We start from the raw sequence: 57671 nt of genomic DNA, 5'->3' as shown, positions 1-57671 counted from the left end.
TGAGTCAAAAGCAACAATCGGAATATTTTTTTCCTTAGCTTCATCTAATAACGGCACTGATGCTTTAGAATCCAATGCCGCAAAACCTATAGCAGCAGGTTTTTTATCTAAAACTGCACGTAACATTTCAATTTGTTTATCAACTTGCGCTTCAGTTTCGGGACCTTCAAATGTAATTTTCACATCAAACTCATCTGCAGCCTTTTCAGCACCCTGTTTTACAGCTTGCCAAAATTGGTGTTGGAAACCTTTTGATACAATCGCTACATAAGGTTTATCAGAGCTTACTTGTTCTTTTTCACCTTCACTTGTCGCTCCCTCTTTATCATTACATGCACCAAGTAACATCGATACTGCTAATAATCCGCCTAGAAAAATCGATTTCTTTTTCATTTCTTTGCCCCCTTTGTTTAATATATATCAAGTCTAGAACGACCTCATATCACATTTAGCCTTTCCCTCTTCTTAAAATATCCATGTATACAGCTAAGATAATAACAAAACCAATAACTACTGTTTGCCATTCTTGTGGAATTGATAATACTCGTAAACCATTAGTCAAGACACTCATAATTAATGCACCAATAATAGTTCCGATAATAGTTCCTTTTCCTCCACTAAGCGAAGTACCGCCAATTACAACAGCAGCAATTGCTTCTAATTCATACCCTTGACCTAATGCAGGTTGAGCAGAATTTAATCGTGATGCCATTAACACGCCTGCGATACCTGTAAAAGCACCCGCTAGTGTATAAATCGTCATTTTCCAGTAATCTACATTCACGCCAGAAAGCTTTGTTGCATCCTCATTACTACCAATGGCTAAATTAAAACGCCCCAATATAGTTTTAGATAAGATAATTGCTGCAATAATACCAAGGACAAAGAATATTAATACAGCATTTGGAATATTGACACCTGGAATAATTGAACCTAAAGCAATTTTTGTAAAGATAGGCTTATCTGTAAAATAGATTGGCGCAGCCTTTGATATAACTAACGCTAATCCTTTCGCTATCATCATCATCGCCAATGTTGCAACAAATGGTGGTATCTTTAATTTAGTAATGGCGATACCACACAGCAAACCACAAAGTGCACCTGTTAAAATACCACCAATGACACCGACTACAATTGGCAGATCCGAATTGACGATGATTATACCTGTAATCACAGATGACAAGGTCATGACAGTTCCGACAGATAAGTCAATTCCTCCTGTAATAATGACAAATGTTGCACCAAGAGCTAATATCCCTATAACTGCCGTAGATAACAAAATACCCACAATATTACTCCATTGCATGAAACTGGATGACGCAAACGAGAAAAAAATAACCAATACTACTAAACTGCTAAAAGCTAGAACTTGTTGTAATGTATTGGATGGAATTCCCTTATTCTTTTTCTTTGTCACTGTTATTTGATCTATTGTATCCGCTTTCATATTATCCCTCCTTAACCTTCACGGTATGCTGTAGCTAACTCCATGATTTTCTCTTGGTTCGCTTCCTCTGAATTTAAAATCCCCGTAATTCTGCCTTCCGACATAACGACAATACGATGACTCATTCTCAATACTTCTGGTAACTCAGAAGAAATCATAATAATAGATTTTCCTTTTTCCGCAAGCTCATCTAGTAATTTATAAATCTCACCCTTTGCTCCAACATCAATACCTCTTGTTGGTTCATCAAAAATTAAAATATCACAATCACGTAGTAGCCATTTTGCAATTACAACTTTTTGCTGATTCCCCCCAGATAAAAACTTTATCTGTTGATTTATTGAAGGCGTTTTCACTTTTAAGCGCTCGACATACTCCTCTGATACCTTTGCAATATTTTGATCATTAACAAAGCCCAGTGTCTGATAATCATTTATCGAAGACATTACAATATTGGTCTTAACATCCATATCGACAACGAGACCTAAATGCTTCCGATCTTCAGATAAATAACCAATACCTTGTTTAACTGCGCGACTAGGTGATGTTATTTGCACCTTTTTACCATGTAAAATAATTTCCCCAGCTCGTATCTTATCAACTCCGAAAATAGCATTAGCCACTTCTGTTCTGCCCGCACCCATTAATCCTGCAAAACCAAGAATTTCCCCTTTTTTGAGTTCAAAGGAAATATCCTTTAAATTTGTATTAGTACTTATATTCTTTAATTCTAGAACAGTATCTCTATTACTATCTGAAACGGTTGGTTTTGATTCAATATAAAGCTCTCTTCCTACCATCAATTGAATCACTTTACTCATTTCAGTTTCCTTCGTATTAAGCGTCGCGATATACTCCCCATCTCGCATAATCGTAATGCGATCTGAGATTCGTTTTAATTCATCCATCCTATGCGATATATAAATAATCCCAACACCATTGGCTTTTAAATTAGCAATGATATCAAATAGTACATCTATTTCTGCATCTGTTAATGCAGTAGTGGGCTCATCCATAATTAAGATTTTTGAATCGAATGACAGCGCTTTTGCTATTTCGACCATTTGCTGCTTTGCAACTGTTAAGTCCTTCACTTTCGTTTTTCCATTCAAATCTAAGGAGAGCCGATTAAATAATTCTCTCGTTTTATTATGTAATTCTTGATCTTTTATAAAGAAGTTTAATAACCCTCTTGGTTCTCGACCGATAAAAATATTTTCAGCGATAGATAAATCTTTCATTAAATTTAGTTCTTGATGAATAATCGAAATTCCTAATTCCTGTGCTTGCTTTGTAGATGTAACATTAATTTTCTGACCTTCTAAAAAAACTTCACCATCATCTTTTTCATATATCCCTGTTAAAATTTTCATCAGTGTTGACTTTCCAGCACCATTTTCTCCGACTAAAGCCAAAACTTCACCATGATGTAAATCAAGTGATACATTCGAAAGAGCTTTAACTCCTGGAAAGCTCTTTGAAATATTCTGCATATCCAACAGCTTACTCATTCATTCACCCCTTTTATTTTGTATTTGTATTTGTTTTTCTTTGTTTATGTTGATTATAAGAGACAATTTATTCAAAATCAACAAGAATAATGAATATTCAGAAAATATTTTATCCAACAATTATTTTTGTGCGTTCGTCTACAATAGTTTGTAAATAGTCTACATCTGCTCTTTGATCTACAATTAGGCAATCCAGAACTGATTTATCTTCGATATAAGCAAAGGATTTTTGATTTATTTTAGAAAAATCGAGTAATAAAATAACTTGCTCGGACATTTTAATCATCTCTCGTTTCACATTTGCCTGTTGCTCATTCGAATCACTAATGCCCCAGTCCTTATGGAAACCTTTGCATGAGAAAAACACTTTATCTACATAGAAATGTTCAATCGAACGGACAGCTGTTGGTCCTACTAATGATAACGACGTCTTCGATAAAGTACCACCTGTCATGATGACTTGAATTTTGGATCTGCTTGCTAATTCACTTGCAACTAATAAAGAATTTGTAAGTACGGTAAGTTCCATATTCGGAAGCAGCTTCGCTAAATATAGCGCTGTTGTACTTGCATCTAAAAAAATAATATCCTGATCATCAATATAAGACACCGCTACTTTGGCAACGTCCATTTTCTCGTTTCTATTCAATACTTGACGATCATTAAAGGGAATTTCATCATCATCTGAATCATCCATGGCAACCGCACCGCCATGTGTCCGCTGAAGTTTGTTTTTCGCTTCAAGCTTCTCTAGATCTCGGCGAATCGTTTCCTCTGTCACAGCAAATAGCTTACTTAATTCATTTACTCTTACGTTTTTCTTATCATTAATAATTTGAACAATTTTTTTATGTCTTTCAGGCACTAACATAATCAACACTCCTATCCTTCAACAATGACACCTTTTTTTAATATGATATTGGCATATAATGCTTTTTCACTTGTAGTCACAATTGCATAAGCTGTCTTCGCTCGTTCATAAAATGATTCCCTTGATAAATATTCTGCTTTAAAGACATTCTTACTTTTTGTTACAAGTTCTTCGTATTCCTTCCAAATTTTTGGACGTTCAACTTCTTCACCATGCATCATCAAGCAAATCGGATTTTCAACATATGTGTCTAATGGCATTAAGAACAATATCCCTTCCAAAATGGAGGGTATGTCATTTCCATCTAATCGCACTATTTTTTCATTATGTGAGGCTGCTGGAAAATTTCCATCCGCTAGAACTAATTCATCACTATGCCCCATTTCCATCAAAACTTTTAAAAGTTCAGGTGAAATACAGGGTTTTATATGTTTTAACATGTGGTTTCTCCTTTGTTTATGTTTTATTTTTTTGTTTTATTTGATAATACCAAATATTTTAAATAATTCAAACAAAAAATAAAAAAATATGAAATTAACAAAAAAAGAGTCTTAAATGTAGTTACAACACATTCAAGACCCTTTAATATATTTACTTAATGTGATTTACATGTTCCTATAGTTTTAATTTGAATCTCAATGCTAGATATCATGTATATCTCATTTAGTTTCTTTAATAATTCTCGCTAAACTAACAATTAAAGTGCACAGCTATTTTCACGATTATTTCTTCACTTTAATAACTACTTAACAGGATTAAACTGTAAAAAAATGCACAAAAATAAACCGAGAAATCACAAGGATTTCTCGGTTTAGGTCATTTGCAATTTAAATCAATCATGATGTTGCGTGTTTTGAACGTAGGGATTGTCTAGGAAATTAAATTACCACTTACGTTTACGTGCAGCTTCTGATTTCTTTTTGCGTTTTACGCTAGGTTTTTCATAGAATTCGCGTTTTCTAACCTCTTGAATTGTACCACTTTTAGAAACAGTACGTTTGAAGCGGCGAAGAGCATCTTCAAGCGATTCGTTTTTTCTAACGACAGTTTTTGACATCTCTCTTTCCCTCCCTCCGAACACACATCAAATACGAACATTACCATAATCAAATATGTTAACGCTGTGTACTAAAAAATTATACCTTATTGATACAAATTGGTCAATACTCATGCTCGAATTAATATTCAGAATCTGATTTTAATCCGTTCATAATTTTTACACCAGAGCTTGCACCGATTCTAGTAGCCCCAGCTTCAACCATAGCTTCTAGATCTTCCAGACTGCGAACACCACCTGAAGCCTTTACACCCATTTCTGGTCCAACAGTTTTGCGCATTAGTGCTATATCAGCTGCAGTTGCTCCACCAGTTGAAAATCCAGTAGAAGTTTTCACAAAATCAGCGCCTGCTTCTTTAGATAGTTGGCAAGCAACTACTTTTTCCTCGTCTGTTAGCAAGCAAGTTTCGATGATAACTTTTACTAAAGTACCGTTAGCTGCATCAACAACAGCTTGAATATCAGATTTAACAACATCAAGTTGACCTGATTTAAGGGCACCTATATTAATTACCATATCGATTTCACTAGCACCATTTGCAATAGCATCTTTTGTTTCAAATGCTTTTGTAGCGCTTGTTTGAGCTCCTAATGGGAAACCAATAACAGTACAAACAACTGATTTAGCGCCTTCAAGATGTTTTGCTGCATCTGCCACCCATGTTGGATTGACACAAACCGAAGCAAAGTCATATTTTTTAGCTTCTTGACAAAGTGTTGCGATTTGTTCTTTAGTCGCTTCAGGCTTTAATAGTGTATGGTCAATTAATAACGCGTAGTCTTTAGTCATGAATGAAAACTCCTTTTATTTAATAGATGTACGTACCTCTTTATTTTACCACGGTTTATAGTTTTCTTTCCACTGTTATGTGTAACATTGACCAACTGCTATAAATCAATTGATTTTGTTACAAAAAAGCCATGCCATTATATTAAATGGCATGACTTTTTTAATCATTATATATATTATCTCCACAAATACAGTTTTATACTATATCGTTTAAAATTTAGTAAAAGTACAGAAAGTAACCTTACTTATTTTAACATCCCCTATGTTAAAATTATTTTTGTGAAGCTACCCAAGCATTTTGATCTTCGATTGTTGGGTTTGCAATATAATGCCCACCTTCAATTTGAAGTGTTTGACCAGTCATGAATTTAGATTCATCAGAAGCTAAGTATACTACTGCATGGCCGATATCGTCTGCTTCACCGTGATATGGTAGTGCATGAAATTTTGTATAGATATCTAATAAATCAGCTGGCATATTATTTTTTGCAGCTGGAGTTAAAATAAGACCTGGTGCAATAGCGTTACAACGAATTTTGTCTTTACCATACTGAGTTGCAATATATTTAGTCATATTAACAACGCCTGCTTTAGTAGCGCCATAAGCTGTACGGATTTGGTCACTAGCATATGCAGCCATTGAAGCTGTGTTGATAATAGAACCTCCACCTGCTTTTTGCATATGAGGAATAGCGTAACGGCTACCAAGTAATACTGATTTTAAGTTCAGGTTAACTAAACGATCCCATTCATCAAGGTCAATATTTACAACATCTAAATCCTTATGAATATTCGTTCCACCAACATTATTAAATAGTACTGTAATTGTACCGTATTGCTCAACAGTGAAATCTACTGCTTCTTCTACTGATTTTGCATTACCTGCGTCTAGGAATACTGCAGATGCTTCATATCCTTCTTTTACTAAAGCAGCTGCAAGTTCTTTTGCACCTTCTATATTAAAGTCAGCAATAACTACTTTTGCGCCTTCTTTAGCCATTAATGTTGCTGCTGATAAACCAATTCCTGATGCTCCACCTGTGATAAGAGCTACTTTACCTTCTACACGTTTCATGAAAAATTCCTCCTGTAATAAGCGAAAATTTAAGTATGTACTATTAAAAGCCTACCATACTAGTAATTTATCGTTATATTATAACCTAACAATATGTATTTTAACACTATAATATTCATAATTAAAACAATATGCGTTTTTTATTTTTAGTTTTTACTAGTAAAACTTTACTACTTTTCGAAAGATTACTAAACGATAGACTCATATTCAGTTACTATTCTCAAAAGTAAAACCCCTAAAACGAAATTACATTCCGTTTTAGGGGTTTATGGGTTTATGAATTTGTAATCAATTATCTAGTTTAGTTTGCTTGTACTTCTTCTAAAACACGTACAAATTGACCTTCAGAAGACGGGTAACCAGCTTTTGTTACTTTCACTTTTACTAATTTACCAATCATGTCTTCATTGCCCTCAAAGATAACTTTTAAATAGTTATCTGAATAACCAGCGTAAAGACCTGCATCTTTTCCTTCTTTGATGCGTTCTTCAGGAATAATTTCTAATACTTCATTTTCAAATTGAGAAGCATATTCTTTGGCTAGTTGATCATTTAGTGTTATTAAGCGATGTACACGATCATTTTTCACTTCTTCGTCTACCTGATCTTCCATACGGGCTGCTGGTGTTCCAGTACGTTTAGAGTATGGGAAAACATGCAGTTCAGCGAATTTGTGATGATTGATGAAGTTATATGTTTCCATAAATTCTTCTTCTGTCTCACCAGGAAAACCGACTATTACATCTGAAGTAACTGCTAAATGTGGTAATACTTCACGTAAACGGTCTAAACGCTCACCGAAGAATTCCATCGTATATTTGCGTCGCATGCGTTTAAGAACAGTGTCAGAACCCGATTGGATTGGGATATGTAAATGATTTACGACGATATTAGAATCTCGTAAAACTTCTATCACTTCATCGGTTAATTGACTTGCTTCGATCGAGCTTATACGCAAACGTTTTAAGCCTTTAACATTCTGTTCTAAGTCACGCAATAGTTGCGCCAGATTATAATCTTTTAAATCTTGTCCGTAACCACCTGTATGGATACCTGTTAAAACGATTTCTAAATAACCAGCATCTACAAGTTGTTGTGCTTGATGCACTACTTCTTGTGGATCACGAGAACGCATTAGACCACGTGCCCATGGGATTATACAGAATGTACAGAAGTTATTACATCCCTCTTGGATTTTCAATGACGCACGAGTGCGGTCAGTGAAATAAGGAACGTCTAGCTCTTCATATACTCGGTTTTTCATAATGTTACGTACAGCATTGATAGGCTGACGTTCATTTTTGTATTGTTCAATATATCCAATCATTTTCGTACGGTCTTGCGTCCCAACTACAATATCTACACCGGGAATTGCCATAATTTCTGCTGGAGAAGTTTGAGCATAACATCCTGTTACGCAAATAACGGCATCAGGGTTTTGTCTTATTGCACGACGAATAACTTGGCGACTTTTCTTATCTCCTGTATTCGTAACTGTACAAGTATTAATTACATAGACATCTGCCTGATGGTCAAATTCTTTGCGTTCATAACCTTCATCTTTAAACAGTTGCCAAATTGCCTCTGTTTCATAGTGATTCACTTTACATCCTAATGTATGAAAAGCCACTGAAGACAAGGCTCGTCACCTCTTTCATTCAAATTCATAAGAAATTGCGGAAAGAACATACAGTGGTGCCGTTTCCGCACGTAAAATTCTTGGTCCTAGTGAAATACATTGACATCCTAATCCTTGTAAAGCGGTAGCCTCTTTACGAGAAATACCGCCTTCAGGACCAAATATGACAAGGATTGACTTATAATCATACACTTTTTTTAATTGATCAGCAAACCGAGTTCGTTCTAGTTGCTTTGCATCCTCTTCATCTGCTAAAAAGACAGCATCAAATTCCGGTACTTTTTTTAGTAATTGTGAGAAGCTCACTGGCTCTTCAATTGTCGGGATATGCGTACGATGCGATTGCTCCGCTGCTTCCTTCGCAATTTTCTGTAAGCGCTCTTGCTTCTTTTTACCTTTTTTCCCATCCCATTTGACGATTGATCGTTCAGCTTCAAAAGGAAGCAATGCATACATACCCAACTCAGTTGACTTTTGAACAATTAAATCGAGTTTATCACCCTTTGGTAAGCCACAAGCGATCGTCACTTTAATAGGTAGCTCAGGTGAAGGCATTACATTGTCTGTTTTTTCTACTTGAACGCCATCTTCAGTAAAGTCCAAAATACGACTGATTGTCGCTTCACCATTATGAACTACAATGATTTCATCGCCTACACGCATACGCATCACTTTTGTTATATGATGCGCATCTTCACCACTAATTATGGCCAATTGATTATCAAAGGATTCGTTTATAAAATATCGTTGCATAGTAACACTCCATCAATTTACTGATTTTCGTGAAATAATTGCTACCCAATCTTCCATCATCATTACTTCTTCAATAATAAAGCCTGCTTTTACAAGAGATGCTTTCACATCGTCTTTCTTCGGTTCAATTATTCCTGAAGTAATAAATAGGCCGCCTGGTTTAACAATTGTATAGGCATCATCTGTGAAAGTCATAATTACTTCAGCTAAGATATTCGCAACTACCACGTCTGCAGGTTCTTTTACAGTATCTAAAAGATTTCCTTGCATAACATCAATAGAGTCTTCAACCTTATTTAGCTGAACATTTTCAATTGCAGAGCGTACCGCTACTTCATCTAAATCAAGTGCATGAACATGCTTTGCTCCAAGTAATGCTGCTCCGATGGCTAAAACACCAGAACCAGTACCAACATCTACTACTGAATCCGTATCTTTTATTGTTTTTTCTAATGCTTGTAAACATAATACAGTTGTAGGGTGAGTTCCAGTACCGAAAGCCATACCAGGATCAAGTTCAATGATTAGCTCATCACTATTTACAGGTTCATAATCTTCCCAAGTTGGTACAATTGTGAAACGGTTTGAAATTTTCACCGGATGATAATACTTTTTCCATGCAGTTGCCCAATCTTCCTCATTCACTTCATTGATTGTCACTTTGTTGTGACCAATATTAATGTCATAGTTTACCAGATTATTGATGGCAACTTTAATTTCTTCAACAGTTTCACCTAAAAAGCTTGTTTCAGCTAAATAAGCTTTTACAATGACACCATCCTTAGGAAAATCTTTTGGATTTAAAGCGTAAATCTCACCAAATTGATCTGCACGTTCTTTACCATAATCCTCTGAATCCTCTATCACGACACCACTTGCTCCAGCTTCGTGTAGAATATTCGAAATTGCTTCAACCGCTTCACTCGTTGTATGGATGGATAGCTCCGACCATTTCACTTGTAGCCAACTCCCTTATTCACCTTTAAATTTGTTTTTAATTTTATCAAACAAAGTGCTACCTTGCTCTTCTGGGATGTCTCCAGAAATACTAGCAAATTCGCGCAATAATTGTTTTTGTTTTTCAGTTAATTTCTTCGGCGTAACTACGCTTACGATTACATGTTGATCGCCAGTACCATAACCATGAACGTTTTTAACACCTTTTCCTTTTAAGCGGAATCTGTCACCAGATTGAGTACCTGTAGGAATCTTCATCTTCACTTTACCATGAACTGTTGGTACTTCAATATCATCACCAAGTGCCGCTTGAGCGAATGTAATTGGTAATTCTAAATAAATATCATCGCCGTCACGTTCAAATTTATCATGTGCACGAACATGGAATACGATGTAAAGGTCACCTGCTGGCCCACCGTTAGTACCCGCTTCACCTTGACCACTTACGCGCAATTGTTGACCATCATCAACACCTGCTGGAATCGTAACTTTGATTTTTTTACGTTTTTTAACTGTACCTGCACCGTGACATGTTGAACATTTATCTTTGATAATTTGACCAGAACCTTTACAGTAACCACAAGTACGACGGTTTACCATTTGGCCAAATGGTGTTGAAACTGTCTCATTTATCTGACCTTGGCCATTACAGTGAGAACATGTATCTTTTGATGTACCTGGTTTTGCACCAGATCCATGACAAGTTTCACAAGTTTCGTCACGAGGGATTTCAATTTCAGTTTCTTTACCAAATACCGCTTCTTCAAAACTAATTGTCATGCGATATTGTAGATCATCACCTTTTGTTGGTGCATTTGGATCACGACGACGGCTTCCGCCACCACCGCCAAAGAATGAACTAAAAATGTCTTCGAAACCGAAGCCATCTCCGCCACCGAAACCACTTCCACCAAATCCTTGGTTTGGATCTTGATGTCCGAACTGGTCATAGCGTGCTTTTTTCTGGTCATCACTTAACACTTCATAAGCTTCTGCAATTTCTTTAAATTTTTCTTCTGCCCCAGCCTCTTTATTCAAGTCAGGGTGATATTGTTTAGATAATTTACGATAAGCTTTTTTAATTTCGTCTTTTGACGCTGATTTTTGAAGACCTAAGACTTCATAATAATCACGTTTATTCATTTTTCACACTCCGCTCCGTTTGCATAAAATATATTGTAACATGGAAAGAACAAATGACAAAAAACATTGAAAAAAGCCAAAGCCCGAGGCGGTCTTTGGCTTCTTTCAAAACAACAATGCATACATTTAATATACACTGTTCAAGCGCCATTAAAGATGCGCTCTATTTTTAGCATTATTTGTTATCGTCAACTTCAGTGAAGTCTGCATCAACTACACCGTCATCTTTTTTATCAGCTGTTGGGCCTTGTTCGCCTTGTGCTGCTTGTTGTTGTTGAGCTGCTTGCTCATATACTTTCATCACAAGTGGTTGAAGAATTCCTTCTAATTTTTCTTTAGAAGTTTTGATGCCTTCGATTTCGCCAAGTTCAATTGCTTTTGTTAGCTCTTCTTTAGCATCTTCTACTGATTTTTTCTCATCTTCAGTAATTTGTTCACCAAGGTCAGAGATTGTTTTATCTACTTGGAAAACAAGTTGATCTGCTTCATTGCGAAGTTCAGCTTCTTCTTTACGTTTTTTATCTTCTTCAGCATGTAATTCAGCTTCTTTTACCATGCGTTCGATATCCTCGTCAGATAGTGAGCTATCAGATTGGATAGTAATTGTTTGTTCTTTTTGAGTTCCTAAGTCTTTAGCTTTAACGTTTACGATACCGTTTTTATCAATATCGAATGTTACTTCGATTTGAGGAATGCCACGTGGTGCAGCAGGGATATCTGAAAGTTGGAAGCGACCTAAAGTTTTGTTATCAGCAGCCATTGGACGTTCACCTTGTAATACGTGAATATCTACAGCAGGTTGGTTATCTGCAGCTGTTGAGAAAGTTTGTGATTTTGAAGTTGGGATTGTTGTATTACGATCGATTAATTTAGTGAACACGCCACCCATTGTTTCGATACCAAGTGATAGTGGAGTTACGTCAAGAAGTACAACGTCTTTTACATCACCAGTTAATACGCCACCTTGTACTGCAGCACCCATAGCTACTACTTCATCAGGATTTACACCTTTATGCGGCTCTTTACCTGTTTCTTTTTTAACTGCTTCTTGTACTGCAGGAATACGTGTTGAACCACCAACAAGGATTACTTGATCGATTTCTGAAGCCGATAATCCAGCGTCTTTTAATGCTTGACGAGTTGGGATCATTGTACGTTCTACTAAGTCAGCAGTAATTTCATTGAATTTTGCACGAGATAGAGAAACTTCTAAGTGTAATGGACCAGCTTCACCAGCAGTGATGAATGGTAGTGAAATTTGAGTTGTAGTTACTCCTGATAATTCTTTTTTCGCTTTTTCAGCAGCGTCTTTTAAACGTTGTAACGCCATTTTATCTTTAGCTAAATCAATACCGTTTTCTTTTTTGAATTCAGCAACTAAGAAATCGATGATTTTTTGGTCAAAGTCATCTCCACCAAGAGCGTTATCACCAGCTGTTGCTTTTACTTCAAATACTCCATCACCTAGTTCAAGGATTGATACGTCGAATGTACCACCACCAAGGTCAAATACTAAAACAGTTTGATCTACATCTGTTTTTTCTAAGCCGTAAGCAAGTGCTGCTGCTGTTGGTTCGTTGATAATACGTTCAACTTCAAGACCAGCAATTTTACCAGCGTCTTTTGTTGCTTGACGTTGTGCATCGTTGAAGTAAGCAGGAACTGTAATTACAGCTTGTGTTACTTTTTCACCTAAATAGTCTTCAGCGAAGTCTTTTAAATGTTGTAAGATCATTGCTGATACTTGTTGAGGAGTATATTCTGTACCTTCTACATTTACTTTGTAGTCAGTACCCATATGACGTTTAATAGACATGATTGTGTTTGGGTTTGTAATTGATTGACGTTTTGCAACTTCACCAACTTGGCGTTCGCCGTTTTTGAATGCTACAACTGATGGTGTAGTACGTGCGCCTTCTTTGTTAGCGATAACGATTGGTTCGCCACCTTCTAATACTGATACACATGAGTTTGTAGTACCTAAGTCAATACCGATAATTTTGCTCATTTCATAGTCCTCCTAGATTTGATTCATTTTTCATTTTTTCGTCTCAATATTTCTTTATTCATTAACTTTAACCATTGCTGGTCGTAATATACGGTCTTTCAACTTATACCCCTTTTGTAGCTCTTGTAAAACGATTCCTTGTTCTTTAGAATCATCTTGTTCTTGCATAACTGCGTGGTGAATGTTTGGATCAAACGCTTCGCCTTCAGATGCTACAGGTTCTAAGCCTTCTTTTGTTGTTGCTTCTATTAGTGAACGGTATACCATTTCAATCCCTTTTTTCATGGATTCGGCATCTTCCGTTGTTGCCTCAACTTGTAAAGCTCGTTCGAAATTGTCTAATACCGGAAGTAAATCCGTTAACAAATTTTGCGCACGATACTTTTCTTGAGCTATGCGTTCAGTTTGTGTGCGACGTTTTAAATTGTCATAGTCAGCACGTAATCGCAGGAAACGACTTTCTGATTCATCAAGCTTTTGCTCTAGAGCTGTGATTTCTGCTTGATGTTGCTCCTCAACTGTTAGTTCAGGTGTAGCTTCTACAGCTTCAGCGTCTACTACGTTTTCTTCTTGCTCATTTAGTTGTTCTTCTACAACTGTGTTCTCTTCTACTGCTTGCTCTTTAAATTCATTTGCTTTAGACACTTTTCATCCTCCTATAATGTCGCTCTCTACCTCGGTTTTTGTGTCAGCTGGCGCGTTAAATCGCCACTCATAAAGTCGAGTAATGCAACGACACGTCGATAATCCATCCTTGTAGGTCCGATAATTGCTATTGAACCCCTTTGTCCCTCACCAACCGAGTAAGATGCTGTGATTACACTGCAATCTTCCATCGCCAAATGATTATTTTCAGAACCAATACGGATTTGAATCCCTGATTGGTTCATCGGGAAAATGGATTGGATTTGAGTAGTTTTTTCCATTAGTTCCATAAGCATTCGTACTTTGTTTATGTCATGAAACTCAGGTTGGTTGAACATATTCGTTTTGCCACCATAGAAAATTTTACCTTCTGATTGATGTGCTGTCACGTCTATTAATGACGAAAGTAATCCGTCATACGTACCAAGATGTTGTTTTATAACCGCTGCCGTTTCAAGTTCGAGCTTCATTTGTAGTTGCTCTAACGGAACGCCAATCAGTCGTTCATTTAAAATATTGACGACCTTCTCAATATCCGACGGGGAAAAATCCGACGGTAATGAGAAAATGCGATTTTCCACATGTCCATTATCAGTAACGATAATAGCGACTGCAGAATCAGCTGTTAAAGGTACAATTGAAAATCGTTTCACTTTATGCAACTGCACATCTGGTCCTAATAATATAGATGTGTAAGACGTCAATTCAGATAATATCGTAGCTGACTTGCGAATGACTTGTTCAGTTTCCATAATCCGATCTTGGAAAACAGATTGGATTTTGTGAATCTCGTTTGTTGTAATTATTTGAGGTTTTAGCAAGTGATCCACATAAAATCTGTAACCTTTTTCAGACGGTACTCGCCCCGATGAAGTATGCGTTTTTTCTAGGTAGCCTAGTTCTTCTAAATCCGCCATTTCATTACGAATGGTTGCTGGACTAAAAGTAATGCCTTCCTTCTTCGAGATTTGTCGAGAGCCAACTGGTTGAGCTGACATAATGAAGTCATCTACGATTACTTGCAATACTTGTAACTGCCGATTTGTTAGCATGATCATCACCTCTGTTAGCACTCACTTAAGAAGAGTGCTAATACTATATTTAACTTATCAAATCTATTATTTTATGTCAACGGAAACGCATGTGTTTATAGTAAAAATTCTTCAAAAACTTCATTTCCTACAAAACGTCCTTTTTTCGTTAACTTTACAGCCTCTTCATCATTTGAAATAAGACCTGCTGAAACAAGCAATTGCAGTTTTTCACTATATACACTTTCAATCGTACAGCCAAACTTCTCTTCAAAATGAGATTTTGAAATTCCTGCTGTTTTACGTAAACCCAAAAAAAGTTCTTCCTCTATTTTTTCACTTTGTGTTACTTCATGCGTTTTTAGTATGGGTCTTTCACCAGCTTCTAATGTACTGATATATTTTTTTAATGGTGCATGATTTGAGTAACGAGTGCCATTGACATATCCATGAGCTCCTGCACCAAAACCTGCGTATTCATCATTGTCCCAATAAATACGATTATGAATAGAAGAATGCCCTTCTTTGGCGAAATTACTTATTTCGTATTGATGCCAGCCGTGTGTTTCCATTTGTTGCATCAATTCTTCATACATATCTGCCTCTTGATCTTCACCCGGCAAACTCAATTTCCCTTTGTTCATCAAGTTATAAAAAATCGTTTTAGATTCTACAATAAGCGAATAGGCTGAGTAATGCGGTAGATTTAAGTCAAAAGCAATTTTTAATGTTTCTTTCCATTCATCCATCGTTTGACCAGGTAGTCCGTACATTAAATCAATACTGATGTTCTTGAAACCAACTTTTTTCGCTTCCTCGATTGTTTCAAAAACGTCATCATTGGAATGAGTACGCCCTAGTTTTTTTAATAATTCTGGTTGAAACGCTTGTACACCTAGACTTAATCGATTTACACCACCATTAAAAAGTACTTCTAATTTTTCTTTTGTTAATTCATCAGGATTTGCCTCTGATGTAAATTCTTTTACATGTTCCATTGGGATGTACATCTTGATCAACGATAAAAGGCGTGAAAGTTGAGCTGGTGATAATGATGTTGGTGTTCCTCCGCCTAAAAATATTGTTTCAATATGATTGAAAGCTTCTTTGTTTTCAGTCCATAATTTCATTTCCATACCTAATGCTTCTATATATTCATCGACAGGCTGGTTTTTGAAAAATACTTTATTAAAATCGCAATAATTGCAAATTTGATGGCAAAATGGAATGTGTATATAAACGCCTCTGGCCAATCTGATTCCTTCTTTCTTGTCGAAAATTATCTATTTTTTTGTGATTTCACTCTTTAAACACGTAGCTTCATTCTATAGTATTTAAGCTGAAACGCAAAACAATGAATAACATCACTTTAAACATAAAAAAAAGTTACAGCGATAATAATACCCACTGTAACTTCTCTACACTGCTTTTTTATATTCAATAAGCTCTTGCTGTATATTTGGTCCCACTCGTTTAAGTTCATTCAACTTCTCTTGCATATGAGCCACTTGAGTCTCAAAAGCCAAAAGTTCAGCTTCTAACGTTGCCATTAAGCGATCCAAACGGTCGTTTCCATCACGATGTTCGATTTGAACTCACTCCTTACATTTATTAATCCCTAATTCCACTATATTTATAGTGTTTACTAAGCTTATCAAAACTTTTGTATTTTGGATACCTCAAATCTCACTTTTTAGCGAATAATGTCGAAAATTGATCAGATTATATTTAATTTATCCCCTCATTATTTATTTACCCTTTTATATTTTCATTAAACCTATAAAACGTTATTAATGAAAAAATATCTTAGGTTCTGTTTTAAATAAAAAAAAGCGGTGGCAATATGGTGGATTAAAACCTCCATACGCACAACCGCTTAGTTATGTTCATTTATCATACTGATAAATTAATATTATTTTTTAGGCGTGTCATCGTCCATTTTAAGTACAGCCATGAATGCTTCTTGGGGTACTTCAACTGAACCTACTTGCTTCATGCGTTTTTTACCTTCTTTTTGTTTATCTAAAAGTTTACGTTTACGAGAGATATCGCCACCGTAACATTTAGCTAAAACGTTTTTACGCATCGCTTTAATAGTTGATCGCGCCACAATTTTTTGACCGATTGCAGCTTGAATTGGCACTTCAAATTGTTGACGTGGAATAAGATTTTTTAGTTTTTCAACGATGACTTTACCACGTTCATATGCAAAATCGTTGTGTACAATAAAGCTTAGTGCATCGACTTGTTCACCATTTAAAAGGATATCCATTTTCATCAATTTAGATGGTTGATAGCCTATTAATTCGTAATCAAATGAAGCATAGCCTTTCGTACTTGATTTTAATTGGTCAAAGAAATCATAAACGATTTCAGAAAGTGGAATCTCATAGTAAATACTTACACGAGTAGAATCAATGTAATCCATTGTCATGAAATTACCACGTTTGCGTTGGCAAATTTCCATAACAGCTCCAACATAATCGTTAGGTACCATAATTGTTGCTTTTACATATGGTTCTTCAATACGGTCGATTTTTTGTGGATCTGGCATCATTGACGGATTGTCCACTTGAACTTCAGAACCGTCTGTCATCTGCACATGGTAGATTACGCTAGGTGCAGTAGTGATCAGATCGATTTTGAATTCACGTTCAATACGCTCTTGAATGATTTCCATATGAAGTAAACCTAAGAAACCGCATCGGAATCCGAAGCCTAAAGCTTGTGATGTTTCAGGTTCATATTGTAATGCTGAGTCGTTTAGCTCTAGCTTTTCTAATGCATCTCTAAGATCATTGTACTTAGCCGTATCGATTGGATATAAACCACAGTAAACCATAGGATTTAACTTACGGTAACCAGCTAAAGGTTCTGTAGCAGGGTTGTTTGCTAAAGTAATTGTATCCCCTACGCGTGTATCCCCTACGTTTTTGATAGATGCTGTTAAGAAACCCACATCACCAACAGTTAATTCTTTGCATAGTGTTGGCTTAGGTGTTGATACACCCACTTCAACAACTTCAAATTCTTTTCCAGTTGCCATCATACGAATTTTATCGCCTGCTCTAACTGTTCCTTCTACAACTCGGATGTAAGTAATTACCCCACGATATGAATCATATAAAGAATCGAAAATTAAAGCTTTAAGAGGTGCATCTGGATCACCTGTAGGCGCTGGTACTTTTTCAACAATTTGTTCTAAAATATCTTCAATTCCGATACCTGCTTTAGCAGAAGCAAGTACTGCTTCAGATGCATCTAAACCGATGACATCTTCTACTTCTTGACGTACGCGTTCTGGATCTGCTGAAGGTAAATCAATTTTATTAATAACAGGAAGAATTTCAAGATCATTGTCTAAAGCTAAATATACGTTCGCAAGTGTCTGTGCTTCAATACCTTGAGCTGCATCGACAACTAAAATAGCACCTTCACAAGCTGCAAGACTACGAGATACTTCGTATGTGAAATCGACGTGTCCAGGGGTATCGATTAAATGGAATGTATAAATCTCTCCATCTCTAGCTTGATAATGTAATTGAACTGCATTTAATTTGATGGTAATGCCACGTTCTCTTTCTAAATCCATAGAATCTAGAAGCTGATTTTTCATCTCACGGGAAGTTAAACTTTTTGTAGTTTCCAATATACGGTCTGCTAATGTTGATTTCCCGTGGTCAATATGAGCAATAATGGAGAAATTTCTAATATTTTCTTGTCGTTTCAAACGTTCTTCTCTGTTCATGCGTGTCCACTCCTATATAAACTATTTTGAATTATAGCAGTGAACAGCTATTTTATGCAATATTATGATGAAGTTTGATTTGAAAATGCTTCCGAAATTGCTCTTGCTAAAATGGCAATGGTACGGTTTAATTCGTCTTCTGTATTATCTACTCCACCTAATTCAACGACTAGTAGGTTTTTCGAAAGGTCTTGGTTATATATACCATTTACACCTGAACCTTCTTTTTTCATAACACCTCTAGAGATATTAGGAACTAGTTGATTTAATTGCGCAGATAATTGGTCCGCGTAGGCTTCATTAAATTTGTATTGTTTATTTTCAGCACCAAGAACAATAGCGATACGTGCGTATTTTTCGCCATCAAAGGTAGTGGTTGTAGCTTTTTTATTTGCTGAATCACGATGGAAATCTAACACCAAATCATATTCTTTTTTATCTAATTGTTTTTTCACATATGGCCTTACAGCATCATACGCTTTATATAATGATATATTTTTCTTCTGCATTTCTGTCATCGTATCAACTTGTAAAATATCAGTTGAGAGATCATTTTGTTTAAAATGAGCTTCAATGACTGAACCTAGTTGCAAAACATTAGTTGCATTATGATAGGCTGTTATTTTCTGTTTCTGGCTTTTCAAAATAGGATAGTAAGCTTCATGGGAATGTGTGAAATATATTAGTGTTTTAAATGAAGCGTCCTTATTATTTATCAAAGCATTTTTTTCAGTGGCAGTATTGGCGGCATAGACTATTTTCGTATCTTGTTTTGATGATGTTGTTGTTGCCTCTTGCTGTGGCCAGATTGGTAACTTCACAGTAATAATTGGAAGCATAAAGAAAAAGCATAGAAGACCAATCCACATTTGCATTTTCCGTCGCATATAACATCCCCCTCCTCCTATCAATGTATGGAGGAGGAGAGCTAATTAGAACATTCTACGTACTTTCAATCCATTCCGTTAACGTATCAGAAATCAGGTATGCATAGTTGTGTACCCACTCATCTATGTTTTTCGGTGTTACGAATAATCGGTCGTGCCCTACGAGAGACTCTTCAAATAGCTGTAGACGTTCTTCTTTAGGCCAAGTCGACCATTCACCAAAAATTGGTTTAATCACTTCTAAATCTACTTTTGACGTGTCTGATGGTCTCCATGGTGTTACGGACAAAGCGGAGGATGGGCTATTTTTTTCCTGTATTTTGGCTGCAATAGATTGGAAAAGTGTATCGACAGCATCTGCGATAAGTACTGGTCCATCGACAACAGTAGGTAGGCCTATTGCAGTTACAGGACAACCAATTGTTTCTTTTGAAATTTCTTTACGCATATTACCTACACCAGATCCAGGATGAATTCCCGTATCTGTCATTTGAATGGTTTTACAAAGTCGGTTACTTGCTCTTGTAGCAAGTGCATCTACAACAATAACTAGTGCAGGTTTTATTTGCTCAGCTAATGCTTTTATAAAGGAACTCGTTTCATAGCCAGTCTGCCCTGTTACGCCGGGTGCATAAATAATACAACGCTCTTGAATCGATGTGGCACTATTTTGTAGCTCATCAATAGCTAACGGCCCTACTGCATCGGGTGTAATCGTCTTATTCCCTAGTCCGATGATAAGTACTTTGCCGTCCTTGTTATCTTTAATAAAAGGATGAAGTGTTGTCAATTCCTCTGCTAAAACTTCACCTAGTTGCTTGAACCCTTCCTCATCATCTGGCGTTAATGTCGGAACGGTAAAAGTAAAATAAGTCCCTTCTTTCTTTCCTATTTCTTCTGCGCCACTCGAATCAACATCTACACGTGTAATTTTAACTCGTCCACGCTCTTCCTCTAATACCTTAATACCTGTGGATTCGCGTAATGTTTCCCGCTCTTCTGCGGTCTTATGATTAATAAATTCTTCCGTCTCATCTACTAAATCTGTACGATACCATTTATTGTTTTCCAAACTAATCACCTCACTTTTTATTTTGCTCTAACTGTCAAGTAAATATTCTTTGCATTTGATGCTTGATTTTTATACTGTGATTTGCTAAAATGATGACTGTTGTATAGACACTTGAAACAGTTGAGAATTTACTCATCTCGATCCTTTTTAGGAGGTGAAAGTTAATGCCAAATATTAAATCTGCTATCAAACGCGTAAAAACTAACGCAAAAGTTAATGCACAAAATTCGCAAGTGAAATCTGCTATGCGTACTGCTGTGAAAAAAGCTGAAACTGCTTTAGTTGCTAAAGAAGATAACGCAAAAGAACTTTTAAGCGTAGCTGTTAAATCATTAGATAAAGCAGCATCTAAAGGCTTAATCCACAAAAACGCAGCTTCTCGTCAAAAAGCTCGTTTAATGAAAAAAGCTTAATCCATAATGGATTCAAAGGGACTAGAGATATTTCTCTAGTCTTTTTTTGTGTTTAAAATTTAAATATTTTATAAGAATTACATTAAAGCAAATTGTTGTTAACGAAAAAGAACAACTCCGTACAACTTGGCTACATAAAGTGATTTCGTATTAGTATACCGAAATCTCTTCAACACTATTTGTTGCTATTTGGATTCATTCAATCACCTTCACATTATTTTATTCAAATAAACTCTAATTAACCATTTTTTTAAAATCTTTCAATATAAGGAAATATCGTTATAATAAAAACTATAATTCATTACCAAAAGGTACTTTGTACGGTTTTAGGGACTTATTTGGAAAGAAGGTGTTGTGCATGGATATAACATTTATCTTCATTAGTTTTTACTTAACTCCAATTTTAAGCATTATTTTTTGTATAAATCTCGTGGCAATCCTAAAAAAAATAAAGAGAGATGAAAAAACTGCTACGAATACATTTTGGCTTACAACATCATTTCTTTTGATTGTATGGAGTATTGCAGTAACAGCTATATTAGGTACATAAGGATTATTTAGCAAAAAAGTTCTTATAAAATTTAATGATTTATTCTTTTTAAAGAAAATAGCAATTAAGACTTATTTAACAATCCAATGAAGATTTGTTTTGTATTACATGTGTAGTTGAATGGAGCGGAGGTGGCGACTCCTGCGGGAAAAGCGGTACAGTCCAAGACCCTGCAGGAGCGTAGCGACGAAGCGACTTGGCGCCCGCCCGCGGAATGCGTCCACTGTAGCGGTAATCAACGGTCTTATCTATTACGTTATATATCAATATAAAAAGACTGTATAGAAATTTAAATTTCTATACAGTCTTTAACACTAACAACAGAGAATGCTTCCTCTTATATTGGTCTCATCATAAATAATTCTAAATAACGCTCTCTTCTACCACTCATTGTTTTTAACTGATAATCAACTTCACTTAATCCAAATAATGCTTTTAGCAAACTATCCTCTGAAATTTTTCGACGCTCTTCAACTATTCGTTTAACTCGATAAGGATTCACCTTTAGTTGTTTTGCAATTTGTTGCGAATGATATCCCTTTTTCAGTAAATAATATACATTCGACATTAAACGAATCTGGGATGCAAGTAAAGCTACTAGCGCAATTGGCTCTTGTTTTTGACGAATAAGATCATGGTAAATCGTTAAAGCACTAGAAACATCTCTGTGTAAATAAGCATTGAGCATCTTAAAAGCATCTTGCTCAAGCGTTTTCGCAACCATTTCCTCGACTAGAGCTTGTGTAATTGTATTTTCATCACCTAAATATAAGCTCAACTTTTCTATCTCTGACTGTAAATGAAGCATGTCCATACCTACTAGCTCGATTAATTTACTAATAGCATCTTGGTCGATTGTTTTTTGTTGCTGACTTACTTCATTTTGCACCCAAACCATTAAATCATTTTCTTTTGGTGTTTCAGCAAGCATATAAACCGCTCTATCTTTCATTAACTTCGTTACTTTTTTACGCTCATCAAGTTTTTCATAAGGTGCAATGAAAATTGTAATCGATGTATCTGACGGATGATCTAGCCATTTTTCTAAGCGTTTTAAATCATGGTCAATTTTCTCTTTACCCTTTTCTGTTGCTTTTAAGAACGATGCATTTTTTGCAATGATTAGTTTTTGACTTGAGAAGAATGGGATCGTATCAGATTCATCTATCACATAATCAACTGGTTGTTCATCCAAATCAATAGTGATTGTTTCAATATCTCCATCTTCATCAAGTTTCGTTTTAATACGCCTAATTGTTTCATCTATAAAATAAGACTCTACGCCTGCAAGTAAATAGACTGGCTGTAAATCTCCCTTTTTTATACTTTTCCATAATGTTGAAAACATAGTCTCACCTCTAATTGACATTGGTTATAGTATACCGTAATTTTCTCATTTTGTGAGTTTGAACAAATTGTGTCATTCTGGTGCAGGCATCTATTTTTACCTTTTCAATATAGCTTTTTTAATAGGCATACCGTATAATTAATGAGAATTAGGAGGGGTAGCAATGAATCCATTTGAAGAAAACGTTCAATCAAAGCGTAACGACGCAATCGACTCAGGAGTAGGTTTTGGCGTATCATTCGTATTTTTCGCACTTATTTTCATCATTGCGACTGTCATCGATTACGCAGCTCTATAAGATACAGTTAAAAAGACATTATCAATTTGATAATGTCTTTTTCTGTTTGTGCAGATCTATTGTTTTAAAAACTATAAATCCATTCTTGGTAACCGTTACTTCAATTGTCCCCACTTCTGCCGTATTTAAAGTTGGTAACTTCATCTCTTCAAACCTCGCAACAACATCCTTATTCGGATGACCGTAGCGATTATTTAACCCACTAGAAATTATTGATAAACGGGGCTGTACTAATTTTAAGAATGGTTCAGTTGAAGACGTCTTGCTGCCATGATGCCCCACTTTCAAAATGTCCATATCTGTAATAGAATCTGAATAATTATCTATCAAGGCCATTTCCCCCGATTGTTCTAAATCACCTGTGAACAAAGCTTGAAAACTTGAATGTTGTAACAATAAGACAAGAGAATCGTCATTGCCTTCATAAATCAAATCATTTGGAGATAAATAAATTAATGTAGTGTCTCCTTGCACCCAACTTCTCCCTGCCATTTGCTCATGAATTGAAATACGCTCCTTTTGTGCAATGTCTACAACATCTTTCATAACTGATTTTTGCCAAGAATTTGGGGAGACATGAATCGCCTTTACTCGAATTTCTTCCATAACTTCTTCAGCACCTTCAGCATGGTCTGCATCAGCATGTGTTAATATAAGCGTATCTACAGCCCGTATACCACTTCCTTTTAAATAAGGAACAACAATCCCTCTCCCAACCTCATAAGGCTTCCTAGACTCCTTCCACGCCTCCTGATCAAACCTCAGTACTCCCCCAGTGTCTATGACATAAATTTTCTTACGAAACGGTAATTCAATTATGGTACAGTCTCCTTGTCCAACGCTTAAAAATATAATTTTTAAATCCCTATGCCAAGAAGGACTTTCATGAATTAAAAATGCAGGAAATAAAAGTGTCAAAGTAATAAGAAACAAATGCCTCCTCTGTTCTAACTGTATTAATACTGTGACGACACTAACAAATGCTAAAAGTAAGAGCCAGAAAGAGGGTCTTCCAGGAGCCCACATTTGATATGGGATAGCCTGTAACCACATAATAACCTCTGACAATAACTCACGAGCAGGTTCATAAATGACAAAACAAAGGCGAGCTAAAGGATTTGCCATATATGTTAGCAGTAATAATAATAAATTTACTGGCAGCACGACAAATGAAAATAACGGGACAAAAAAAATATTTGCAATGAATGATGATAAGCTGATTTCAAAGAAATGATATAAAAGCAATGGATAGACGAGTAGCTGGCAAACGAAGGTAATCGCAAAGGATTGTTGCCAAGTATTTTTCGCTAAAGAAAATATATGCCCCGAAAATAATAGCGAGAGAGTCGCCAAATAAGATAACTGAAAACCTATTTGAAATACTACACTTGGTTGCAATAGCACAAACCCAATAAAGCTCAATGCTAGTGCATCATCAATTGCTAAACGATTCGAAACAACTCTACTTAGCATTACAAGCTCTACGACCGACACCGCCCGCCAAACAGACGGCGCACCACCTGCTAAGCAAGCATAAATAGGTAACGCTATAATAAGAACCCATGTCGCATGTTCTCTGCGTATACGCAACCTTAGTAATAATTCATACACAAGCATCGAAACGAGCCCAACGTGCAAGCCTGAGATAGCAAATAGATGTGTTATTCCAAGTTTCTGATACGCCCGCTCAACATCCATATCGACATTTTCACGTTCACCAATTAAAAGCGACTGTGCTTCAGCTACTAAACTTTCCGGAAATGTATTTTCTATATGTTTTTTCACTTTAAACCTTTGCTCTGCGAAAAATGTAGAGAGTGTATTTTCTTTTTTCACAAATCGAAAACTCTTAACTTCAAAAATTCCTTGCGCACTATTGCTTTCAATATATTTTGCCATAGAAAAAGCGTAACGATGTGCAGGCATCGAAGGTTCAACTAATTCTCCTGAAACTTGAAAAACTGTACCACTTAATGATTGCTCTTCAAATTTCTTCTTTTGCTGTTCTGATTGGAGAGTGAAAATAATATATACTTTTTGACCATTTGGTAATATTGCAAAGCCTCTTAGCTTTTGTCCATTCACCTTATATTGATCGGTCCAAGTAATATTTAATTCGTTCGGAATAGGGGTAAGTCTTGCAGATAAAATATGTGAGAAATAACTATAAGAGGAGAGAGTAACAACAATGATACATAGTATTATGGCTATCTTTTCTTTTTTAAAATATAGACAAACACTATAGGGGATTAGTATAAATAGTAACTTTACCGATTCATGAGCAGCTATCGTTGCTAATAGAATCGGCAAAGCAAAGTAGATTATTTTATGTCGGATATTTGTAAACCAAATAGCTCTTTCACCTTCTCTTCAAAAGGTGCCAATTCCTCATTTGAAGCACCGCTGTCACGTAACTTATTTAATAGTTCGACGTACAGTGCCATTTTTTCATTGCTTAAGAAGTCAATCTTACGATCATCAAAAGGAACATGTACCACATTAACGCCAGCTTGCTTAAACAATTCAATAGCATATTCGTTGTTTTTGTAATCCGTTGCGTAATATAAATTATTAATCCCTGATTGAATAATAGATTTTGTACAAGGGAGACAAGGGAAATGCGTCACATATAAATCTGCCCCATTTGTTGATGTGCCATATTTTGCACATTGCAATAATGCGTTTGTCTCTGCATGCACTGTACGAACACAATGGTTATCCACAACGTAACATCCTTTGTCGATACAATGATCATCTCCAGAAATCGAACCGTTATAGCCCCCTGCAATAATACGTTTATCACGCACAATTGTCGCACCAACTGCTAACCTTGTACATGTACTTCTTAATGCTAATAAATGGCTTTGTGCCATGAAAAATTGATCCCAAGTAATACGCTCCATATGAATGCCTCCTGAATAAGTCGTTCTACTATAAATTTAGCCATAACCAACTAGAACCGTCAATGGACCATTTATTGAACAGTAATAAAGTCGCGTAAATTTTCGAACGTTTTATCGCCAATTCCTGTGACATTTTTTAAATCTTCTATCGTTTTAAAAGGACCGCTTTCATCACGATAACTTAAAATCGCTTTTGCCTTTGAAGGGCCGACTCCGTTTAAAGTCATAAGTGCTGCTTCATCAGCCGTATTTAAATTGACCTTATCTGACTGACTACTAGTTTGACTTACATTACCTGATTGAGTAGATGGAATTGATGTCGATTGTTGAACACTAGCAATCGCTTGTACTTCCGAAGGCTCCTCACCTATTTTGGGTACATAAATAACCATTTCATCTTGCAACCTCTGGGCATGGTTGATACTTACTGAATCGGCATTTTTTGAATAGCCTCCAGCAAGTAAAATCGCATCAATCACCCTACTGTCTGCAGATAATGAGTAGACACCAGGGTTTTTGACAGCACCTTTGACATCCACAATAATAGATGTATCTGCAATAATGTTTTGTGACTCTTGTTGCTCTGTATTTGATGGTTCTTCCGTTTTTGTTTTTTCTGGGATTGTTTCGAAAATGTCGGTTTGGGGAGTGTCCGACTGGTTTTGGGAGAAGTAGAAATAAAAAAAGCACGACAAAATTAAGATCCCTGGGAGGAGATACTTTTTGCCATACTGCTTCAAAAAAGTAGGAATTAGTCCGCACCATCCTTTCTTTTCAGAAGGCATAACATACGAAGCTAATTCCATATTATAATATTTTTTTGTAATTGAAAAGAGTTTATTTCACAGCATGGAAGAATATTCGTTCAGATTCTGCATCTGGAGCTTCTTCCGTATAATCTGCTGTAATTGACACATTAGAAAATCCAGCGTCATTAAGCCATTTAACATATTGCTCAGCAGGGAATGTACGCTGGTAATGGTACTCTTCAAATCGTTCGAAAAGTTGCTCATTTGCTTGTACATAAAACGTCATATCATGGTGTACTGAATGCGGGGCTTCCCCAGCCTCTGTATCCCAAATATAAGTTATTTCTCCGTCATCATACGTAAATGGACCGTCTAAGAAAATAGCATCCATTTTGAATAATGAATGAACATCAAAGAATAAATGACCACCATCACAAAGTGCCGCATAAATGCGTTCAAATGTAGCCACTACAGCCTCTTCATCCTCTAAATAGTTTAGAGAATCAATCGGAATTGTGACAACATTTAAATCAGAAAAGCCATCTAGCTCGTCCATTGATTGACAAAACAGTGGTATAGCAAGTTGTTTTTTCATAAAGCGTTCACTTGCAATCGCTAGCATTTCTTCCGATAAATCAACACCACTAACAATATATCCTTGTCGTGCAAATTTTGCAGCCATTATGCCAGTACCACAACCAACATCCAATAATTTAGGTGCTGTTGTACTTGGCGCATGTTTCACTACCCAATCTACATACTGATCGTAAGGGATATCTGTCATTAATGTATCGTATACTTCGGCAAAACGCTGGTAACTACTCATAGCTCATCAACATTGACGAATGGAGCATCTCCCCATAAGCGTTCCAAGTTATAAAAAGTACGTTCATCGCGGTGGAATACGTGTGCCACAACATCACCCATATCTACTAATATCCAGCGAGCTGCGTCAAAACCTTCTAAACGTTTTACTTCATAGCCTTCTTTATGTGCTACATCTACCATTTCACGTGCAATTGCTTGCACTTGACGGTCAGAATTGGCATGACAAACGATAAAATGATCTGCTAATGGTGAAATTCCTTGCATATTCATTACGACGATATCCTCCGCACGTTTGTCGTCTGCCGCTTTATATGCAAGTTGTAGTAAAGTTTTAGTCATTCTTTCACTTGTCCTCTCTTTAACATCAAATCGTTATAACATTTGAATGAATCCGGATATACCGGCTGATTTTTGTTTATTAAAAACATGATGGAATGACGTATACACGCAATCATCACTTCGTTTAAATCGTCACCTTTTGCAGCAGCGCGTAAGTCTTCTACACCAGGATATCGACGATTTGGTTCTATCATATCTGCAATATAGACAATCTTCTCTAAATCGCTCATTCCTTTACGTCCTGTTGTATGGTAGGAGATGGCGTTTAAAATGTCTTGATCTTCTATATTAAATTCTTTTTTCGCAACATAAGCTCCCATTGGTGCATGCCAAAGTTCATGATGGTATTTTAATAGAGTCGGATCCATCTCTTTATCGATAATTTTCGATTTCATCCAATCTCGATCAGCATACTTGCATGAATCATGAAGAATTGCTGCCGTTTCAGCTTTTTTCGGATCGTTCCCAAAGCGTTCTGCCAATGTAATTGCCGTTTCAGTAACACCAATTGTATGGATATAACGTTTTTCGGGCATACGGTCTTTCATCGCTAATAATAATTCATCGCGCTCCATATAACCCTTCCTCTCGTATATACTGCTCAACTTCTGTTGGTACTAAAAAAGTAATTGTGCGATTTGTCTTCACACGCTCACGAATTATAGTTGATGATAACTCAATAAGTGGCGCATCTATTATTTGCACAGGGTATGTTGTTTCTGCTTTCGAATGAGGACGTTTAACACCAACGAACTTCACAAGCTTAAGCAGTTCATCAATTTTATACCAGTGATCAAGCATATCTATCATATCGCCACCGATTATAAAATAAAATTCACAGTCAGGTTCACTTGCAGTTAGCTTCCTCATTGTTTCATACGTATATGAAATGCCACCACTCTCTATCTCAAAAGGCTCAAGTTTAAAGTGCTCATATGAAGCAATAGAAAGCTCCGTCATTTTCAGACGGTCTTCAGCCGTGGCATCGTTAGTCGTTTGCTTATGAGGTGGTATAGCATTAGGCATGAATCTTACTTCATCTAGCCCAAGTGCATCATATACTTCATTTGCCATTATTAAATGTCCATTATGAGGTGGATTAAACGTACCACCTAATAAACCAATTCGTCGCATAAAACCAAATCCTTATTTAGATTTTGGTAATTCAATACGTTTGTTATCGCGAGATTCTTTATATAATACAACTGTTAATCCAATTAATTGCACAAGTTCTGCACGAGCACCTTTAGCTAATGCTTCTGCTACTTCATGCTTATCTTCTTCACAGTTATCTAAAATACGAACTTTCATTAATTCGCGTACTTCAATTGCTTCTTTAATATGTTTAATTAATGCGTCATTCACTCCGCCTTTACCTACTTGGAAAATTGGATTTAAATGATGTGCTTCCGCACGTAAAAAACGTTTTTGTTTACCTGTTAACATTATTTCCTCCTAATTGCTCCGTTAACGACTCTTTCATAGAAGTCGTATTCGGGAACTGTCCTAACCAATGATTAAATGCTAAAGCACCTTGATGAACGAACATTCCTAATCCTGTCACCACGTTTGCCCCGCGTTGTTCTGCCGCCTGTAAAAAAGGCGTCATTAAAGGATTATACACAATATCCGCCACAATTGCTTTAGTTGAGAGCTGATCTAGTTCAAATGGCAGTTGTAATGAACCATTTTTCAGACCAGCTGGTGTTGTTTGAATTAAAATATCATAATCACCTAAAGTTGCTTCTGCTTCCTTTAGTGTAATTGCATTTGCACTACTACTTAACTCCTGACAGATTTGTTCTGCATTCGCTACAGTGCGGTTGGCAATCGTAATCGTTTGATAACCAGTGTGTTGCAGCGCAAAGGCAATACCTCTCGCTGCACCACCAGCTCCAATTAAGAGCACCCGGCCATCACGGTGCGTGTCGCCAATTGCTTCTTCCAGTGAACGTACAAAGCCTAGACCATCTGTATTATAGCCTTTTAATTTGCCATCCGCTTGTCGAACAACCGTATTCACAGCACCCATTTTTTTCGCCATTGTATCAAGCTCATCTAGAAATGGGATAATCGCAGTTTTATGCGGAATTGTCACATTCCACCCACTAGCTCCAAGCATTCCCAAAGACTTTATAGCATCTTCTAATTGCTCGGGTAACACATGGATTGGTAAATAAGCTGCATCTAAATTTTCTTCTAAGAACCATTGATTGTGCATTGCTGGAGACATCGAATGTTCGATAGGATCTCCAATAACTGCAAACCATTTTTTCATATCAAAATCCTCCTAAATAAGAGATGGACGAATTTGAACTTCCACACCTTTAGGAGCATATGCTGCAATGACAACATTAGCATTTTGAACGGTAATCCAACCTAAACCAGAAAAGACGATATCTGTTTTCGCTTCTTTAATAGAGAATTCATAACGCACTAACTCTGGCAATTGATCGATATACTTTTCAGAAGGTGGAGCTAATAACTCACCTCTATGGGTTTCATATAAGTCATCTGCTTTTTCTAATTTTGTACGATGAATCTGTAAATCATTTGCAATATGAACAGTGAATGCAGCACGAGCACCTTGTATGAAATCAAAACGTGCTAATGCACCAACAAATAATGTCTGGCCTTCATTTAATTGGAATACTTTTGGTTTTATTTCTTTTTTCGGCATAATATATTTAAGTTCAGACGGATCTAAATAATGTGCCATTTGATGATGATTAATAATTCCAGGAGTATCAAAGATTGCTTTACCATCCTCTAAAGGAATTTCAATCATATCTAAAGTTGTTCCAGGGAAATAAGATGTCGTAATCACTTCTTTTTCACCTGTTGCTTGCTTAATAATACGGTTGATAAAAGTTGATTTACCAACATTCGTACAACCAACTACATATACATCTTGTCCACGACGATATTCATCGATAGCAGCCATTGCTTCTTGCATGCCCATTCCTTTATGTGCACTCACAAGCATAACGTCAATTGGTTTTAATCCTAATTTCTTCGCCTCTTGCTTTAGCCAGTTAACAACTTTTTGTTTTTTCACTGACTTTGGTAATAAATCGGCTTTGTTGGCAATTAATAATACAGGGTTATTACCTACAAAACGGTGTAAGCCCGGTAACCAGCTTCCATTGAAATCAAAAATATCAACAATTTTAACGATTAAGCCATTTTGTTGGCCTAAACCGTTTAAAATACGTAAGAAATCATCATCCGTTAATGCTACCGGTTGTAATTCATTATAATTTTTCAAACGGAAGCATCGTTGACAGATGATACTTTCTTTTTCAAGAGATGAAGCCGGTGCATAACCTGGCGCTTTTGAATCGTCTGTTTGAATAATTGTTCCACAGCCGATACAATTTGGCATTTCATTCATTTATTTATTCCTCCCAAGTTTTGACACCATGTTTTTTCAAATAATTAAAGACACGTCTTTCGACCATGCGATTAAAGCGTGTGACAAAGCCATCAGAAAGTGCAACTGGCTTCACAAGAATAGTGTGTATGCGAAGACGATTTCCACCAAGGACATCAGTCAGCATTTGATCGCCTACCATGACAACTTCATGGTGCTGCATATTCAGTCTTTTTAAAGCTCGCTTAAACGCATTACCCATAGGCTTACGAGCATTAAAGATATATGGTAGCTCTAACGGATCTGCAAATGCTTTTACACGAAGCTCTTTGTTATTTGAAACGATCATTACTTGAATACCTGCTTCACGAATTGTTTTCAACCATTCGATTAGCTTTTCTGTCGCATCTGGACGATCCCATTCGACAAGTGTATTATCCAAATCTGTAATAATTCCGCGAACACCAAGTTGCTTTAGTTTGTCAGGTGTAATTTCGTAAATAGATGTGACAAATTCTTTTGGCATTAAAAAGTTATACAAATCATGTTCCCCTTATCTATCATAGTCAACGTTATTTAGTGTTTACTCACTAAACTAGACGTATTCTCTTTAATTCACTTTATCGATTATAACATATGTGCGAACGCTTCTCCCACACGAATCCGTCCATCTTTCACAACATTTTCAAGGAATGCAGCACGATTCTTTTCAAATATCATGACAACTGTCGAACCGAAAGTGAAATAACCAACTTCCTCTCCCTTTTCCCAAGTGTCCGACGTATTCGTCAATTGAATAGAATTTACGAACATTGCGCCAACTTTTATCACTTCACAATGCGCGCCATTATTCGTTTTTAGCTCTGTAACACTACGATAATTGCCTGAAATCGGCTTATTACCATATGTAAGACCAGTGCCGTTAACTGGATATGACTTCGCTCCCAGTGTATATTGGCGAACAACTTTCCCATCAATCGGACTATGAATACGGTGATAATCTCTAGGACTTAAATAAAAAACAATATATTGGCCATTTTCGAATGTTTTCGCATGCTCTTCCTTACCTAAAAGGTCAACTAAATCATAGGTTTTCCCTTTTACAAAAAACGATGTATTATTTTCTATCGTCCCAAACGATTCAATTTTTGCATCAACAGGACTTACATACATTTCTGGATTATGATCAATTGGTCTTGCTTCTGACACGAGCTTACGTGTGAAGAAATCATGTAAACTCGTAAAAGATTGCATATTTTTTGAAACCTCGTCCGTTTCAATATCGTATATATCTATATAGGACGGTATTATCTTCTTACTTATAGCCGATGTGGTAAAGCGTTTTAATAGCACCGAAGACCATTTACCATTCGTTAGTTCAATTGCTTTTTGATAAAGTTTTTCTTTCATCATGCATTGTCCTCCATTTCGAAAAAGATTTACGGAAACTTATAAAAGAAGTATAATGTTCTAATACTGAATAACAAAGGAGTGTTGTCCATTGTTTTTACTTCACATGGTGGATACCACAGTTAAAAAAATGAAATCACATTTAGCAAACTTAATCACTATTGGAAACCTATCTTTTGGTGGTGCGTCAATTATGGCTACCATCAATGAATCATACGAATACAGTGTGTTATTTATTTTTATAGCTGCCCTGCTAGATCGCTACGATGGAAAAGTAGCACGAAAATATAACCAGGAATCGGCATTAGGTAAACAACTTGACTCAATGAGTGATATTATATCATTCGGCGTTGCCCCTGCGTTATTAATGTACGAAGTGGTAGTGAGCCAATTTGGCACAGTCGGAATGGTAGTGACTGTCATGTATATGGCTTGCGGTGCATTTAGACTAGCCCGTTTCAACATTACAGAATCGAATGGCTTTTTCACTGGCCTGCCTATTACAGCTGCAGGTGCTATCTTAACTGCCTCATTCTTTTTTATCTCTATACTTTCAACGGTATTTTACATGTTTTTGTTCCCGATTTTATCTATTTTAATGATAAGTACTTTTTCTTTAAAAAAAGTTTAAAGCAATTTCTAAAGCGTCCAATTAAATTGGGCGCTTTTTTACGTACTTAGACAACCACATGCTGTCATATATTGATGAACGATGACAGAAAGGATGTCTGAAATGAGTACTTTATTAACTGCCATCATCCAATTTTGGATGGAAATACCCACACTTGTCGGCTACTTGAAAGGTCAGGCGTTCCCTCAACCATTTTCAAAGGAAGAAGAGGCCCTTTGTTTGGAGCGCTATTTAGCAGGTGATGAACAAGCGAAACTTGAACTTGTCGAAAGAAACATGCGTCTTGTCGCCCATGTCGTGAAAAAATTTCATCCGAAACACGAGCAACTTGATGATTACATTTCCATCGGAACTATTGGTTTAATGAAAGCTGTTAGTAGCTTTACACCAGATAAGAAAACACGCTTAGCTACTTATGCCGCACGCTGTATTGAAAATGAAATACTGATGTTCTTAAGAGCTCAGAAAAAAGTACAAAAAGATGTTTCTTTATATGAACCAATAGGTACTGATAAAGACGGTAACGCATTAGAAATAACAGACTTACTACAAAGTGATGAACGACCAACTGATGTACAGATTGAACAACAAGAGGAGGAACAGCATTTATATAGACATCTCGATAAATTGGATGAACGGGAACTAGAAATCATTCAAAATCGCTATGGATTAGGCACGTTTGAACCTTTGACTCAAAAAGAAATTGCAAAAAAACTAAGTATTTCTAGAAGTTACGTTTCTCGTATTGAAAAACGTGCATTGATTAAACTCTATCAATATTTTAAACATGAAAAAAACTCCCTCTGAGAGGCATCTCAGAGAGAGCTTACAAGTTATTTTAGTTAGTCAGTTGTTTCAGCTGTAATAATTAAACTAGCAATCGCCGTAATCGCCATTGCTCCTGCCATTAAAAATACCATGCCAAATCCCCCTAACATCCCTAGATTAATGTGTAGCATCCCTACAACTATTTTACCATTAGGATGTTCTTTAGATTTGATGATATATGAACAACTTCTGTCAAATAGTAGGCGTAATTGTGAACATTAAAGCTTTTCAATAACGCGTAATACGATTTCAGTTGAATGTTTTGCAGCCACTGGTAAAAATTCCTCAAAACTAATATTCGATTCTTTACCTGCAATATCAGATAAAGCTCGAATAACAACGAATGGTGTACCGAATTGATGACACACTTGCGCTACTGCTGCCGCTTCCATTTCAGCTGCCTTCATTTGCGGGAAATGGCTTCTAACAAGCGCTACACGTTCAGGATCGTTCATAAATGAATCGCCTGTTGAAATAAGCCCTGTTGCAAATTGATGCTCTCCAAGCTCCGATACGGCTTCCTCAGCAACTTTGCGCAGTTTCTCATCTGATTTAAAAGCAGCAGGCATTTGTGGTACTTGACCCATTTCATAACCGAAGATAGTAGCATCTACATCATGATGTCGTACTTCATCAGAGATGACAACAGCTCCAACTTCTAAGTTCTCATCAAAGCCACCTGCTGAACCTGTGTTAATTACAACATCAGGTTTGAATTGATGCAATAGAATTGTCGTAGACATCCCTGCATTGACTTTACCAATTCCACTTTTAAGTAAAATAACCTCATGCCCTTTATATGTACCTGTTGTATATTCACTGTTTGCGATTGTTGTTGAAGTTGTATTTTCAAGTGTTGCACGTAGAAGTTCTACTTCTTCTTCCATTGCACCAATAACTGCGATTTTCATAATTCTCCGCCTTTCTTTTTTTCGACACTTCTCTAAACATAAAACAAAAGGCGTCCATCCGTCAAGAGTGAGGTTGGACGCCTTTTCAATTTCTTAAAAGAGATTATTAATTTGTGTTTGGTAAAGTATTAAGTACTTCCATTTTTGTTGGTTTCCAGCCTTTATTCTTTACCCATTTCATATAAACACGGTACTTATCTTTTTTATCTTTTGATGAAACAGTCCCTATTGCTGTATCAGGACTTCCACCATTTTTAAGATACCAAACAATCATTTCATCTTCATTTAAACCGGTTGTTGAAGCAAGCGTAGCTACCTTCTCTTTCCAGTCTGTTGAATTAGAATCGTAACTAGAATTATGCTGTGCACCAGATTCCTTTTGAGCTGTAGCAGTTGGTTTCCAGTTAGAGTCTTTGATGACTTCTTTGACAATTGGATCATCCGAATCTTCTTTTTTCGCTGTTGAGCTATTTGTTTTATCTTCTGATGAATTTGAGTTGTTATCTGTAGAAGTATTACTATCTGTTTGTGTTTGATCTACTGAGTTATTACTCTCTGTATCTTCTTCAGTACTAGTAGAATCATCTACATTATTATCATCTACATTATCATTCTCTTCGTCATTGTCTTCCGTGTCAGTTGGTTCTTCCGGTTCGTCTGACTCATCTTCCTCTTCTTCTGCAGGTTGTTTAATAACAGGTTTCTCTTGCTGCATTTTATCCGTCTCTTTTGCAGTGTCTTTGTCATCCGATTTGTCACCTAGTATAATCATAGTCGCTACTACAAGTATAAGTAGTACAACGACACCTATTAGTCCATTTAATACTTTATCCATTTTTTTCTTTTTATCTTGTGGTCGATTAGGTTGTGGGTTGTATCGACGTTTCGTCTCAGCCATTTTGATTCCCCCTGTGTAAAATCTCTCCTATATCGTAACACGAATTGTTTCATTGTCCCAAACAAAAAAAGCTTATCCATTTAGAATAAGCCTTTTTGCATAATCATTTTATTTTATTGTGATGATACGTACGTCCATGTCTCCACCAGGAGTAGTAACTTTTAACTCTTCTCCGACTTTACGGCCTAGAAGACCTTTAGCGATTGGTGAGTCATTAGAGATAAGACCTTCGATTGGGTCTGCTTCTGCAGAACCTACGATAGTGTAAGTTTCTTCATCGCCATCTGGAAGCTCTAAAAATGTAACCGTTTTACCAATTGCTACAAAATCATTACTCTGTTGGTCTTCTGTGATAATAACAGCATTACGAATCATTGCTTCAAGAATCGTGATACGACCTTCAACAAATCCTTGCTCATCCTTCGCTGCATCATACTCAGAGTTTTCAGAAAGGTCGCCGAAACTGCGAGCTATTTTAATACGCTCTACTACTTCTTTACGTTTCGTTGAGATTAAGTACTCTAATTCATCTTGTAATTTCTGTTTACCCGCCGCTGTCATTGGGTATTGTTTTTCATTTGACAAAGTATTTCACTCCTTAGATAATTCACTACTTAATAAAAATACTATGCCGCTTCTATGAAAAGAATGCGACATAGTTTTTATGAAAATATTGCCAATCCATAAATATCATATTACACAATAGTTTCAGATTCAAGAATTGTTTTAATTTTTGTAACCATTAAATCGATTGCTACTTCATTTTGACCACCCTCAGGGATGATAATATCAGCATATCGCTTCGTTGGTTCAATGAATTGATTGTGCATTGGACGGACAACAGATAAGTATTGGTCAACTACAGAATCAATTGAGCGGCCACGTTCATTAATATCACGAACTATTCGACGAATAATACGCAAGTCGGAATCAGTATCCACAAATAATTTTATATCCATTAAATCTCGTAGACGCTCATCTTCTAAAACTAAAATTCCTTCTAAAATAATTACATCTTGTGGTTCGATATGAATTGTTTCTTTTGCACGTGTATGTAGTGCATAGTCATACACTGGTTTTTCTATAGCTTGTCTATTTAATAGACGTTTGACATCTTCAATTAATAAATCTGTATCAAAGGCATTAGGATGATCATAGTTTGTAGATAAACGTTGTTCAAACTCTAAATGACTTTGGTCTTTATAATAATAGTCTTGTTCAATAACAACAACAGAGTGTTCTTTAAATACATCATGAATAGCATGTGTAACACTCGTTTTCCCTGAACCCGAACCACCGGCAATCCCAATTACAACAGGACGTTTTTTACTCATTATCGGGTCTCCTTACGCATCATATTATGTGGGAATAATTCTTGTTCACATTTAAAGCGAACAATTTGTAACGGATGACGTGCTGCGTCTAGTGCATTGCCATCCTCATCCCAAACTTCATCTAGTGTTACTCGAAAATTTTCAATTTCAGGACCGAAAAATTCCACTTCATCACCTGGTTTGAAGAAGTTACGTTGTTGCAATGTAACCATTTTTGTTTCTTTATCATAATCAAGCACCATACCGACGAAATCATATTTCGTTTGTTTACCATGCTCTCCAAACATTTGTTGCTCGTAACTTGGCTCTCCTTCAAAGAAAGATGAAGCTGTTTCACGATTAGCACATTTATCTAGTTCCTCTAACCAAGCTTTATCGATTTTGAAGTTATCTGGGTCTGCACAGTATGCATCCATTACTTTACGATATACGCTCACAACTGTTGCTACGTAATGAATGGACTTCATACGACCTTCTACTTTTAATGAATCGATTCCAAGCTCAATAATTTTCGGAATAGATTCGATTAGTTTTAAGTCTTTTGGACTCATAGCAAATGCTTCATCATTTTCAGTAAACAATGGTTTTTCAACGCCATCTTCTACTTCATATAAATCATAATCCCAACGGCATGATTGACAACAACCACCACGGTTAGAATCACGTGCTGTCATATGGTTAGATAACACACAACGTCCACTATAGGCGATACACATCGCACCATGAACGAAAGACTCGATTTCGATATCCACTTTTTCTTTCATTAGCTTGATTTCCTCAGCACTTGTTTCACGAGCTAATACAACTCGGTGTAAACCTTCTTCTTTCCAATACTGTACTGCTTTCCAGTTGGATAGAGATTGCTGTGTACTTAAATGAATCTCAATCTTCGGTGCTACTTCACGACATGTTTCAATAATAAGCGGATCTGCCACGATAATACCCGTAATACCTGCTGATTCTAGGTCACGTAAGTATTCTTCAAGACCGTCCATGTTCTCATTATGCGCAAAGATATTTGTTGTGACATAAATTTTAGCGCCGTATTTTTTTGCAAATTCAACACCTTCACGCATTTCGTCAATGGAGAAGTTGCCCGCATTTGAACGCAAACCAAATTCGCGTCCGCCGATGAAAACAGCATCTGCACCGTAGTGTACAGCTATTTTTAATTTCTCTAAGCTACCTGCTGGTGCCAATAATTCAGGTTTTCGCACGATGACTCTTTTGCCATCAATGATTTCGCTGATACGATCATTTTGTATGATTGTCAAAGTGAACCTCTCCTTTCTTAATAGACTGTTTCCTTAAAGTAGAATCCAGTATCTAATGGACGAATTGCTGGTTGAATTTCTTCAATTTTTGCTAATAAGTCATTTTTAATATCGAAATAGCTGTCAGCTGATTCCGCATAAGCATCGATTGCCTTACGGTAACATTCTGTCACAGTAACAACATATTCAGGTGATTGCAGTACACCTTCAATTTTAAATGAATCAATTCCCGCTTCAAATAACTCATCTAATTCATCAATAATACACAAATCATTCGGACTGAAAATGTGTGTACCATTTAAATCTTCATAAATTGGATATTTATTATTACGTTCGTCATCATGTAAGAACATATTACGATTTTCTTTACGGTTTTCAACTTCCATCGCTTTATCTTGATATAAGAAATAGTTACCCAGTAAAGAACGTTTTGATTGGAACATACAAGTCATACCATGAACTTGTACTTCGATTTCAAATTTTGTGTTTTCTTTAATTTCAATTACTTCATCCATGCTTAACTCTCGAGCTAAAACTGTACGCGTTGCTCCACGTTTACCCCAATAGTCAGCTTGGAACCAGTTTGTTGCAATAGTTTCCGGACTCCAATGTAGTGGAATCGTCACTTCTGCTTCACGTCGTGCAATAATCATAGCAGGATCACCGAAAACGATTGCATCTACACCAATTTCCGCTAATTTTCGCATATACGGTGCAAGTTCATCTACTCTGTCATTATGGAAAATAGCATTCATCGCTACATAGACTTTTTTACCTGCTGCATGAATTTTCTCAGTTGCTGCAGCTACTTGTTCTATTGAAAATTCACCTGCTAAACGTAGACCGAATTGTTGTTCACCTATTAAAAAAGCATCCGCTCCAGCTTGGATGAGTGCTTCAACATGCTCAACAGATTGTGGTGTAACGAGTAATTCAGGTTTCTTCATGAATGGTCACCTCTTTATACATATCAATAAACCGTCCCCTACTGGGAAGAATGTGGATTTGTAATCAGGATGATTAATAATCCAGTCTGCAAAATGATGTAGGTTACGGATCATTGTTCTTTTTCTTCTTGGTACTTCCTTCATATCTAAATCTGATAGGCCATGCATGTACATATTATCGATATATAGTATACCGCCAGAACGAACTAGGGGACTATATTTGTCGAAAAAGCGTTGATACTGACCTTTTGCCGCATCAATAAAAACAGCATCAAAAGTTGGATGATTACTTTCCACATCCACTTCTAACGCATCCCCTTCAAGTAACTCAATATTCTCTTTAGCAACCGATTGTGCGATAAATTGTTTTGCATGTTGAATGCGTAGGGCATCACGTTCAATCGTCACAACCTGGCATTGTGGTAATGTCTCTGCCATACGAATAGCGGAATAGCCAATGGCTGACCCTATTTCTAAAATAGATGATGGCTGTTGTATACGCAGCATTTGAAGCAATATCTCGATTGCAGGTAATTGCATAATTGGTACATGGTTCTCTTCAGCGAAGCGTTCCATCTCCATTAGCAATTCTGATCTTGGTTGGATGAAGGATTGAATATATGAATCCGAAATGTTCATACTTTCATAGCTCCTTAAGTATCAAAAATACACTTTATATTATCATGAAAATAGAAGAAAAGCGAGTGGTGCTTTTCTTCTACAGTTTGTTACTTAATATATTTGTCAACATTCTTTAGATGTTCTTCGTACTTTTCAGCAAAATGATTGATACCATTTTTATCCGCTAAGAAATACAAGTATGGTGTTTCAGCTGGGCTAATTGCCGCATCTAATGATTCTTTACCTGCATTGGCTATCGGTCCAGGTGGTAAACCTTTCACTTTATAAGTGTTATAAGGATGATCTACCTCTAAGTCTTTATATAAGACACGGTCTTTATGCTCACCTAATGCATATAAAACTGTCGGGTCTGTTTGTAACGGCATATCCGCTTCAAGTCGGTTATTGAAAACACTTGCAATTGTTTCTCGGTCAGTTTTAGCAGTAGCTTCACGTTCAAGTAATGAGGCAAATGTTAAAAATTCATGAACAGACATACCTTTTTCTTTTAACTGGTCACTATATTGCGTTACAACTGTATTTGTTTGAGCAATCATTTGATCTACAATTTCTTCTAAAGAAGGTTCTTCCTCAAAAAAGGCATAGGTTGCTGGATATAAATAACCCTCTAGTGCATAACGAATATTTTTATTACTTACTTTTTTCGTAATCAGTTCTGGATATTTAGCTCTCATCTTCTTAACAAAAGATTTGCTTGTTACAAGCTTCATAAATTCATCTGAAGAATACTTCGTACTTTTAGCAACGCGATTGCCAATTTGGTCTAGAGTCAAACCTTCTGGAATGATGAGAGAGAAAGCTGGTTGACGATAGACCTTACCTGTTTTCAAACTTTGAATAATTTCATCAATTGTCATTGATTTTGTTAATTTATAAGAGCCCGCTTGGAACTCTGATTCATTTTTAAATTTTGTGTAGTATTTAAAAACTTTAGCATCTTTAATAATGTTCTTTTTCTCAAGAGTGGTAGCGATAGAATCGACCGTAGAGCCTATTGGCACCTCAACCTTCACTGACTTGTTAGAATCAGGATCAACAGGTTTTAATGCACTAGAAACATAAAAATACACGCTCGTACCAATTAAGGCTGTAACAACAATAACGATTAAAGCAACAATGAAAACAATCTTCCGAACGGTTTTTACTTCCTTTTTGTGTTCTTTCATTTTCTCTAACATTGCTTTTTTTTGAGATTCCTGGTCCACTAGCTGTCCTCCTATTACTTATTTAAACTATTATCATAAAGAAAAAGCGGAATGAAAAAACCATTCCGCTTTCATAAAGGCTTACAGATTACTCTTCACCGAATTCAGCGTCAAGCGTGTTCAATACTTCTTCTACCATATCCCACTCTTCATCTGTTTCGATTTCTTCAATCGATTCAAGTTCACCGTCTTCTGATAATATAGTTTTAGCAGCGAAAACTTCTACTTGTTCGCCCTCTGCAACGCCCTCTTCATAATAAAGAACGTATGATTGTTCAGTAGCATCTACTGAGAATTCATACAGCACGGCATATGTGTGTTCGTTGCCTTCTTCATCGATTAGATGAATATGTTTATGATCGTGTTCTTGTTCATTTGACATGCTTTTCACCTCTTGTTTAAATTAAAAATTATTCAGCGTCGATATCTTCATCAAGCTCATTTACAACTCGCTCGATTAAATCCCATTCAGCTTCTGTTTCGATTGGTGCTAATTCACCGTCTTGACCATCTTCAGAAGGAGTGAATGCTGATGCAAAGATTTCTACTTCGCCTTCTTCATCTTCAGTACCAATTACGTAGTAAAGTACGTAAGATTTACCGAATTCTTCTGAGTCAAATGTATGAAGTACTTCACATAATTGTTCGTTGCCCTCTTCATCTACCACTGTGATATTGCGTTGTTCTTGTTCTTGTTCGTTTGTCATAATATATTCACCTCATAATTGTTTTCGGTCTAAAAATCCTTGAAGGATCATAACCGCAGCCATCTTATCAATAACTTTTTTTCGATCTTTGCGGCGGACATCTGCTTCAATTAGCAAGCGCTCCGCAGCCATCGTCGTTAGACGCTCATCCCATAATGTTACCTTTAATGAGAAGGTCTCCTCTAATAGCTCTTTATAGCGTTGAGAAGCTTCTCCCCTAGGGCCAACAGTATTGTTCATATTTTTGGGGAATCCAACAACGAATTCCGTTACTCCATATGATTGGACAAGTTCACGAATTCGGTCCATACCAAATTCATCGTTTTCTTCGTCGATTTTTACAGTTTCAATTCCTTGAGCAGTCCATCCTAGTGCATCACTAATTGCTACTCCAACTGTTTTAGAACCAACATCTAAACCCATTATTCTCATCATTATGCCTCGTTATTCTTTTTAATGTAGAACTTCACAAGTTCCTCTAGTATTTCGTCACGCTCAAGCTTGCGAATTTTGTTACGAGCCTCTTGATGACGAGGAATATATGCCGGATCACCTGACAGCAGATAACCAACAATCTGATTAATCGGATTATACCCTTTTTCTTCTAGTGCCGCATGAACATGAAGCATAGTTTGCTTTACTTCTTGTTCCATAGATTCTTCGGGAAAATTAAATTTCATCGTTTGATCGAACGAACTCATGCTCAGCACCTCACTTTAAGTTTTTGAAAGTATAAAAAATCTTCTATTCATAGTAAGTATAACGTATTAGAGCTACCTTTTAAATAGATTTTACATAATCATAAACAGATTCAAGCGCTTCTGCAAGTTTAGAGCCATCTTTTGCTCCAGCCATCGCCATATCTGGGCGACCGCCACCTTTACCACCGCATTGTTCAGCTACTTGTTTAACGATATTTCCAGCGTGATAGTTCCCACCAGCTATGTCTTTTGTAACACCTGCGATAAGCATTACTTTATCGCCTTCAGTTGCACCTAAAACAATGATACTATTCTTCATTTTTTCTTTTAGGTCATCCATTAATTGACGTAATTGATTGTTGTCTTTTGCTTCTACTTTAGTAGCAAGAACTGTGACTTCACCAATTTCTTTAGCTGCAGATAAAATATTTGATGCTTGAGCGTTTGCAATTTTAGAAGATAGTGCAGCATTTTCGCGTTGTTGTTCTTTATAATCATGTTGTAAACCTTCAACACGTGCAACTAAATCTTTTGGATTAGCTTTTAATAGTGCTGCTGCTTGCTCCAGAATATGTTGCTCTTCTTTTGCTGCAACGAAAGCTGCTTTACCTGTAACAGCTTCAAGACGACGAGTACCTGCTCCAATTCCGCTCTCAGAAACAATTTTAAAGAAACCAATTTGTGAAGTACGGTCTACGTGAATACCACCACAAAGTTCTAATGAATAGTCGCCAACTTGTACAACACGAACTACATCACCATATTTCTCTCCGAATAAAGCCATTGCACCCATTGCTTTTGCTTCATCGATTGCTTTGTTTTCAATAATAACGGCGATATCGTCCCAAATTTTTTCGTTCACAATTTGTTCAATTGTTTCTAACTCTTCTTTTGTTACTTGACCGAAATGAGAGAAGTCAAATCGTAAACGATCTGGTCCTACATAAGAACCTGCTTGGTTTACATGATCTCCTAATGTGTCTTTTAATGCACGTTGTAATAGGTGAGTCGCTGTGTGATTTTTAATCGTTTGATTGCGAGCATCGCGATCCACAATTGCATGAACTTCATCTTCAATATGCATTTCTCCAGTTTCTATAATAACTGTATGCAAGTTTTGACCGTTCGGCGACTTCTGTACATCTTTAATTGACGCAGTGAATGAGTCATTTGAGATTGTACCATGGTCTGCAATTTGACCACCTGACTCTGCATAAAATGGCGTTTCCGAAAGAATAACTAAAACTTCTTCACCTTCAGAAGCTTCTTTCACTTCTTGTCCATTTGCTACGATTGCAACTACTTTTGTATGTGTTGTTAATGTTTCATAACCGACAAATGTACTTTCTTGGTTTAGATTAGCCAATACTTCAGATTGAACATGCATTGAATCGACGTCTTGACGAGCTGCACGAGCACGGTTACGTTGTGCTTCCATCTCTTTTTCAAAACCTTCGTGGTCTACAGTCATATTTACTTCTTCAGCATATTCTTCAGTTAATTCAACAGGGAAACCATAAGTATCGTAAAGGCGGAAAGCATCTTTACCTGGCACGATAGTTGAGTTTGCTGCTTTTTGCGTTTCAACTACTTCATTGAAAATAGCTAAACCACCGTCTAATGTTTCATGGAAACGAACTTCTTCATTTTTAATAACACGTTGGATAAAATCTTGTTTTTCTTTTACTTCTGGATAGAAGTCCACCATAATTTCGCCAACAGTTGGTACTAAATCATACATAAATGGTTTCTCAATACCTAATTGTTTTGCGTAACGTACGGCACGGCGTAGTAAACGGCGTAATACATAGCCACGTCCTTCGTTTGATGGAAGTGCCCCATCACCTATAGCAAATGCCACAGTACGAATATGGTCAGCGATTACTTTAAACGCTTCATCTTTGTTTACATCAACGTGATATTTTTCACCAGAAATACGTTCAGTATGCTCGATAATTGGCATAAATAAATCCGTATCAAAGTTTGTTGGTACATTTTGCACAACAGAAGCCATACGTTCTAGACCCATACCAGTATCAATATTTTGTTTTGGCAGCGGCGTGTATGTGCCATCAGGATTATGGTTGAACTCTGAGAAAACAAGATTCCAAATTTCTAAGTAACGCTCATTTTCTCCACCTGGATATAGTTCAGGATCTGATTCGTCTGCACCGTATGATTCACCACGGTCATAGAAGATTTCTGAGTTTGGACCACTTGGACCTTCTCCGATATCCCAGAAGTTTCCTTCAAGACGAATTAAGCGCTCCTCAGGAACCCCGATTTCATCTTTCCAGATTGTATATGCTTCAGTATCTTCAGGGTGAATAGTAATTGAAAGTTTTTCAGGTTCAAAGCCCATCCATTTTTCATCTGTTAAGAACTCCCAAGCGTAGTGAATAGCTTCTTTTTTGAAGTAATCACCGATTGAGAAGTTCCCTAACATTTCGAAGAATGTATGGTGACGAGCTGTTTTACCTACGTTTTCGATATCGTTTGTACGGATAGACTTTTGTGCATTTACTATACGAGGATTGTCAGGTATAACACGACCATCAAAGTATTTTTTTAATGTTGCTACACCTGAGTTGATCCATAATAATGATGGGTCATTAATAGGTACAAGTGGAGCACTTGGCTCTTGTTTATGTCCTTTCTCTTCAAAGAACTCAATATATTTACGACGAATTTCTGCTGCAGTTTTCATTTGCTTATTCCTCCTTTAGACAATAAAAAACCTTCATCCACTATAAAAGGGACGAAGGTTGAAAATTCGCGGTACCACCCTAGTTACAATAGACCGGTCTTGAATCTATTGTCTCTTCATTAAGCCTTAACGCGGCAAACGACAGGGATTAGCTGTACTCAGGATGAGCTTTCCAAAATGATTTGTGAAGGTTCTTGCAGCCTAGGAACCTCTTTCTGTGCACATTGCATAATGTACTTATATCCTTCGTAGTTTTAAACGATATATATATTGTTAGTTACAAATATTCGAAAATACGATTGTTTTCAAATATCGACTCAATCTTATTTTAAAAAAGGTCTTTGTATCTGTCAAATCTCTTCTTCAAGAAAATCATAAGGACTTATACCTTTCATGCCGATTAAAGGATGAATATCTAAATAATTATCAGTATTCAAGGACTGTGATTCCAACGATAGTTGCTCTTCTTGTGGCTCGACATTTGTTGAATTAGTTGTTTCTGACACTTGCGCCAATTCTGGCTCAACAGAATCTTTAACCGCCTCTAGAACTTCTTCTATTTGAAGACGTTGTGCTAAAGTAGTGTTTCTTTGAAGATCATCCGTTCTTAGCATACCATACTTAAACACATCAATTTCACCACAAAGAATGAGGAAGTTTTTTGCCCTCGTAATTCCTGTATACAACAAGTTTTTACGTAACATTTTAGAATAACCACGTACTACTGGCATAATAACTGTTTGGAATTCACTACCTTGTGATTTATGAATTGAACAACAGTAAGCAAGTGTGATCTGATTCAAATCACCGCGTTGATATGTTACTTCAATGCCATCATATGAAGCTACAAGTAAGTCTTGTTTCTCAATTGTCTCATTAGCTTTGATAATACTAATTACTTCTCCCATATCACCGTTAAAGACATTGCTATTCGGTTGATTGACAAGCTGTAAAATTTTATCACCAATACGATACGTCACATCACCAAATGTTATTTCCTTACTCTTTTCAGTTTTCTTCGGATTAACAAGTTCCTGAATCATTTTATTAATAGCATCAATGCCTGCAGGTCCTCTATACATAGGTGCTAAAATTTGCACATCATGAATGGAGAAGCCTTTCTTAACAGCACTTGATACGACTTGTTTGATAACATCTGCTACTTGGTCGGAGCTAGCTTGAATAAAAGAACGATCGGATGTTTTTGCAAGCATGTTTTGCGGCATTTCGCCTTTTTTCATTTGATGGGCAAGTTCAATAATTGATGAGCCATCTGCTTGTCTATATACATCAGTTAACTCAACAGTTGGAATTGCTTTAGAAGCAAGTAAATCTTTTAGCACTTGTCCAGGACCTACTGGCGGCAATTGATCTTGGTCACCAACAAAAATAACTTGGCAATCGTCATTTAACGATTTCAACAACTGATGAGCGAGCCATGTATCAACCATCGACATTTCGTCGACAATGATGAGCCTTCCTCCAACTTCCTTCTCCGTTTCCTCTTCCTTTTCTTGTCCAGTGAAGCCAAGCAAACGGTGAATAGTCATTGCTGGTAATTCAGTTGATTCGCTAAGACGCTTAGCTGCTCTTCCTGTCGGCGCCACTAATACAATCGGAAAAGGCTCGTCTTTTTCAATATAGTCTTTTGGATTTAAAGTTAGGCCATGAAGCTCTGCATAAACGTCTACAATCCCTCTAACTACAGTCGTTTTCCCTGTACCAGGGCCACCTGTTAAAATCATAACTGCTGAGTTAATAGCCTTCTCAATGGCGTCCACTTGCGTTTCTGCATATGAAACACCAAAACGTTCCTCAGCATCACCGATAAATTTTCGGATTTCAGATGTAGGGAACGCGGATTGTTCAGCATTTTTTTGAACTAACTCTGTAATTTTAGAAGCAATACCAATCTCAGAAAAATACAAAGACGGCATATAGAGGCGTGTTTCTTCACCACAAATTTTACTGTCCTCGCGAAGCTCGATACAGGCTTTTGAAATCGCCTCAAAAGGAATTTCATATGCCTGACTCATTTCAAGTAGGCTTTTCGCTTGTGGCAGAATATCCTTCGCTTCCATATATACATGCCCCTCTGACAGAGCACCTGCATTTAATAGGTGTAACACAGCAGCTTTAATACGATCTGGATGGTCCCCTGTAATATGTAGTTTAGCTCCTAATTCATCGGCACGTTGAAAACCTACACCTTCAACTTCTTCAATAAGTCTGTAAGGATTCTCTGTTAAAAGTTGGATTGTTTCATTTTCATACATTTGGTATATACGCACTGCTAGTTGTGGGCCAAAGCCCCAATCATTTAATTGGATCATAATACGATCCAATCCTAGATTTTGCTCTAGTACGGAGCGTAATGTCTCTTTTTTATCTTCTGTAAGCCTTGGAATTTCATCAAGTGCATCCGGATTATTAATAATAATTTTAATGGCGTCTTTCCCTAGCTTTTTAACGATTGTCTCAGCCGTTTTATGACCTATCCCTGGGAATAAATCACTCGACAAGTAATGTACGACACCTTGTTCAGTACCAGGAATCTCTTTAACAAAAGTATTAGCTTGAAATTGTATGCCGTATTTAGGATGCTGTTTCAATTGTCCAGTAAAACGATACAACGTTTCTTGAACGACAGATGGAAAAAAGCCTGTCACGATAATTTCTTTTTCTTGATATGTCGTATTCGTTTCTTGGATTTTCAACTTAATGATGGAAAATAAATTCTGAGGATTATGGAAGATAGAGACGACAGGCCGACCGACTATAAATAGCTGTTCTTCTTGAAACACTGATACATTTTCAGTCAACGCTGTCCCCTCCTTTTTATTGTTGCTTCATAGCAATCATATCGTGGATATAACGCGCTTGTTCAAACTCAGGTTGTAATGTAAATGCTTGTTTTAAATGATACAAAGCATCTTCTGTACGCTCAGTTGATACTGCATAAAGTACACCTAAGTTATAGTGGGCATCTGCATTATTCCAGTCTTGGTCGATCACATATTGTAATTCTTTTTGTGCTACATCAAACATTTCTAATGAGCAAAGTAAAATTCCGTATGCTAGACGAACTTGTACGTCTTCAGGAGCTAACTCTGCAGCTCTTTGTAAATAAGGTAACGCTAATTTTGTTTCACCAGCACGTTCAAAGCTCTTTCCAAGCATATAAAATGCATCTTCACCTTCAATACCTAGGCGAATAGCAATTTCATATAATTTAGCAGCTTCCATAAAACGCTCGCTATTATAATATAAATTGGCTAATCCGTAATATGCTGTCGCTGCTTTTTCATCTAAAGTAATTGCTTTTTGAAAGAAACGCTCTGCTCTTTCAGTTTCATCCATAGAAGCTAGTAGGTTACCAAAGTTAATGTAACCTACTGTATTATTCGGTTCTTCCTCTATTGCTTGTGTAAAAGCTTTAACAGCGTCTTCGTAACGCTTTTCTTGAATAGCCTTTATACCTTGTTCATTAAAATCCACTATTTCCACTCCTATTAACCTACATACGTTAATTTTTTACCGTCTTTAAAGACTTCATCGATTGTTGCGCCACCTAAACATTCGTCACCATCATAAAATACGACAGATTGTCCTGGTGTGATAGCACGTATTGGTTCTTCAAAAGTAACACGCACTTTATCATCACCCAACATTTCAACCTCTACCGGAGTATCTTCTTGGCGATAACGGAATTTAGCTGTACAACTAAATTTCTCTTGTTTTGGTTTATTTGAAGTAAAACCTAATTTCACTGCTGTTAAGCTATGAGAATACAGTTTATCATTATGGAAGTTTTGTCCGACTAATAACACGTTTTTTTCTAAATCTTTACCAAGTACAAACCAAGGTTCACCGTCGCCACCAATACCTAAGCCGTGACGTTGTCCAATTGTGTAGTACATTAAACCGTCGTGTTTACCCATAACCTTGCCATCCATTGTTTCCATATTGCCTGGTTGCGCAGGTAAGTATTGGCTTAAGAATTGTTTGAAATTACGTTCTCCGATGAAGCAAATACCTGTTGAATCTTTTTTTGTAGCAGTTGCTAATCCAGCTTCCAGTGCAATTTCACGTACTTTTGGTTTCTCTAAATGCCCAATTGGGAACATTACTTTTGAAAGTTGTTCCTGTGAAAGTTGGTTCAAGAAGTACGTTTGATCTTTATTATTATCTTTTCCACGTAACATGACTGTCTCACCATCACGCTCTGCCACTTGTGCGTAGTGACCCGTTGCTAAATAGTCAGCACCTAGTTTTAATGCGTGTTCAAGGAATGCTTTGAATTTGATTTCTTTGTTACACATTACATCAGGATTTGGTGTACGTCCTGCTTTGTATTCATCTAAGAAGTAAGTAAAAACTTTATCCCAATATTGCTTTTCAAAGTTTACTGCATAATAAGGGATTCCGATTTGGTTACATACTTTAATAACATCATCATAATCTTCAGTTGCCGTACAAACACCAAATTCGTCTGTATCATCCCAGTTTTTCATGAAGATGCCAATTACATCATAGCCTTGTTTTTTCAATAAATACGCAGCAACTGAAGAATCGACTCCTCCAGACATGCCGACAACAACGCGTGTTTTTGAGGGGTCTTTTGTTGCGTTCATAACATTCACCTTTTTTCTTTTATTTCGCTAAGCGCTCAACAATTTCAACTGTTTTATCAGCAGCTACTTGAACATCCTCTAAAGAGAGCCCAAGTCCGAAGCTAAAACGAATTGAATTGCGCAGTTCTGGTGCACCTTTTCCGTACATTGCAACCAACACATGTGATGGATCTATTAATCCAGCCGTACATGCAGAACCACTTGAAGCTGCGATACCTGCCATATCTAAATTTACGAGGAAGGATTCTACATCCATACCTGTAAAACTAATATTCAATACATGTGGTAAAGAGTTAGCTCTATCACCATTTACATGATAAGAAATTTTAGCTTTATCTAATGTATTTAAAAATAATTCTTGAAAGCTAACAAATTCCTGCTGTTTCACTTCAAAATTTGCTTGTGCAATTCGTACTGCTTCTGCAAACGCACAAATCGCAGGAATATTCTCAGTTCCTGCTCGACGTTTACGCTCTTGTTCTCCACCAAGCAAGGTGGATTGTAATGGTGTATTTTCACGTTGATATAGGAAACCTATTCCTTTTGGTCCGTTCAATTTATGAGCAGAAACCGAAAGTAAATCTACTTGTAGATCTTCCACGTTAAATTTCTCTATACCATAAGCTTGAACTGCATCTGTATGGAATGTTGCTTTGTGATTTTTTAATAGTGATCCGATTTCTTTAATCGGCTGAATCGATCCTACTTCATTATTACCATACATAATTGTTACTAAGATCGTATCATCAGTTAATGCCTGTTGGACATCTTGGACAGAAACGACACCCTGTGCATTGACAGGTAAATACGTTACTTTAAAGCCTTGTTTTTCAAGACGCTCACACGTATGCAATACTGCATGATGTTCGATTTGAGACGTAATAATATGACGACCTTCATTGCGGCGTGCATATGCCGTACCGAAAATAGCTAAATTATCTGCTTCAGAACCACCACTTGTCATAATGATTTCTTGGTCTTTAGCACCGATTGATTGTGCAAGTACCATTTTGGCATCGTCCAAATATTTTCTTGCATGACGTCCAATACTATGAATACTAGATGCATTACCGTAAACAGAACCCATAAGCTCAGTCATTTTCTCAATAACTTCTGGATGCATTGGAGAAGTGGCTGCATGGTCTAGATAAATTTCTTTCATCGTAAAAAACTCCTATCAAATTCGCCTTGGGCGGTTTATTTCCGACGATTTGCTTTCGTCGAAAAAATCTATCCCGATTTAGAACGAGGTTGTTTGCCCAAGGCTTTAACTTTATTCAACTCGGGTTAATACCCACTGAATTATTTATACTTACTGATTCATCCCTTAATAAGAAGCAATGAGATTAATTCATTAAATATAAAACATATAGCCTTCATCAGAATCTTGTTCTTTATAAGCAGCTAAATCTTCTAATGAAGTTGTATCTAATACATTCTTCACTGCATCACGAATCCCCATCCATAGCTGTCGTTGAGGTGGGGCTTCATTTTCAATTCCTTCAACTGGTTGAATCGGTCCTTCAAGTACACGAATAACATCAGCTGCTGAAATTAAATGCGGTGGTTTTGATAACATATAGCCACCATAAGCCCCACGAACACTCTTCACTAAACCTGAGTTTCTAAGGGGAGAAACAAGCTGTTCCAAATAAGCTTCTGACAAATCATTATCTGCTGCAATTTGTCGCAAAGGAATTGGACCTTGCCCGTATTGTTTGGCTAATTCAATCATAATTGTTAGACCATAACGGCCTTTAGTTGAGATTTTCAAAGTATACACCTCTATATAGTAGCTTACATTTATACGTTAAAGTATAGCATATTTCCTTCCATTCTACTCGGGAATGCTTTATCATAAATGTTACAAGCATAAAAATAGAACAAATGTACGAGAGGAGGCAATCACTTTGCCAAATGAACCACTCGCATTCCGCATGCGACCACGTAACTTAGATGAAGTCGTTGGTCAACAAACCATTATAGGAAAAAATACTACACTATATAAAATGATTTCAAACGGGCATGTCCCTTCCATATTACTATACGGTGAACCCGGAATCGGGAAAACGTCGATTGCCTATGCTATCGCAGGTACTTCCCATCTGCCATTCTTTGCTCTCAATGCAACACGCGCAGGAAAGAAAGATGTTGAAGACGTAGTAGCAGAAGCACAGTTAACAGGTAAAGTGTTACTGTTTTTAGATGAAATCCATCGTTTCAATAAATTACAACAAGACACATTGTTACCCCACGTTGAAAATGGATCTATTGTATTAATAGGTGCCACAACTGAAAATCCATTTCATGATGTGAACCCTGCCATTCGCTCACGCTGCGGCGAGATTAAGCAGCTAAAAAGATTAACTTATGAAGATATTGACGCACTTGTGTTACGCGCTCTAGAAGATAAAGAACGTGGACTTGGTCGTTATACAATAAGATTAAGCGATTCACAACGTGACAAAATAGTAGTTGCAGCTCACGGTGATGCGCGAAAAGCATTAACATTGTTAGAGTCCATTTATTACGCTTCTGATGAAGTGAATAATGAAACGATTGTACAGGATGATACAGTCAAAAATCTAGCAGAACGTATCGGAGTTTTCGGAGATAAAAAAGGTTCTCATTTTTATAATCTATTATCGGCTTTACAAAAATCAGTAAGAGGTAGTGATACGAACGCCGCACTCTACTATTTAGCGCATTGTTTAGAAAATGGAGACTTAGTAGCTGTTTCTCGTAGATTACTCGTTATGGGCTATGAAGATATTGGTCTTGCAAATCCTGAAGTAGGAGGACATGTTCTATCTGCTGTACAAGCAGCTGAGCGCCTTGGATTACCTGAAGCACGTATTCCATTAGCTCAAGCCGTGATCGAGATGTGTTTAGCATCCAAATCAAATTCTGCAATATCGGCAATTGATGCTGCCATCGCTGATATTCGAGCAGGGAAAACAGGAGACATTCCAATGCATTTACGAGATGCTCATTACGCAGGTGCAAAAACATTAGGTGTAGAAGGTTATCAATATCCACATAACACACCTATCGGCACTTTTGGTGGCTGGGTCGACCAAGAATATTTACCTGAAGAACTTGTCGGCACCGAATATTATAAGCCTATTATTGCTGGCGAGGAAAAACGCATGGCAGGGATTTATGATAAGTTGAAATCATTTAAAAAATAGCTTAAAGGGTTACCTACATGTCTAGTACTTGTAAGGTAACCCTTTTGTTGTTGAAGCCAAGCTTTCTAAATTTATGTTTGCTATTTTCACGTCCAATTAACTAGGTAGTTTTTTTAAGCAGGGAAATCGTCTTATTAATAGAATAAATTATAATAAAACTGAAGGAGCTTTCTTAAAAAACTAGAGAACACCTCTTTTTAATAAACACTCAGACAAAGGCGGATGAAATAGATGGACATTAAAGAATTAGCAGAAAAAATATTACTTCAATTTGCTACACGCACATTTAAAGAACGTCCCTTAATAGTCGCAATTGACGGTTTAAGTGGCGCAGGTAAAACCACATTAGTAAAAAAAATTGAGCAGGAATTGAATAATAATAACAGCTCAGTAGTCATTATACATATTGATGATCATATTGAGAAAAAACATAAAAGATACGAAACAGGACACGAGGAATGGTATGAATATTACTACTTACAATGGGACATTAAGATGTTAACTACAAGTTTATTCGAAGGATTAAAGTGCAATAAAAAGAACATAACTTTACCGTACTATGATAAATCTACCGATACCATCTCAGCTAAACAAATTTCTGTTGCAGTTGCTAGTATCATTCTTATAGAAGGTATATTTCTTCAAAGAAAAGAATGGCGAGAGTTTTATGACTATACTATATTTTTAGATTGCCCTCGCGAATTAAGGTATGAAAGAGTTTTAAATCGGGATTCTTATATCGGGGATAAACAAGCAATACTTTTAAAATATAAAAGGAGATACTGGTTAGGAGAAGAACATTACCTGAATACAGAAAATCCAATTAAAAATGCAGATATAGTTATTTAAACAAAGGAACCCCCTTACTTAGTAATTAAAGTATAAGGGGGTAACTCCTATAGATTATTTTTGCTCGTGTATAATATCTAAGCTTATTAGCATTTGATTATGTCGTAACTTTTAATACTGTTTTAATTTTTTGGATAATACCACCCGTGCTATAAGTTAATACACTTCGTTTGTAGAATGATAGACTTAGCATGAATAACAATACTACAGTCACAATAAGTATACCTAGTGAAATCATTGGCTCTGAAGCTGCAATATCGGTTGCACCTATACGAAGCGGCATTACCATTCCTGAAGTAAACGGAATATAAGAACACACTTTTACTAATATTGTGTCTGGACTATACATTCCTGATAAAAGGACGTAAAATCCACCAACACCAACCATCATTGCAGGCATCATCGCTTGACCTGACTCTTCTACTTTTGACACAAGCGAACCAAGTAGGGCACCCATAATTAGGAATAATAATATGGTTAATATTAAAAACGCCAGTACATATGCCACATATCCAGCTGACAGACTATTAATTACTTCAATTACTGTATCCCATTTTTCACCGCCATCTACTAATATAAATAGCAACGATTGCACTGCAAATAAAATAACAATTTGCGTTACCGCAAGTAAAAATGTACCTGTTAATTTTGCCAAGAAGTGTGTTACTGGTTTAATACTCGCAAGAAGCACTTCTAGCACACGTGACCCTTTCTCAGAAGCTACATCCGTCGTAATCATCGATAAGAATGACATGACAAACCCATAAATGATGAATCCAACTATCATTGATGCGCCTATACCCGCAGACTTCTCATCTTCGCTTTTACCACCAGCAGCTTCTTCATTCAAGTTTTTCGTTGTAATCGTCGTCTCAGATTGTAAAATCTTATCTGCCTGCTCTGCTGTTAAATTGAGCTGTTGCACTTCATAAAGCTTCCCTGCATATTGGATACTAGCCGATAAGCTTTGCTGATCATTAAATTTAAGCGGATTAAATGTTGCGATTTCAGCTACTAATGATCCAGCCTTATCTTGAATGAAAATCGCAGCATCTAAATCTCCATCTTTCACCTTTTTCTCAACTTTGCTTTCATCCTCTTTTGGGAATGAAAATTCAACATCTGCACTGGAAGTAAAAAGCGCTTTGAAATCCGCATCCGTATCATTTAAAACTGCAACTTGTAAAGGCTCTTCCGAAAACAGGGCTTCTTTAATATCCGACCAGAACATCACGCAACTAATGACAACTAAATATAATAGAATAGAGAAAATAAATGACTTCGCTTTAATCTTTTGCTTATAAAGTTGCTTTACTAATATCCAAAACTTAGACATTGCCGCCACCTACCTTATCTTTGAAAATTTCATCCAATGATAAATAATCCAGGCTGAATTTTTCAATGTAACCACCTTTTGATACGAGATCGAAGATTCCTTTTGCATATGATTCATCCTCTAATGTAAGCGTGTATTGTTCTTTGCCAATTGCTACATCTTTTACCCCTGGTAAAGCCGTAAGTTCGTCTATAGTCATATCTGTTCTCACTGTTAACTTTGTTTTACCATATTGTTTCTTTAAATCTAACAAACTACCAGAAAACAATGATACGCCTCGTTTTAACAAGCACAAATGATCACACAACTCTTCTACGTTTTCCATTTGATGACTTGAAAATAGAATGGTAGTACCGTTTTCCCTTAAAAATAAAATAGCTTCTTTCAATAAATCCTTGTTCACAGGATCTAATCCACTAAACGGTTCATCTAGAATTAAAAACTCAGGCTTATGTATGAAACTTGCGATAAGCTGAACTTTCTGTTGATTCCCTTTCGAAAGTGTCTCTGCTTTTGCCTTACGCTTTTCCTCTAACTCAAAACGTTCAATCCAATAATTCACATCTTCTTTTAACTCTTTTTTCTTGCGTCCTCTTAATTCCCCAAAGAAATATAACTGATCTTCCACTGTCATAGTTGGGAAAATTCCGCGTTCCTCTGGTAAATAACCGAGTAAATCACGGTCTATCGCGTGTATTGACTTCCCATTCCAAGAAATCGTTCCAGATGTTGTTTCTTGCAAATCTAAAATCATACGGAAAGTCGTCGTTTTCCCTGCACCGTTTTGACCAATCAGACCGAAAATCTCTCCTTTTTCAATTGTAAAAGAAAGATTATCCACCGCCACAAAATTCTGATATCTCTTTGTAACTTCTTGAATTACTAATGCCATTGAAAGTCTCCTTTTCTGAATGCATTTACATTGTGTTTTTAATAAATAACATCTTCTAACAATCTCAAATATTGCTTCATATTCAAATATGAAACAATATCTGAGATTTCTTTAGTTTCCTAATTTTATTAAATGTATATAGAATAAAAGTAAATAAGGTAACTGCCATACCCAAATTAATACCGGAAATAAAATCCGCAACATTTGATTCTTTACCCAAGAAAAGATTAATGAAAAATACTAGTACATTGAATACGATAATGGCGCTTGGAATTGCGATAATTCGATGATAATGAGACATTTTAGATGCCGTATCAGTATAAAGTTCAAAAGGTTCTTCACTTGCATCTTTTCTTAAATAGACCCATCCAAAATAAGTATCTACATGCTCTATGCCACTATCTTGTAAAAACTCGATATACTCTTTATTTTCTTGACGATTTGTTTTATCTTTCAGTTTTTCTAACTTATAGTTATAATTTACGGTTGCATCCTCTTCAAATGTATATCGAAAATAATTTACTTTTTTTAGTTGTAGACCTTTCTTAGATTGTTCATTTAACCATTTCTCTTCCTTTTCGAAGTCCCAAAAACAATTATATGCGCCCTTCACCTATTCAATCCCTCCTTTTATCATCAATTCTCCATTCATTATTAATTCTTTCATCCTGACTATTTCGGCTTCCACTTCGCCTTTTCCTTGTGCAGTAATCATATATTGTTTCTTTCTGGTTGACTCTTCAGCCTCAACAGTTTGAATCCAACCTCTCTCAACCAAGGACTTAAGCGCTCCATATAAAGTTCCTGGGCCAAGCTGTACACGCCCCTTGCTCAATGATTCTACCAGTTGCATAATTCCATATCCATGCCTTGGTTCATATAGCGCCAGCAAAATATAATACACACCTTCTGTTAAAGGTCCATGTTGTTGCATATAAAATCACCTCTTTACATCAACAGCAATTACATCGCAAGCCGATATATAAAGTATATCAGCAGACGATATACTTTTCAATTGAATTTTAAACAATTTTATCCATTTATTAATGTTAATTCCTTTTAATAAAAAAATGCAAAAGCTCATAGCTTTTGCATTTTAAATTCTCTATATTCAAATAAAGTTTATAAATTTCAACTCA

General features: G+C 36.5%; 62 protein-coding genes and 1 other annotated feature (1 of these 63 only partly in view). Of the genes, 7 read left to right on the top strand and 55 right to left on the bottom strand.

What is annotated here, in order from left to right:
• The 20 genes from MHH85_RS04130 to gpr form a co-directional block, all read right to left on the bottom strand.
• Window positions 1-393, bottom strand: the 5' portion of a protein-coding gene (locus tag MHH85_RS04130; protein ID WP_340706019.1) for an ABC transporter substrate-binding protein. The gene continues 594 nt to the left of window position 1, outside the view; the window shows 393 of its 987 coding nt (coding positions 1-393); it begins with the start codon at window positions 391-393; its stop codon lies beyond the left edge, outside the window.
• A 55-nt stretch (window positions 394-448) separates the two neighbouring features.
• Window positions 449-1447, bottom strand: coding sequence for an ABC transporter permease (locus MHH85_RS04125; RefSeq protein ID WP_340706018.1), 999 nt, complete (start codon window positions 1445-1447; stop codon window positions 449-451).
• Between the two features lie 11 nt (window positions 1448-1458).
• Window positions 1459-2958 carry a sugar ABC transporter ATP-binding protein gene (locus MHH85_RS04120; RefSeq protein WP_193740506.1) on the bottom strand — a complete coding sequence of 500 codons (1500 nt, stop codon included), beginning with the start codon at window positions 2956-2958 and terminating at the stop codon, window positions 1459-1461.
• A 109-nt stretch (window positions 2959-3067) separates the two neighbouring features.
• Complete coding sequence (locus MHH85_RS04115) at window positions 3068-3829, bottom strand: DeoR/GlpR family DNA-binding transcription regulator (RefSeq protein ID WP_193740507.1); 762 nt, start codon at window positions 3827-3829, stop codon at window positions 3068-3070.
• An 11-nt stretch (window positions 3830-3840) separates the two neighbouring features.
• Entirely contained in the window at window positions 3841-4269 is a 429-nt protein-coding gene (locus tag MHH85_RS04110) for an RbsD/FucU family protein (RefSeq protein ID WP_340706017.1), read from the bottom strand.
• Window positions 4270-4712: 443 nt separating this feature from the next.
• Window positions 4713-4886, bottom strand: coding sequence for a 30S ribosomal protein S21 (gene rpsU / locus MHH85_RS04105; RefSeq protein ID WP_004227078.1), 174 nt, complete (start codon window positions 4884-4886; stop codon window positions 4713-4715).
• 121 nt (window positions 4887-5007) lie between these two features.
• Window positions 5008-5676: a deoxyribose-phosphate aldolase gene (deoC, locus tag MHH85_RS04100; protein WP_038187143.1), complete on the bottom strand. Its 669-nt coding sequence runs from the start codon at window positions 5674-5676 to the stop codon at window positions 5008-5010.
• A gap of 271 nt (window positions 5677-5947) precedes the next feature.
• Entirely contained in the window at window positions 5948-6751 is an 804-nt protein-coding gene (locus MHH85_RS04095; protein WP_193740509.1) for an SDR family NAD(P)-dependent oxidoreductase, read from the bottom strand.
• Window positions 6752-7052: 301 nt separating this feature from the next.
• Window positions 7053-8390, bottom strand: a complete 1338-nt coding sequence (gene mtaB, locus MHH85_RS04090; RefSeq protein WP_193740510.1) for a tRNA (N(6)-L-threonylcarbamoyladenosine(37)-C(2))-methylthiotransferase MtaB — start codon at window positions 8388-8390, stop codon at window positions 7053-7055.
• A gap of 15 nt (window positions 8391-8405) precedes the next feature.
• On the bottom strand, window positions 8406-9143 hold the full coding sequence (locus MHH85_RS04085; RefSeq protein ID WP_340706016.1) for a 16S rRNA (uracil(1498)-N(3))-methyltransferase: 738 nt from the start codon (window positions 9141-9143) through the stop codon (window positions 8406-8408).
• 12 nt (window positions 9144-9155) lie between these two features.
• On the bottom strand, window positions 9156-10100 hold the full coding sequence (gene prmA, locus MHH85_RS04080; RefSeq protein ID WP_193740512.1) for a 50S ribosomal protein L11 methyltransferase: 945 nt from the start codon (window positions 10098-10100) through the stop codon (window positions 9156-9158).
• A gap of 15 nt (window positions 10101-10115) precedes the next feature.
• Window positions 10116-11243 (bottom strand): molecular chaperone DnaJ, encoded by a 1128-nt coding sequence (gene dnaJ, locus MHH85_RS04075; protein ID WP_053416407.1) that lies wholly within the window; start codon window positions 11241-11243, stop codon window positions 10116-10118.
• 175 nt (window positions 11244-11418) lie between these two features.
• Complete coding sequence (gene dnaK / locus MHH85_RS04070; protein ID WP_053416408.1) at window positions 11419-13251, bottom strand: molecular chaperone DnaK; 1833 nt, start codon at window positions 13249-13251, stop codon at window positions 11419-11421.
• A gap of 54 nt (window positions 13252-13305) precedes the next feature.
• Window positions 13306-13896: a nucleotide exchange factor GrpE gene (gene grpE, locus MHH85_RS04065; protein ID WP_193740513.1), complete on the bottom strand. Its 591-nt coding sequence runs from the start codon at window positions 13894-13896 to the stop codon at window positions 13306-13308.
• Window positions 13897-13922: 26 nt separating this feature from the next.
• Window positions 13923-14948, bottom strand: a complete 1026-nt coding sequence (hrcA, locus tag MHH85_RS04060) for a heat-inducible transcriptional repressor HrcA (RefSeq protein ID WP_340706015.1) — start codon at window positions 14946-14948, stop codon at window positions 13923-13925.
• Between the two features lie 95 nt (window positions 14949-15043).
• The gene (gene hemW / locus MHH85_RS04055) at window positions 15044-16180 is read right to left on the bottom strand and encodes a radical SAM family heme chaperone HemW (RefSeq protein WP_340706014.1); all 1137 of its coding nucleotides are present in this window, start codon (window positions 16178-16180) and stop codon (window positions 15044-15046) included.
• A gap of 165 nt (window positions 16181-16345) precedes the next feature.
• On the bottom strand, window positions 16346-16489 hold the full coding sequence (locus MHH85_RS04050) for a hypothetical protein (protein WP_340706013.1): 144 nt from the start codon (window positions 16487-16489) through the stop codon (window positions 16346-16348).
• A 350-nt stretch (window positions 16490-16839) separates the two neighbouring features.
• Window positions 16840-18675 (bottom strand): translation elongation factor 4, encoded by a 1836-nt coding sequence (gene lepA, locus MHH85_RS04045; protein WP_340706012.1) that lies wholly within the window; start codon window positions 18673-18675, stop codon window positions 16840-16842.
• A 62-nt stretch (window positions 18676-18737) separates the two neighbouring features.
• Window positions 18738-19562, bottom strand: a complete 825-nt coding sequence (gene spoIIP, locus MHH85_RS04040) for a stage II sporulation protein P (protein ID WP_193740517.1) — start codon at window positions 19560-19562, stop codon at window positions 18738-18740.
• Between the two features lie 55 nt (window positions 19563-19617).
• Window positions 19618-20634 (bottom strand): GPR endopeptidase, encoded by a 1017-nt coding sequence (gene gpr / locus MHH85_RS04035; protein WP_340706011.1) that lies wholly within the window; start codon window positions 20632-20634, stop codon window positions 19618-19620.
• Between the two features lie 164 nt (window positions 20635-20798).
• On the opposite strand from gpr, the gene rpsT reads away from it, so the two are divergent.
• Together rpsT and MHH85_RS04025 are read left to right on the top strand one after the other, a co-directional pair.
• Window positions 20799-21047 (top strand): 30S ribosomal protein S20, encoded by a 249-nt coding sequence (rpsT, locus tag MHH85_RS04030; RefSeq protein WP_038187177.1) that lies wholly within the window; start codon window positions 20799-20801, stop codon window positions 21045-21047.
• Window positions 21048-21405: 358 nt separating this feature from the next.
• Window positions 21406-21597, top strand: a complete 192-nt coding sequence (locus tag MHH85_RS04025; protein WP_340706010.1) for a hypothetical protein — start codon at window positions 21406-21408, stop codon at window positions 21595-21597.
• Window positions 21598-21934: 337 nt separating this feature from the next.
• Here the strand turns inward: MHH85_RS04025 and holA are convergent, their stop codons facing one another.
• Window positions 21935-22945, bottom strand: a complete 1011-nt coding sequence (holA, locus tag MHH85_RS04020; RefSeq protein WP_340706009.1) for a DNA polymerase III subunit delta — start codon at window positions 22943-22945, stop codon at window positions 21935-21937.
• 163 nt (window positions 22946-23108) lie between these two features.
• On the opposite strand from holA, the gene MHH85_RS04015 reads away from it, so the two are divergent.
• Window positions 23109-23243 carry a YqzM family protein gene (locus tag MHH85_RS04015; protein WP_038187184.1) on the top strand — a complete coding sequence of 45 codons (135 nt, stop codon included), beginning with the start codon at window positions 23109-23111 and terminating at the stop codon, window positions 23241-23243.
• Window positions 23244-23264: 21 nt separating this feature from the next.
• Here the strand turns inward: MHH85_RS04015 and MHH85_RS04010 are convergent, their stop codons facing one another.
• The 12 genes from MHH85_RS04010 to MHH85_RS03955 all read right to left on the bottom strand — a co-directional run bounded on the left by MHH85_RS04010 (window position 23265) and on the right by MHH85_RS03955 (window position 32845).
• The gene (locus tag MHH85_RS04010) at window positions 23265-25328 is read right to left on the bottom strand and encodes a DNA internalization-related competence protein ComEC/Rec2 (RefSeq protein WP_340706008.1); all 2064 of its coding nucleotides are present in this window, start codon (window positions 25326-25328) and stop codon (window positions 23265-23267) included.
• A 236-nt stretch (window positions 25329-25564) separates the two neighbouring features.
• The gene (locus MHH85_RS04005; RefSeq protein WP_340706007.1) at window positions 25565-26146 is read right to left on the bottom strand and encodes a ComE operon protein 2; all 582 of its coding nucleotides are present in this window, start codon (window positions 26144-26146) and stop codon (window positions 25565-25567) included.
• A 71-nt stretch (window positions 26147-26217) separates the two neighbouring features.
• Window positions 26218-26841, bottom strand: a complete 624-nt coding sequence (locus MHH85_RS04000) for a helix-hairpin-helix domain-containing protein (RefSeq protein ID WP_340706006.1) — start codon at window positions 26839-26841, stop codon at window positions 26218-26220.
• A gap of 142 nt (window positions 26842-26983) precedes the next feature.
• Window positions 26984-27721, bottom strand: a complete 738-nt coding sequence (locus MHH85_RS03995) for a class I SAM-dependent DNA methyltransferase (RefSeq protein WP_340706005.1) — start codon at window positions 27719-27721, stop codon at window positions 26984-26986.
• Window positions 27718-28062, bottom strand: coding sequence for a ribosome silencing factor (rsfS, locus tag MHH85_RS03990; RefSeq protein WP_193740521.1), 345 nt, complete (start codon window positions 28060-28062; stop codon window positions 27718-27720). Before rsfS ends, MHH85_RS03995 begins: the two co-directional genes overlap by 4 nt.
• Window positions 28059-28637, bottom strand: coding sequence for a bis(5'-nucleosyl)-tetraphosphatase (symmetrical) YqeK (gene yqeK / locus MHH85_RS03985; RefSeq protein WP_053416420.1), 579 nt, complete (start codon window positions 28635-28637; stop codon window positions 28059-28061). The genes rsfS and yqeK overlap by 4 nt, the downstream gene beginning before the upstream one ends.
• On the bottom strand, window positions 28624-29196 hold the full coding sequence (locus MHH85_RS03980; protein WP_193740522.1) for a nicotinate-nucleotide adenylyltransferase: 573 nt from the start codon (window positions 29194-29196) through the stop codon (window positions 28624-28626). Before MHH85_RS03980 ends, yqeK begins: the two co-directional genes overlap by 14 nt.
• 12 nt (window positions 29197-29208) lie before the next feature.
• Entirely contained in the window at window positions 29209-29508 is a 300-nt protein-coding gene (gene yhbY / locus MHH85_RS03975; protein ID WP_053416422.1) for a ribosome assembly RNA-binding protein YhbY, read from the bottom strand.
• Window positions 29495-30340 carry a shikimate dehydrogenase gene (gene aroE / locus MHH85_RS03970; protein ID WP_340706004.1) on the bottom strand — a complete coding sequence of 282 codons (846 nt, stop codon included), beginning with the start codon at window positions 30338-30340 and terminating at the stop codon, window positions 29495-29497. Before aroE ends, yhbY begins: the two co-directional genes overlap by 14 nt.
• A 12-nt stretch (window positions 30341-30352) precedes the next feature.
• Complete coding sequence (gene yqeH / locus MHH85_RS03965) at window positions 30353-31456, bottom strand: ribosome biogenesis GTPase YqeH (protein ID WP_038187220.1); 1104 nt, start codon at window positions 31454-31456, stop codon at window positions 30353-30355.
• 4 nt (window positions 31457-31460) lie between these two features.
• On the bottom strand, window positions 31461-31976 hold the full coding sequence (locus tag MHH85_RS03960; protein WP_340706003.1) for a YqeG family HAD IIIA-type phosphatase: 516 nt from the start codon (window positions 31974-31976) through the stop codon (window positions 31461-31463).
• A gap of 86 nt (window positions 31977-32062) precedes the next feature.
• Window positions 32063-32845, bottom strand: coding sequence for a phosphatidylserine decarboxylase (locus MHH85_RS03955; RefSeq protein WP_193741041.1), 783 nt, complete (start codon window positions 32843-32845; stop codon window positions 32063-32065).
• Between the two features lie 91 nt (window positions 32846-32936).
• On the opposite strand from MHH85_RS03955, the gene pssA reads away from it, so the two are divergent.
• Window positions 32937-33476 (top strand): CDP-diacylglycerol--serine O-phosphatidyltransferase, encoded by a 540-nt coding sequence (gene pssA, locus MHH85_RS03950; protein ID WP_193740525.1) that lies wholly within the window; start codon window positions 32937-32939, stop codon window positions 33474-33476.
• Between the two features lie 102 nt (window positions 33477-33578).
• Window positions 33579-34283 carry an RNA polymerase sporulation sigma factor SigK gene (sigK, locus tag MHH85_RS03945; RefSeq protein ID WP_053416426.1) on the top strand — a complete coding sequence of 235 codons (705 nt, stop codon included), beginning with the start codon at window positions 33579-33581 and terminating at the stop codon, window positions 34281-34283.
• A 239-nt stretch (window positions 34284-34522) separates the two neighbouring features.
• Here the strand turns inward: sigK and mtnN are convergent, their stop codons facing one another.
• The 18 genes from mtnN to cymR form a co-directional block, all read right to left on the bottom strand.
• Complete coding sequence (gene mtnN, locus MHH85_RS03940) at window positions 34523-35215, bottom strand: 5'-methylthioadenosine/S-adenosylhomocysteine nucleosidase (protein WP_193740526.1); 693 nt, start codon at window positions 35213-35215, stop codon at window positions 34523-34525.
• A gap of 106 nt (window positions 35216-35321) precedes the next feature.
• A complete protein-coding gene (locus MHH85_RS03935; protein ID WP_193740527.1) occupies window positions 35322-36113 on the bottom strand; it encodes a YrrS family protein in 792 nt (263 codons plus the stop codon).
• Window positions 36114-36221: 108 nt separating this feature from the next.
• Window positions 36222-36698, bottom strand: coding sequence for a transcription elongation factor GreA (gene greA, locus MHH85_RS03930; RefSeq protein ID WP_053416429.1), 477 nt, complete (start codon window positions 36696-36698; stop codon window positions 36222-36224).
• Window positions 36699-36808: 110 nt separating this feature from the next.
• Window positions 36809-37447, bottom strand: coding sequence for a uridine kinase (gene udk / locus MHH85_RS03925; RefSeq protein WP_038187236.1), 639 nt, complete (start codon window positions 37445-37447; stop codon window positions 36809-36811).
• On the bottom strand, window positions 37447-38721 hold the full coding sequence (locus MHH85_RS03920) for a peptidase U32 family protein (protein ID WP_340706002.1): 1275 nt from the start codon (window positions 38719-38721) through the stop codon (window positions 37447-37449). The genes udk and MHH85_RS03920 overlap by 1 nt, the downstream gene beginning before the upstream one ends.
• Window positions 38722-38738: 17 nt before the next feature.
• On the bottom strand, window positions 38739-39668 hold the full coding sequence (locus tag MHH85_RS03915) for a peptidase U32 family protein (RefSeq protein WP_340706001.1): 930 nt from the start codon (window positions 39666-39668) through the stop codon (window positions 38739-38741).
• 6 nt (window positions 39669-39674) lie between these two features.
• Window positions 39675-40307 (bottom strand): O-methyltransferase, encoded by a 633-nt coding sequence (locus MHH85_RS03910; RefSeq protein WP_193740530.1) that lies wholly within the window; start codon window positions 40305-40307, stop codon window positions 39675-39677.
• An 89-nt stretch (window positions 40308-40396) separates the two neighbouring features.
• Entirely contained in the window at window positions 40397-41515 is a 1119-nt protein-coding gene (mltG, locus tag MHH85_RS03905; protein WP_193740531.1) for an endolytic transglycosylase MltG, read from the bottom strand.
• Between the two features lie 88 nt (window positions 41516-41603).
• A complete protein-coding gene (locus MHH85_RS03900) occupies window positions 41604-41897 on the bottom strand; it encodes a DUF1292 domain-containing protein (RefSeq protein ID WP_038187247.1) in 294 nt (97 codons plus the stop codon).
• 28 nt (window positions 41898-41925) lie between these two features.
• The gene (locus tag MHH85_RS03895; RefSeq protein WP_193740532.1) at window positions 41926-42222 is read right to left on the bottom strand and encodes a DUF1292 domain-containing protein; all 297 of its coding nucleotides are present in this window, start codon (window positions 42220-42222) and stop codon (window positions 41926-41928) included.
• Window positions 42223-42234: 12 nt separating this feature from the next.
• Complete coding sequence (gene ruvX, locus MHH85_RS03890; RefSeq protein WP_193741042.1) at window positions 42235-42654, bottom strand: Holliday junction resolvase RuvX; 420 nt, start codon at window positions 42652-42654, stop codon at window positions 42235-42237.
• Between the two features lie 2 nt (window positions 42655-42656).
• Window positions 42657-42923, bottom strand: coding sequence for an IreB family regulatory phosphoprotein (locus tag MHH85_RS03885; protein WP_038187270.1), 267 nt, complete (start codon window positions 42921-42923; stop codon window positions 42657-42659).
• Window positions 42924-43002: 79 nt separating this feature from the next.
• The gene (gene alaS / locus MHH85_RS03880; protein ID WP_340706000.1) at window positions 43003-45630 is read right to left on the bottom strand and encodes an alanine--tRNA ligase; all 2628 of its coding nucleotides are present in this window, start codon (window positions 45628-45630) and stop codon (window positions 43003-43005) included.
• A gap of 44 nt (window positions 45631-45674) precedes the next feature.
• Window positions 45675-45889 (bottom strand) — a binding site (T-box leader).
• Window positions 45890-45980: 91 nt separating this feature from the next.
• Entirely contained in the window at window positions 45981-48452 is a 2472-nt protein-coding gene (gene recD2, locus MHH85_RS03875; RefSeq protein ID WP_340705999.1) for an SF1B family DNA helicase RecD2, read from the bottom strand.
• A 16-nt stretch (window positions 48453-48468) separates the two neighbouring features.
• The gene (locus MHH85_RS03870; protein WP_340705998.1) at window positions 48469-49128 is read right to left on the bottom strand and encodes a tetratricopeptide repeat protein; all 660 of its coding nucleotides are present in this window, start codon (window positions 49126-49128) and stop codon (window positions 48469-48471) included.
• A gap of 14 nt (window positions 49129-49142) precedes the next feature.
• Window positions 49143-50264, bottom strand: coding sequence for a tRNA 2-thiouridine(34) synthase MnmA (mnmA, locus tag MHH85_RS03865; RefSeq protein WP_053416438.1), 1122 nt, complete (start codon window positions 50262-50264; stop codon window positions 49143-49145).
• Window positions 50265-50283: 19 nt separating this feature from the next.
• A complete protein-coding gene (locus MHH85_RS03860) occupies window positions 50284-51426 on the bottom strand; it encodes a cysteine desulfurase family protein (protein ID WP_340705997.1) in 1143 nt (380 codons plus the stop codon).
• Window positions 51427-51618: 192 nt separating this feature from the next.
• Window positions 51619-52038, bottom strand: a complete 420-nt coding sequence (cymR, locus tag MHH85_RS03855) for a cysteine metabolism transcriptional regulator CymR (RefSeq protein WP_193740537.1) — start codon at window positions 52036-52038, stop codon at window positions 51619-51621.
• Window positions 52039-52174: 136 nt separating this feature from the next.
• Between cymR and MHH85_RS03850 the strand changes: the two genes are divergently transcribed.
• The gene (locus tag MHH85_RS03850; RefSeq protein ID WP_340705996.1) at window positions 52175-53455 is read left to right on the top strand and encodes a replication-associated recombination protein A; all 1281 of its coding nucleotides are present in this window, start codon (window positions 52175-52177) and stop codon (window positions 53453-53455) included.
• Window positions 53456-53686: 231 nt separating this feature from the next.
• Window positions 53687-54304: a kinase gene (locus tag MHH85_RS03845; RefSeq protein ID WP_340705995.1), complete on the top strand. Its 618-nt coding sequence runs from the start codon at window positions 53687-53689 to the stop codon at window positions 54302-54304.
• Between the two features lie 97 nt (window positions 54305-54401).
• On the opposite strand, the gene MHH85_RS03840 is transcribed toward MHH85_RS03845, so the two are convergent.
• The 4 genes from MHH85_RS03840 to MHH85_RS03825 all read right to left on the bottom strand — a co-directional run bounded on the left by MHH85_RS03840 (window position 54402) and on the right by MHH85_RS03825 (window position 57466).
• Window positions 54402-55640, bottom strand: coding sequence for an ABC transporter permease (locus MHH85_RS03840; RefSeq protein WP_193740540.1), 1239 nt, complete (start codon window positions 55638-55640; stop codon window positions 54402-54404).
• Complete coding sequence (locus MHH85_RS03835; protein WP_340705994.1) at window positions 55633-56532, bottom strand: ABC transporter ATP-binding protein; 900 nt, start codon at window positions 56530-56532, stop codon at window positions 55633-55635. The genes MHH85_RS03840 and MHH85_RS03835 overlap by 8 nt, the downstream gene beginning before the upstream one ends.
• A gap of 82 nt (window positions 56533-56614) precedes the next feature.
• Entirely contained in the window at window positions 56615-57145 is a 531-nt protein-coding gene (locus MHH85_RS03830) for a DUF2812 domain-containing protein (protein ID WP_340705993.1), read from the bottom strand.
• A complete protein-coding gene (locus MHH85_RS03825) occupies window positions 57146-57466 on the bottom strand; it encodes a PadR family transcriptional regulator (protein ID WP_193740543.1) in 321 nt (106 codons plus the stop codon).
• Window positions 57467-57671: the final 205 nt, after the last annotated feature.

The sequence above is a fragment of the Viridibacillus sp. FSL E2-0187 genome (assembly GCF_038006425.1).
In the GTDB taxonomy this organism is placed as follows: domain Bacteria; phylum Bacillota; class Bacilli; order Bacillales_A; family Planococcaceae; genus Viridibacillus; species Viridibacillus arvi.
Note: the sequence above shows the minus strand (reverse complement) of the source record. Positions and strands in the feature narration are given on the sequence as shown.

Bases quoted from the DNA above. Each gene is read 5' to 3' on its own strand.
- MHH85_RS04005 (WP_340706007.1), bottom strand. From the start codon at position 26,146: ATGGAGCGTATTACTTGGGATCAATTTTTCATGGCACAAAGCCATTTA.
- MHH85_RS04015 (WP_038187184.1), top strand. From the start codon at position 23,109: ATGAATCCATTTGAAGAAAACGTTCAATCAAAGCGTAACGACGCAATC.
- MHH85_RS03995 (WP_340706005.1), bottom strand. From the start codon at position 27,721: ATGAGTAGTTACCAGCGTTTTGCCGAAGTATACGATACATTAATGACA.
- hrcA (WP_340706015.1), bottom strand. From the start codon at position 14,948: ATGCTAACAAATCGGCAGTTACAAGTATTGCAAGTAATCGTAGATGAC.
- aroE (WP_340706004.1), bottom strand. From the start codon at position 30,340: ATGAAAAAATGGTTTGCAGTTATTGGAGATCCTATCGAACATTCGATG.
- MHH85_RS03840 (WP_193740540.1), bottom strand. From the start codon at position 55,640: ATGTCTAAGTTTTGGATATTAGTAAAGCAACTTTATAAGCAAAAGATT.
- lepA (WP_340706012.1), bottom strand. From the start codon at position 18,675: ATGAACAGAGAAGAACGTTTGAAACGACAAGAAAATATTAGAAATTTC.
- MHH85_RS04115 (WP_193740507.1), bottom strand. From the start codon at position 3,829: ATGTTAGTGCCTGAAAGACATAAAAAAATTGTTCAAATTATTAATGAT.
- MHH85_RS03915 (WP_340706001.1), bottom strand. From the start codon at position 39,668: ATGAAGAAACCTGAATTACTCGTTACACCACAATCTGTTGAGCATGTT.
- MHH85_RS03885 (WP_038187270.1), bottom strand. From the start codon at position 42,923: ATGAGTTCGTTCGATCAAACGATGAAATTTAATTTTCCCGAAGAATCT.
- mnmA (WP_053416438.1), bottom strand. From the start codon at position 50,264: ATGAACGCAACAAAAGACCCCTCAAAAACACGCGTTGTTGTCGGCATG.
- rpsT (WP_038187177.1), top strand. From the start codon at position 20,799: ATGCCAAATATTAAATCTGCTATCAAACGCGTAAAAACTAACGCAAAA.
- MHH85_RS03825 (WP_193740543.1), bottom strand. From the start codon at position 57,466: ATGCAACAACATGGACCTTTAACAGAAGGTGTGTATTATATTTTGCTG.
- spoIIP (WP_193740517.1), bottom strand. From the start codon at position 19,562: ATGCGACGGAAAATGCAAATGTGGATTGGTCTTCTATGCTTTTTCTTT.
- deoC (WP_038187143.1), bottom strand. From the start codon at position 5,676: ATGACTAAAGACTACGCGTTATTAATTGACCATACACTATTAAAGCCT.
- MHH85_RS03900 (WP_038187247.1), bottom strand. From the start codon at position 41,897: ATGTCAAATGAACAAGAACACGATCATAAACATATTCATCTAATCGAT.
- MHH85_RS03835 (WP_340705994.1), bottom strand. From the start codon at position 56,532: ATGGCATTAGTAATTCAAGAAGTTACAAAGAGATATCAGAATTTTGTG.
- holA (WP_340706009.1), bottom strand. From the start codon at position 22,945: ATGTTTTCAACATTATGGAAAAGTATAAAAAAGGGAGATTTACAGCCA.
- MHH85_RS03910 (WP_193740530.1), bottom strand. From the start codon at position 40,307: ATGAACATTTCGGATTCATATATTCAATCCTTCATCCAACCAAGATCA.
- MHH85_RS04085 (WP_340706016.1), bottom strand. From the start codon at position 9,143: ATGCAACGATATTTTATAAACGAATCCTTTGATAATCAATTGGCCATA.
- ruvX (WP_193741042.1), bottom strand. From the start codon at position 42,654: ATGAGAATAATGGGTTTAGATGTTGGTTCTAAAACAGTTGGAGTAGCA.
- rsfS (WP_193740521.1), bottom strand. From the start codon at position 28,062: ATGACTAAAACTTTACTACAACTTGCATATAAAGCGGCAGACGACAAA.
- MHH85_RS04110 (WP_340706017.1), bottom strand. From the start codon at position 4,269: ATGTTAAAACATATAAAACCCTGTATTTCACCTGAACTTTTAAAAGTT.
- rpsU (WP_004227078.1), bottom strand. From the start codon at position 4,886: ATGTCAAAAACTGTCGTTAGAAAAAACGAATCGCTTGAAGATGCTCTT.
- MHH85_RS04095 (WP_193740509.1), bottom strand. From the start codon at position 6,751: ATGAAACGTGTAGAAGGTAAAGTAGCTCTTATCACAGGTGGAGCATCA.
- udk (WP_038187236.1), bottom strand. From the start codon at position 37,447: ATGAGTAAAAAACGTCCTGTTGTAATTGGGATTGCCGGTGGTTCGGGT.
- MHH85_RS04120 (WP_193740506.1), bottom strand. From the start codon at position 2,958: ATGAGTAAGCTGTTGGATATGCAGAATATTTCAAAGAGCTTTCCAGGA.
- dnaJ (WP_053416407.1), bottom strand. From the start codon at position 11,243: ATGAATAAACGTGATTATTATGAAGTCTTAGGTCTTCAAAAATCAGCG.
- dnaK (WP_053416408.1), bottom strand. From the start codon at position 13,251: ATGAGCAAAATTATCGGTATTGACTTAGGTACTACAAACTCATGTGTA.
- yhbY (WP_053416422.1), bottom strand. From the start codon at position 29,508: ATGTTAACAGGTAAACAAAAACGTTTTTTACGTGCGGAAGCACATCAT.
- yqeK (WP_053416420.1), bottom strand. From the start codon at position 28,637: ATGGAGCGCGATGAATTATTATTAGCGATGAAAGACCGTATGCCCGAA.
- MHH85_RS03860 (WP_340705997.1), bottom strand. From the start codon at position 51,426: ATGAAAGAAATTTATCTAGACCATGCAGCCACTTCTCCAATGCATCCA.
- alaS (WP_340706000.1), bottom strand. From the start codon at position 45,630: ATGAAAACTGCAGCAGAAATTCGTCGTAAATATATTGAGTTCTTTGAA.
- MHH85_RS04125 (WP_340706018.1), bottom strand. From the start codon at position 1,447: ATGAAAGCGGATACAATAGATCAAATAACAGTGACAAAGAAAAAGAAT.
- yqeH (WP_038187220.1), bottom strand. From the start codon at position 31,456: ATGAATGAAATGCCAAATTGTATCGGCTGTGGAACAATTATTCAAACA.
- MHH85_RS03955 (WP_193741041.1), bottom strand. From the start codon at position 32,845: ATGAAAGAAAAACTTTATCAAAAAGCAATTGAACTAACGAATGGTAAA.
- MHH85_RS03980 (WP_193740522.1), bottom strand. From the start codon at position 29,196: ATGCGACGAATTGGTTTATTAGGTGGTACGTTTAATCCACCTCATAAT.
- MHH85_RS03935 (WP_193740527.1), bottom strand. From the start codon at position 36,113: ATGGCTGAGACGAAACGTCGATACAACCCACAACCTAATCGACCACAA.
- mtnN (WP_193740526.1), bottom strand. From the start codon at position 35,215: ATGAAAATCGCAGTTATTGGTGCAATGGAAGAAGAAGTAGAACTTCTA.
- sigK (WP_053416426.1), top strand. From the start codon at position 33,579: ATGAGTACTTTATTAACTGCCATCATCCAATTTTGGATGGAAATACCC.
- MHH85_RS03895 (WP_193740532.1), bottom strand. From the start codon at position 42,222: ATGACAAACGAACAAGAACAAGAACAACGCAATATCACAGTGGTAGAT.
- MHH85_RS03845 (WP_340705995.1), top strand. From the start codon at position 53,687: ATGGACATTAAAGAATTAGCAGAAAAAATATTACTTCAATTTGCTACA.
- MHH85_RS04025 (WP_340706010.1), top strand. From the start codon at position 21,406: ATGGATATAACATTTATCTTCATTAGTTTTTACTTAACTCCAATTTTA.